Source organism: Rathayibacter rhapontici (assembly GCF_001995175.1).
GTDB lineage: Bacteria > Actinomycetota > Actinomycetes > Actinomycetales > Microbacteriaceae > Rathayibacter.
This window is the reverse complement of sequence record NZ_MUKN01000009.1, coordinates 1-56,034: the sequence shown is the minus strand read 5'-3', so window position 1 is coordinate 56,034 and position 56,034 is coordinate 1. Positions and strand designations below refer to the sequence as shown.

Sequence of the window (56,034 nt, the reverse complement as noted above, 5' to 3'; positions counted from 1 at the left end):
GACGAGCTGCCGGTGCCGACCGCGACCTCGCTCGCCCTCGCCGGCTCCCGGACCACCGAGGCCGACGCGGTCCTCGCGGCCTACCTCACCGAGCTCTCGGCACTGCTCGCACCCCTGCTCTCGCTCCGCGACGCCGAGGCGGCCGGCACCGCCGCCGCCGTGCGCGAGCGCTGCGGCACCCTCGGCCTCCGCGTGCGCGTGGAGCTCCCCGACGGCTCGGTGCACGAGGGGACCGCCCTCGACCTCGACGCGGACGGGCGCCTCGTCGTCGAGCTCGTGGACGGGCCGCGCGCGTTCTCGGCGGGCGACGTCACGCACCTGCGGCAGTGAGGACGGAGCGATGACGTCGGACGTCCCCGAGCTCGAGCTCGCGCGACTGACCCCCCGGGCGAGGAGGGCGGTCGCCCCGGTCGTCGGCTTCCTCCTCCTCACCTGGACCGGCTTCTACTTCGCGGCGCAGTTCGAGCTCGGGCTGCAGCGGTGGATCATCGCGATCGGCACGGCCGTCCTGGTGCTCCTGCTCTGCGCCCCCTCGGCGCTGCGCTGGGCGGGGATCCGGTACCGGATCACCACACGCGGGCTGCACGCGCGCCGCGGACTCGTGGGCGTCCGCCGCGCCGAGGTCGTGTTCGATCCGCGGATGAGCGTGCGGGTCTCGCGGTCCATGGCGCAGCGGATCGCCCGCTGCGCCGACGTCGTCATCGAGCAGGACGGCGCGGAGGTCTTCGTGCTGCGGGACCTGCCCGATCCCGGGCTCGCCGCGGTCGTCCTCCGGGAGGCGATCGCCGCGTCGCCCCGGCCGCTGCCGGCGTGGGAGGACCCGGTGCAGCCCGAGTGAGCGCGTCGGTACCATGGAGCCGCCCCGCGCCAGCGGGCGGAGACGGAGGAGCGCCATGCGCGTCGGCGTGATCGGTGGCGGCCAGCTCGCCAGGATGATGATCCCCGCGGCCGTCGAGTTGGGGATCGACATCGCCGTGCTCGCCGAGGCCGAGGGAGCCCCCGCGGCGCTCGCGGCGACGCAGGTCGGCGACTACCGGGACGAGGCGGTGGTGCTCGCGTTCGCCGAGACCGTCGACGTCGTGACCTTCGACCACGAGCACGTCCCGCAGCCGATCCTGCGCGAGCTCGTCGCGCGCGGGATCCCCGTGCACCCGGGCCCCGACGCCCTCCTCTACGCGCAGGACAAGCTGCTCATGCGCCGCCGGCTCGCCGATCTGGGCCTGCCGGTGCCGGACTGGGCTGAGGTGTCCTCGGCCGAGGAGCTCGCCGCCTTCCTGGACGACCACGGGGGCCGCGCCGTCGTCAAGACGGCCCGCGGCGGCTACGACGGCAAGGGCGTGCGGGTCGTCCACGGCGCCGCGGAGGCCGACGACTGGTTCGAGGCGCTCGCCGAGGACGGTGGCGGCGGCTCCCTGCTCGTCGAGGAGCTCGTCGACTTCCGCCGGGAGCTCGCGCAGCTCGTCGCCCGCCGCCCCTCCGGCGAGACGGTGCTCTGGCCGGTCGTCGAGTCCGTGCAGCGCGACGGCGTCTGCGCGGAGGTCTTCGCCCCCGCGCCCGCCTCCGCGGGGCGCGTCGCGGCGATGGCGGCCGAGATCGCCGAGTCGATCGCCGAGCGCCTGGGAGTCACCGGCGTCCTCGCCGTCGAGCTCTTCGAGACGACCGACGACCGCATCCTCGTGAACGAGCTGGCCATGCGGCCGCACAACAGCGGCCACTGGACGATGGACGGCTCGACGACGTCCCAGTTCGAGCAGCACCTGCGCGCAGTCCTCGACCTGCCGCTGGGCGCGACCGGCTGCCGCGACCCGTGGACCGTCATGGTGAACGTGCTCGGCGGACCGCAGGGCGAGTCGCTGACCGATCGCTACCCGCGCGTGCTGGCGGAGCACCCGGGCGTGAAGGTGCACAACTACTCCAAGCAGCCGCGCCCCGGCCGCAAGGTCGGTCACGTGAACGCGACCGGCGACGAGCTCGAGAGCGTCGTCTATGAGGCGCGAGCCGCGGCGGCGCTTCTCACCGACTGACACGTACCATGGTGGCCGTGACGAGCCGACTGACGACCCCCGCCCCCGCCGGAGACCCCACGTGAGCGCGGAAGCGCTCGTGAACGGATCCGCGCCCGTCATCGGCGTCGTCATGGGCTCCGACTCCGACTGGTCGGTCATGCAGGCCGCGTCGACCACGCTCACTGAGTTCGGCGTGCCGCACGAGGTCAGGGTCGTCTCGGCGCACCGCACTCCGGAGGCGATGATCGCGTACGGCCGCGACGCCCGCTCCCGGGGCCTCAAGGCGATCATCGCCGGTGCGGGCGGCGCCGCCCACCTCCCGGGGATGCTCGCGGCCGTGACTCCGCTGCCCGTCATCGGCGTGCCCGTGCCGCTCGCGCGCCTGGACGGCCTCGACTCCCTCCTCTCGATCGTGCAGATGCCCGCGGGCGTCCCCGTCGCGACCGTGTCCATCGGCGGGGCCCGGAACGCCGGGCTGCTCGCCGTCAGGATCCTCGCCACGGCCGACGACGCGCTCTCCGAGCGGCTCGTCGCGTTCGCCGCGGACCTGGAGACCCAGGTCGCCGCGAAGAACGACGCCCTGGTGGCGAGCCTGTGACGGCGGTGTCCCTGCCGCTGCGGCACCCCGACGTCCGCTCCAGCTCCTTCATGACCCGGCGCGCCTGGTGGCTGCTGGTCGGCAACTTCCTGGTGCCCGGATCGGCGCAGGTGCTGGCCGGCAACCGCCGCCTGGGCCGCCTCGGCCTGGCGTTCACGCTCGCGCTGTGGACCGCGCTGCTGATCGCGGTCGTGCTGTACTTCGTCTTCCCGACGGGTCTCTACACGCTCGCGACGTTCGACCTCTCGATGCTGGCGCTCCAGGCCGCGCTCGTGATCTACGCGGTGGTCTGGCTCGTGCTGACCCTGGACACCCTCCGGCTCATCCGCGTCGTGCGGGTGCGGCCGAGGATGCGCGGCGTGCTGGCGTTCACGACGATCGCGCTGATGGCGGTCTCCGTCGGCACGGCCGGGGCCGGCACGTACCTCCTGGGCGTCACCCGCGGCACCCTCTCGTCGATCTTCGGCGGGGGAGCGATGGAGGCTCCTGTCGACGGCCGCTACAACATCATGCTGCTGGGCGGCGACGCGGGCGAGGACCGGGAGGGACTGCGTCCGGACAGCATCTCCGTGGTCAGCATCGACGCCTCCAGCGGTGCGGCGACCATCATCGGCGTGACGCGCGAGTTCCGGGACGTCCCGTTCGCCGAGGACAGCCCGATGCACGAGCTCTACCCGGACGGCTACAACTGGGGCGACTGCAACGTCAGCGTCTGCAAGCTCAACTCGATCTACACCGAGGTGGAGCTGAAGAACCCCGAGCTCTACCCCGATGCGGTCTCCGCGGGCAGCGAGCCGGGCATCGAGGCGATGCGGGACGCCGTCGAGTCGATCCTGGACCTGCCGATCCAGTACTACGCGCTGATCGACATGGAGGGCTTCGCCCAGCTGATCGACGCGCTCGGAGGCGTGGACATCACGTACGACGGCGACGAGCCGCTGCCGCTGGGCGGCCTCCTCGACTCGGACGGCGTGCCCTACGGCGTGAACCAGTGGATCGAGCCGGGCGACTGGCACTTCAACGGCGAGCAGGCCCTCGCCTACGCGCGATCGCGCATCACCTCGGACGACTACGCCCGGATGGAGCGGCAGCGCCAGGTGCAGGAGGCGCTGGTGCGCCAGTTCGAGCCGGCGAACGTGCTCTCGAAGTTCCAGGACGTCGCCGAGGCGGGGTCGCAGGTCATCAAGACGGACGTGCCCCAGGGGATGCTCGGCTACTTCGTGCAGCTCGGCCTCAAGACGAGGTCGCAGCCGATCGACAGCGTGGAGTTGACTCCGCCGACCGTCGATCCCGAGGACCCCGATTACGACGTCGTGCGGTCGATGGTGCACGAGGCGCTGTTCCCGGACGACTCCGGGCAGTAGCGGCCGCGCTCAGATCTCGGCGTGCAGCGCCCAGACCCGCTCGGCCGAGTCCCGCCAGCTGAAGGCACGCGCCCGGTCGCGCCCGGCCACCGACAGCCGCGCGCGGAGCGCGGTGTCCGCGAGGACGCTGCTCATCGCGAGGGCGAGCCGATCCGGGTAGTCCTTCGCGTCGCCGCGCTCGACGGCCACGCCGGCGTCGGCGGCGACCTCGAGCAGGGCGGGGTCGTCCGAGTGGACGACCGGCACGCCGAAGTGCATGGCCTCCAGCACCGGCAGGCCGAAGCCCTCCGCGATGCTGGGGTACACGAAGAGGGTCGCGCGGTCCAGGACCACGGCGAGGTCGGCGTCGCTCAGCACGCCGAGCGCGCGCACGCGGTGCTCGTCGAGCCCCTGCTCGTCGGCGACGGCGGCGATGTCGAGCTCGCCCCAGCCGGTCGGCCCGACGATCAGCAGCGGGATCGCAGGGGCGGAGGCACCGCCGAAGGCCGCGATCAGCGAGACCAGGCCCTTGCGGGGCTCCAGCGTCCCGACGCTCAGCACGTACTCGGCCGGTAGCCCGAGCGCGACGGCGCGCTCCTCCGCGTCGTCGGGGAGCACGAGACCCGAGCCCACCGCCCCGCCGATCACCCGCAGCCGGTCGCCGAAGTCCAGGACCTCGGACAGCTGCTGCGCCACCGCGTGGGTGGGCACGACGACGGCGTCGGCGTGCTTCCTGGCCCGCTTCGCCATGGCGCGGTGCCACTTCGCCCCGTGCGGAGTGAGGGTCTCGGGATGGGTCCACGGCACGGTGTCGTGGATGGTCACGGCGATCTGCTCTCCGTCCCGGCTCTCGTGGCTCCGCAGCGGTGCGAAGAGGCTCGGAGCGTGGATCATGCCGCCGCCGGCGGGGATGCCGATGCCGTACTGCCAGGCGCGCGACAGCTCGCGGCGGCCCAGGTGGAGCCGGTGGATCCGGGCGAGCCCCGGCAGCCGCTGCCGCAGCTCCTCCTCCTTCTCGGGCGGATGCGCGGAGACGACGGCCTCGACCTCGCAGCCGCGGGGCGCGGTCGCGATGAGCTCGCGGGTCAGCTCCTGGGTGTAGCGGCCGATGCCGCCGGGCACGCGGGCGAGCATCTGATCGACGACGACGCGCAGAACGGTGCTCACGGTCGGATCGCCTCGATCGGAGCGGCCGCGAGGGCCTGCTCCCAGGAGCGCAGCGGGCTCAGGCCCGCCCTGCCCCAGCCGTCGTGCCCGAGGACCGAGTAGGCCGGGCGCGGTGCCGGCCGGACGAAGGCGCTGCTGTCGGTCGGGCGGATCCGCTCGGGATCGAGCCCCGCCTTCTCGAAGACCGCGCGGGCGAAGCCGTACCAGGTCGTCTCTCCGGCGTTGGTGCCGTGGTACACGCCCGCCGGCGCTCCGGAGTCGACGAGCTCGACCAGGCGGGCGGCGAGGTCGCCCGTCCAGGTGGGCTGCCCGCGCTGGTCGTCGACGACGCTCAGCGTCTCGTGGCTGCCCGCGAGGCGGACCATCGTCTTCGCGAAGTTGCCCCCGTGCGCGCCGTAGAGCCAGGCGGTGCGGACGACGTAGCCCCGGTCCGGGTTCGCGGCGAGCACGAGCTCCTCGCCCTCGGCCTTGGTGCGCCCGTAGGCCGAGATCGGCCGGCGCGCGTGGTCCTCGCCGTAGGGGGAGGTCGCGGAGCCGTCGAACACGTAGTCGGTCGAGACCTGCACGATCGCCGCGCCGATCTCGGCGGCCGCGCGGGCGAGGTTCTGCGCGCCGAGCGCGTTGACCCGTCGCGCCTCGTCCTCGTCGCCCTCCGCGTCGTCGACGCGGGTGTAGGCGGCGCAGTTGAGCACCGCGTCGTGCCCGGCGACCGCGGCGCGGACGGCGTCGAGGTCGGTGACGTCCAGGTCGCGTCGGCCCAGGGCCGTGACGGGGCGGTCGCCGAGGGCGGAGCGGAGATCGGTGCCGAGCATTCCTGCGGCGCCCGTGAGGAGGAAGGTCACCCGATCATCATGCCGGAGGGGCGCGCTCCGCAGGCGCGGGACGCACCGCCCGGCACCGGTGTCCGAGCGCTCGTTACACTCGTCCCGTGCAGATCCGAGAACTCGACATCCCCGACGTCTACGAGGTCACTCCGCGGCAGTTCCCCGACGACCGGGGGGTGTTCTTCGAGTTCTACCGCTTCGACCGGCTCGCCGAGAAGGTGGGGCACCCGTTGTCGCTCCGGCAGGGCAACACGTCGGTCTCGCGGCGCGGCACCGTGCGCGGGATCCACTTCGCGCAGATCCCGCCGTCGCAGGCGAAGTACGTGTCGTGCTTCTCCGGCGCCGTGCTGGACTACGTGGTCGACATCCGGGTCGGGTCCCCGACGTTCGGCCGGTGGGAGACGATCCTGCTCGACGACGTCGACCGCCGCTCCGTCTACATCTCCGAGGGCATCGGGCACGCGTTCGTCGCGCTGACCGAGGGCGCCGTCGTCTCGTACCTCGTGAACGCGACCTTCGATCCGGAGCGCGAGAAGGGCATCGACCCGCTCGACGAGCAGATCGGACTGCGCTTCCCGGACGAGGCGGGCGAGCTGCTGCTGTCGCCCAAGGACACCGACGCGCCGACTCTGGCCGAGGCCGAGGCGCAGGGGCTCCTCCCGACCTGGGACGAGGCGCGCGCGTACTACGCCGGCCTCGACGAGTAGCGGCGGGAGAGCGCCGGGCTCAGCGCCCGAGCCGCAGCCGCATCAGCCCGACGCGCGCGCCGAGCCCGAGCCGGACGGCCAGCCGGAGGGGCGCCTGGTACCAGGCGCCGTACTTCTGCGCGAGGTACAGGTAGGCGCTGCGGTGGTGCACGGCGAGCATCCGCGCCGACGCGAGCCGGGTGGAGTGCCCGCCCAGGTGCGAGACCAGGCGTCGGCGAGGTACACGTTGGTCCAGCCCCGCCGGCCGAGCGAGTCGCCCAGCTGCACATCCTCGAAGTACATGAAGTACCGCTCGTCGAAGCCGCCGATCTGCTCGAAGGCGGTGCGCCGGACCATCACGCAGGCTCCCGAGAGCCATCCGGCCGTCATGCTGCCGTGCTCGAGCGTGCCGACGGCGCGCGAGCGGCGGTAGCGGGCCGACCACGGGTTGCCCGGCCAGAGGTGCGCGAAGAGGGCGTGGCCCACCCCGGTCCCGAGGGAGGGCAGCGCCCGCGCCGACGGGTAGACGGTGCCGTCCGAGTCGAGGATGCGCGGGCCGATCGACCCGATCCGGGAGTCGGCGGAGGCGGCGGCGTACAGGGCGTCGATGGATCCGGGCAGGAAGACCGTGTCCGGGTTGGTCACCAGGATCCACTCGTACTCCGGGCCCAGCCGGTCCACGGCGTAGTTGACGGCCTTGCCGTAGCCGAGGTTCTCGCCCGTCTCGTGGAAGACGACCTCCGGGCGCATCTCGACGACGCGGCGCACGGAGTCGTCCGTCGTCGCGTTGTCGACGACCACGACGTGGACGTCGTGCTCCGTGGCCTCCGGGATCGACTCGAGGCAGGCGCGGAGGACCTCACCCGAGAAGTAGGTGACGACGACGACCGCGATGGGCAACGTCGAGCGAGAGATGGGAGCCTCCGGGGGTGCGGTGTCGACGGGCGAAGGCTCCGTCGGAAGAACTCATCGAGGCTAGCACGCAGCCTCGAAGCCTCCCGGGAGGCCCGTTCCTCTCAGCGGACGACGTCGAGAGGGGCTGTCCCGGCAGCGACGGCCGCGCTGGAGGCCGTGTCCATCAGCGGGAGCTCCGGCTCGTCGGGACGGCGGAAGACGACGAACGTGTACATGCAGAAGTTCCAGACCAGGCCGACGAGGACGGCGGCGGCTTTGGCGGCGTTGATCGCGAGGACCGCGTTCTCTCCCGAGCTGGGGAGGAAGAGGAGGGAGAGGCCGAACGTCGTGCCGAAGAAGACCTCGAAGCCGTAGATGACGACCGATTGCAGCAGGAGCGAGCTGACGCCTGTCACGAGGAAGAACATCCCGAACGCGGCGGCCGAGGGGCGGCCGCGCTGGCGGAAGACGAAGAAGTGGTTGAGCAGGTAGGAGATCGAGATGCCCACCGTCACCGAGGCGACGTTCGCCGCCAGGGCCGGCAGACCGACGAGCAGCGTCAGCGCATTCAGGATCGCGAAGTCGAGGACGGTGTTCAGCGAGCCCGCTGCGAGGAATCGCACCGTCTGAGAGTCCCGCCACCCGCTCGATCCCGCTCGACTCGCCACGTGTCCTCCTCCGGCGCTGATGTGCGAGCGCGACGGGCCGACGGTATCCATCGTGTCTGAACGGGGAGGTGCACGAAGCGCTCCGAATCTGAGAACCGCTCGAACGGCGACCAGCCCGCGATCAACCGCGAGGCTCCGACGGACGCTGATACTCTGCGACCGCCCGTCGCGCGTCCAGCGTTCCGTCCTCTGCAGTCGAATTGGCTCTCCATGCTCACCCTGACGATCGTCACTCCCACCTACAACGAAGCGGACAACATCGGCGAGCTGCTCCGCCGGATCGCCGCCGTCGCCGCCGACAACCCCGACGCCCTGATCCGGTCGGTGATCGTCGACGACTCGTCGCCCGACGGGACAGCGGGGAGGGCCAGGACGATCGGCGAGGAGCTCGCGACCGGGAACTTCTCGGTGTCCGTCCTCGAGAGGGCGAAGAAGGAGGGCCTGGGAGCGGCGTACATCTGGTCGTTCGCCCAGGTGCTCGAAGCGGAGGACGCGCCCGACTACATCCTGCAGATGGACGCGGACCTCTCGCACGATCCGCGATACGTCTCCGACTTCCTCCGCGAGGTGCGTGAGGGCGCGGATCTCGTCGTGGCGTCCCGCTACATCCCCGGCGGGGGCACTCCCGACTGGACACTCGACCGCAAGATCCTCAGCCGGGGCGGCAACATCTACACGCGCCTGTTCCTCGGGTCCACCCTCACGGACTGGACCGGTGGCTACAACCTCTTCAGCGCCGAGCTGCTGCGCAGGATCGCGTTCCAGACGGTCGACGCGACGGGCTACGGCTTCCAGATCGCGCTCAAGCACCGCGCGGTCACGGCTGCGAGGAGGACGCGGGAGATCCCGATCGTCTTCCTCGACCGCACCGAGGGCACCTCGAAGATCCCCGGCAACACTCTGGTGCAGAGCCTCCTGCTCGTCCTGCGCATCCGGTTCGGGCGCGACGGGAAGCGATGAGGGCGGAGGAAGGGGGTCGATCGCGGCCTCTCCTCGTCGAGGCGTCCGGGCTCCTCCTCGTCGTCGCCGGCGCGCTGGCCGTCCTCGCGCACTTGGCATCGACGCCGTGGGTCGAGTACCTCCTCTCCGATGGAGACTCGCTCGCCCTGCCCCTCCTCCTCCAGTCGGTGCAGCGCGGCGAGCCCTTCGACTGGGTCATGACGAGCCAGCTGCTCGTGTTCCCCGAGCTGCCGCTCTACCTCCTCAGCGTCGCGCTGGCGGGTGGCGTGATCCAGACGTCGCTCATCGTGAACGCGGTCGTGAACGCGGTCGTGTTCTACGGCGGAGCCCGGCTGCTCGCCTCGGGAGTGCTCGTCGATCGCTCGAGAGGACTGCGCGTCGGGTCCTCCGCCGCGGCCACCGCGACTCTCCTGCTCCTCGCGGCGACGGAGGGGCGTGGGCTGATCAACGTCGGTGCGTTCTCCGGCGGGATCCTCCTGACCACCTACTACTCGGGTGTCGCGCTCGCGGGGGTCTGGATCCTCGCGCTGATGAGCGGGGTCACGCGGGGCTTCGCCTCCGGGCTGGTCGACGATCGGCGGAGACGGTGGACCTGTCTCGCGGCGGTGTTCGCCGTCTCGGCCGCGACGACCTTCTCGAATCCGCTGTTCGCCCTGCAGTTCACCGCGCCCGCGGTCGTGACTCTCCTGCTCCTGCTCGTGCTCGCGCGGATGTCCCGGCGCACCGCCGCGGTCCTCGGTGGAGTCCTCCTCGTCGGGGCGGTCCTCGGCTACGCGTCGCGCGGGCTCGCGCGGAGCCTCATCGCCGTGGACGCCTCGACCTACCTGCACCTGGAGCGCGCCGGTCAAGCGGTCGACGCCTTCATCCTGCAGATGCGCGTCGTCGGGTCGGCGACCAGCGGGAAGATCGAGCTCCTCGTGGTCGGCCTCCTGCTCGTGCTCGCCGCACTGACGGTCGTCGCGGCGCTGGCCACGCAGTCGAGGGAGCCGCGCCGTGGAAGCGTCTCGACGTCGAGCACCGCCGTCGCGCTGTTCGTGGTCGTCTCCTGCCTGTCCCTTCTGCTGGGAGTCGTCGTCACCGGCAGCCTCGTCAGCCGGTACCTCCTCCCTCTCGCCGCGTTCCCGGTGCTTCTGGTCGTGCCTCTGTGCGGTGAGTCAGCGCGGCGGGTGTCCCGCCACCTGCCAGTGAAGCGCCGCAACTCCGGCGACGCGTCACGCCGCGGAGCCCTCGTCTGCGCGGGGCTGTCCGTCTCGGCGCTCGCGGCGGGGATCGCCGTCTCCGCGCCTCCGCTCGCCGTGGCCGCCGAACGGGCGGGCTCGACCCCGGAGCGGCAGTGCCTCGAGGACTGGCTGGGGGACCGCACGCGGTCCGGTGTCGCCTCGTTCTGGACAGCGCGCCCACTCGAGCTGTACGGGCCGCCGTCGCTCGACGTGCAGCAGGTGAACTTCGACTTCACTGCTCAGCTCTGGATGAACAACACGGCCGCGTATCGCGACACGACCTTCTCCTTCGTCCTGGCCGACCGTGATCCCGACTGGTCGGCCCTCGCGCTCGCCCACCTCGGGGAGCCGAGCGCGGTGGTCGACTGCCCGACCTTCGACATCTACGACTACGCCGGGACGGACGGCGAGACGATCCTGAACGGGATCGTCTCCGACAGCATCGAGAGAGCGGATCGGGATCATGGACTCTGACACGCGCATCGCGACACGGACCGGTGCGGCCCGGACCGCCTTCCTCGCCCGCGCGGCGAGGGAGGCGGCGTGGGCGACGGGCGCCGGCGTGATCAGCCTCCTCGGCGGCGTCCTCGCCCTCGGCGTCACGCCGACCTCCCTGGGACAGCGGTGGACCGTCGGGGGTGACGACCAGATCCTGCACTACACCCTGTTCCGCAGCGCCACCCAGTCCTTCCCGTTCTCGGTCAACGGCGCTCTCGGCTTCCCCGAGGGGCTGAACGCCTTCTTCACGGCGCAGTTCGATCTCGCCTCCGCCGTGCTCGTCGCACTGCTCGGACTCGTCGTCGAGGACGGCTTCGTGCTCCTCAACATCTACTACCTGCTCGGCTTCTTCGCGGTCGCACTGACGGGCTACGCGTTCTTCCGCTGCCTGAGGACCTCGCCCTGGGTCTCGGCTCTCGTCGCCGTCGTGCTGGCTCTCGCTCCGTACCACTTCCTGCGCATCGGCGCCGGCCACGCCTTCCTCGCCAACTACTGGGCCGTACCGCTGCTGGGCATACTCCTGCTCTGCGCCGCCGGCGAGCGCACAGACCCGTTCCGCAGCTGGATCCGGCGGGGCACCGGTGCTTCGCGGATCGCGCGCGCGGCAGTCCCGACGGTTCTCCTTCCCGTCCTCATCGCCACATCGGGCGGCTACTACTACGTCTTCAGCATCATCGTTCTCGGCGGAGTCTGGCTCCTCGGCGCCGCCGCCTCGCTCGCCTCGGGTGAGCGTCGGCGGGCCGTGCTCGCCCGTGCGGCGCCTCTCGGAGTGCTCGTCGTCGCGGTGGGCCTCGAGCTGCTCGCCCTCTCGGCGGACTGGGGCGGACGATACGCCCCGTACTTCGAGGATCGAGGACTCGGCGAGTCGGAGAACTTCGCAGGCAAGATCCTCCCGCTGTTCCTGCCGTGGGAGGGGACCCGCGTGCCGAAGCTCGGAGCGCTGCCGCTGATCTACGCGAACGCGACCGCAGTGGCGAAGACCACCGAGCCGCCGGGGATGCCGGTGCTCGGGATCGCTGGGCTCGTCCTGCTCCTCGCGGCACTGCCCATGATCGCGATCGTGGGAGGACGTGCTCTGCGAGTGACCGGGATCGGCCGTCTCGTCTCGGACGATCGTGTCCGCGTGCTCGCGGTCGCCGCCCTCTGGACGCTGCTCTTCTACGTCGTCACCGGTTTCGGCATGGCAGTCGCCCTCCTCGCCGGCACGACCATCCGCGCCTGGTCGCGGCTCTCGATCGTGATCATCGTGCTCGCACTCGGAGCCGTCGCCCTCGTTCTGCAGCGCCTGCGCCGCCGCAGTGCTCGCGTGCTCGCGGTCGTCCTCGTCTGCGTCCTCGTCGTCCTCGATCAGGGAGTGGGCGTGAAGCGGATGGTCCCGCTCGCTCCCGCCGACGACGCGGAGATCTCGTCCTTCGTCGCGGCGGTCGACGCCGACCTCGCCGACGGCTGCGGAGTCGTGCAGCTCCCGGTCAAGAGCTTTCCCGACAGTGGGGCGATCGCCTCGATGAGGGATTACGACGAGGCGCTCCCGTACCTCTTCACGGCAGGTGAGGACCTGCGCTGGAGCTACGGGTCGGTCGAGGGGACCCCCGGCTTCGACGTCTTCGACGACGCGACCGATGCCGAGTCTTTCGCCGCCGCCGTCCGGGGGAGCGGAGCCTGCGCCCTCCTCGTCGACACGGCCGCCTATTCGGACAGCGAGGGCGCGTGGTTCGACGACGTCGTCGCCGCCACCGGCGATCTCGACCCGATGGCGGAGTCGTCGTCCGGCCGGTGGCTGGTGTTCAGGGTCGACTGATCCGGAAACGGGGGCTCCTCCGGGCGGAGTCAGCTCACCCGGAAGAAGAGGTAGCGACGGGAGTCGTCCTCGGACCGGATCACCGGCTGAGTCGCGGAGGTCGCGGCGTCCACGAACGGGGCCCAAGCGGCCGCGTCGTCACCGTAGGCCGCCTGATCGACCAGGAGGCCGCACGCTCCGCTCTCGGCGACGGCGGCCCCGAACTGCTCCGGAGTCGTCACGTCCGCCCAGAAGTCGGCCGAGCGGGTGCCGGTGACGGCTCCGTACGACCAGCGCAGCGTGGAGTCGTCGGAGCTGAAGAGGTAGGGGAGGGCCTCGTCGTAGTCGCCCATCCCGCCCACGGCGCCGGCTTCCGGGTAGCCGTGGAGCGGGAGCTGCACGATGCCGCACCCCGGGGCGAACTCCGATTCGGCTGCGGAGACGGCAGCGCGCAGCGCCGTGTCGTCGACGGGGGAGAGGTCGGCGCCGACACTCGCTCCTCCCAGCTGATCGACGCCCGCGACGAGTCCGATGCCCACGATCGCGAGCACCAGGCGACCCGACGCCGGAGCAGCGTGTCGAGCAGGACTGCGGCGAACATCAGGGCGACGGTCGACAGCACGACCGACAGGCGCACCCAGGCGCGGATCTCGCCGGTGACCACGGCGGCGAAGACGTAGCCGAGACCGCCGACGACGAAGAAGAGCAGCCCCCACAGGTACACGCCCGCGAGGACGCGCGCGCGCTCGTCGCCGAGGAAGCGCGCGGCCGGACCGGCGGACCCGGTGCGGACGGGAGCCACCGCCCTGACGAGGAGGAAGAGGACGAGGAGGATCATCGCCACGGCGGCGATCAGCGGTGTGCCCGTCGGCTCGGCGGTCGGCGAGACCGTGGTGCTCTGCTGGTACCCGCGCGAGAGCTCGGCCAGGGGGCCGAATCCCGATCCGTCCCACGGCAGCAGGAGGCTCGTGATCTTGCCGCTGTGCTGCTCGGACTGGAACGGCAGGCGCTCCGCGAAGTAGGAGGCGTACCGCTCGCCGAAGTCGAGGGAGAGCAGAGCGAGCTGCACGCCGATGAAAGCGACGAGCGAGACGACGGTCAGCGCGGGCCAGACCAGCTCGCGCCATCCTGATCGCGCGATCAGGATCGCGATCGCCCGGAAGAGGACGATTCCGCCGAGGAGGATGCAGCCGAAGACGAAGTAGTAGGAGCTCGAGACGGACAGGCCGAACGTGAGGCCGAGCACCGGGAGCGCCCGGCGCAGGAGGCGGCGCCGCCGGCTCGGCGCATGGTCGACCCACTCCGCGAGGGGATCGAGGGTCGGCGACGCGACGACCAGGATCAGGATGCCGAGCAGGGCGACGCCCCAGTACATCCCGACGAACGCGTGCCCGAGTGCCACCCTTTCGAAGTGGTAGGGCATCAGGGCGAAGATCAGGGCGAAGAGCACGGCCACGGAGCGGCGGACGCGGAGTGCGCGGAAGAGGTAGTAGCCGGCGATGCCGGCCAGAGCGAACCCCGACAGCTGGAACACGTTCAGGATCACGATCGGATCGCGCAGGACGAGAGCAAGCGCGGAGAGCACGCCGATCGACTCGAAGTCGAAGATCGGAGTGAACCACTGGTTCTGCGTCCCCGGGAATCCCATCGAGGGGTTCGGCAGGAACAGCGTCCAGTCCTTCGCCCCCGCGGCGACGAGGTAGTGGGCGACCATGTCGCCGGTGTTCCCCGAGGTCCAGCGCCGCCCGAGATCCGCGGGCGACAGGCGCAGGGCGATGATCGCGGCGACGAGGGCGACCAGACCGACCCCCAGGGCGCATCCCAGATCCAGGAGCGCGCCGCGGTGCCTCCGGGCCGGACCCGGACGGTGCTCGGACTCGGTCGTGTGTCGGAGGGTCTGGCTCATCGCTTCTCTCGTCCGGGGCGGGCGTCTGCCCCCGTGCGGCGAACAGCCTAGTGTCTCGGCTCGGGACGGCCGTCGATCGGATCGACGGTCGTCGGGCGGCTCTCCTGCTGGAGGGGCTGGTCCGCACGGGTCCCCGCGGCACCGACCTCCTTCGCGCCGGCGTCGTCCGTCGACGAACCGCGATTCGATCGGAAGACGACGAGCCGGTAGAAGGCGAAGTTCCAGACGAGCCCGGCGAACACAGCGACTGCCTTCGCGAAGTTGATGGCGAGCACGTTGTTGTCGGCGTCCGAGCCGAGGAAGAGGAGCGAGCGCCCGAAGCTCGTGCCGAACAGCATCTCGAAGAGCCAGATGATGACGTTCTGGATGACCAGCGACGAGAAACCCGTGACGGCGAAGAACTGCAGGAAGCGCTTCACGGTCACCCGGTCGGGGTAGCGGAAGACGAAGAAGTGGTTCATCACGTAGGACAGGCAGATGCCGAAGACCACCGAGACGGAGTTCGCGATCAGTACAGGGGCGCCGAGCGCCAGTGTCATGATGTTGAGGAGCACGAAGTCGATCGCCGTGTTCACCGATCCGGCGGCGAGGAAACGCACCTGCTGCTTCTCGAACGGTCTCGTCACGCGGTGGGGATCTCTCGGTCGGGGTGCGGGAGGCGGCCGCGACCGTCGTCCGGTCCTCCGGGGGTCTGTTCCTCCTCGAGGAGGGGCCTGTGCGGTGCCGCCGTGACCGGCGTGAGGGAGCGGTCGAAAGGCGACTCGCGATGCCGAGGGAGCGGAACCGTCCGGCCAGTGTGCCACGATTGCGTCCGATGACTCGAACTGCGCCCCGCGCGTCGCCCCCCGCGCTCCGTGCGCCGCTGTGGCAGCGCCTCCTGATCGAACTCGCGCCGGTCGTCGTCGTCGTCTCGACCGCTCTGGTCGTGCTGGCCCGCATGGCGGCGTCGGAGTGGAGCGCCGTCCTGCTGTACAGCGGCGACTCCCTCGTCCTCCCGCTGCTGCACTCGTCGATCGTCGCGGGAGAGCCCTTCGACTGGGTGTTCTCGTCGCAGCTCTTCTTCTTCCCGGAGCTGGTCATCTACTCGGCCATCGCTCTGGTGGTGAGCGATCCGCGCGCCGCGATCGTGGTCAACAGCATCGTCAATCTGCTCCTCTTCTACGCCTTCGCGCGGGTCATCGCGCGCCTCGCGCTGCAGCGGAGCCGTCATCGGTTCATCGAGATCTCCGTCGCCCTCGGCGCGATCGGCCTCTACGCCGTGATCTGCCTGCTCGAGCCGCAGCCCAACATCAACGGCTCCTCGATCGCGACGCTCTACCTCTTCAACACGTACTACCAGGGCGTCATCATCATCGGGCTGTCCGTCCTCGCGCTGACGCTCTGGCTGACCCGGGCCTTCCGGCGCGCGCCTGGGGGAGCACGCGGACGGTGACGGCGACGGTGGTCACGGGGGCCGTCACCGCCGCGGTCACCCTCTGCGACCCGCTCTACCTCCTCCAGGTCACGGCACCACTCGGACTGACGCTGGTCGTGATGTGGTTCGCCCGGCACCTGACCACCCGCGGGTTCCTCCTGCTCGCGGCGGTCAACGGCGGTTCCGCGCTCCTCGGCCTCTGGGGGCGCCGCTTCGTCGAGCAGTACCTCGCCATCGCCCTCGACAAGTACATGGACATCGAGAAGATCCCGTCGAGCATCACGCTGGTCGGGAACACGATCGCCGAACTGGCCTCGACCTCGGTCGGCATGTTCAAGCTCCTGCTGTGGGGAGCCGTCGTCGTCGTCACGGTCGGCTTCTTCCTCTACGCGCTGTTCGCGCAGACGAGGCCGTCGCTGCGTCGCACCGTCTCGGGAGCCGAGCTGTTCCTCACTGCGTTCTCGACGCTCTCGCTCGTCACGATGGTGCTCGGCTTCTTCGTCACCGGCTCGCAGACGACGCGCTACCTGCTGCCGATCTTCGTGTTCCCCCTGCTCGGGATGATCCCGGTGGTGATCCACGTGCTCCGCCTCTCGATGCTGGTCGTGCCCTACGCCGAGTACCGGCGGAGCCTCGCGCGATTCATGGTCGGCGCGTCCTCGGCGGTGGCCGTCCTCGTCGTCGTGGCCGGGGCCGTCTCCCTCCCGCCGGTGATCCGCATGGTGACGGGAGCGACGTACTCGGGAGCGACGTGCTTCGAGGACACCATCGGCGATCGTGAGGAGTCCGGTGTCGGATCCTTCTGGATCACCAGGCAGTGGGAGGTCTACGCGGACGAGCGCGGCGACGTGCTCCAGGTGCGGGGCGACCTCTCGGTCGACGACTGGATGATCAACGTCGCGACCTACGTCGACAAGGACTACTCGTACGTCATCGTCGATCCGTGGGGCCATGTGACGGAGCAGTCGGTCCAGGTCCTCGGCACGCCCGCCGAGGTCACGACGTGCGGCGACTTCGAGATCTACGACTACGAGGGGACTCCGGGAGAGCGGATCCTCACGGACGCGATCGACCGCAGCGCCGAGAAGACGCTCGAGCTGCACGGCTTCCCGGGCTGAGCCCGGACCAGTCCTGTCGGGTCAGAACAATCCCCAGGGCTGGTCGAACACGTCGAACCCGTCCGAGAAGAAGTAGACGGTGTACCTCCCGAGTTCGACTCGCTCCCGGGGAGGGAGCACGGTCGATGTGTCGAGCTCGACGTCGTTGAACCGGCCGGTGTCGACGACGATCACGGGTGCGTCCTCGGAGGCGGCGAGATCCTCGTAGGGCGGATAGCGCCGGTTGACGAGAGGAGCGACGGTGATCTCCTCGTCCGTGGAAGCCGTCAACGTCGCGCTCAACCAGTAGTTGCCGTAGACGTGGTCCTCACCGCGCGCTCCGAGCAGCTCCGCGACCGGTCGCAGAGCGGGGTCGAAGCGCGCTGAGGTGTCGATCGTGAACCGATCGGAGCGATCCCAGACCCCGATCGACGTGAACGCGACGGCGCCGATCACCGCCGCGACGGCGAGCGGTCGCCATCGCGAGACGAGCCAGCCGAGGGAGGCGGCGAGTCCCGGAGCGAGGAACGCGGAGTAGCGCACGGAGTCCGGAGCCAGATCCAGGCCCGCGCCGTACACGAGCACCGTCACGACGAGGGCGGATCCGACCGAGAGGAGCACCAGGCCCGCTTTGCGGACGATGAAGCCGACGATCAGCGGGACGACCAGCAGGACTGCCGCCGCCCAGCCCACGCCCGCACTGAAGGTGCGGTCGGCGGCGTCGCCGAACGCGGCCGGGAGCATGGAGTCGAAGAGGGAGACGACGCTCTGGAAGGTGGGCTTCCAGGTGCCCCCGCCGAGCGATTCCGTCGCCCCCTCGGAGCGGAGCGCCTCCACGATCCAGGGCGCGCCCGCCGCGAGCGCAGCGCACGCCCCGATCACGAGACGGAGCGGGTGCCGGATGTCGCGCAACGTCAGCCAGAGCCCGGCCGGTGCGGCGAGTGCCAGGCTCATCGGCGAGGACCAGAGCGCCAGTCCTCCGAGCAGGCCGGCTCCGATCCAGGACACGTAGGGCCGGGTCAGCGGAGCCGTGGCGATCGCGATGAGGCCCAGTGCCGTCACCAGACTCGGACCGTAGAAGCCAGGATCTCGTGCTGACCGTCAGGATCACCACCCCGGGGAACCAGAACAGCAGTCCGGCAGTCGTCCCGGCCAGTGCTCCACCTGCCTGGGCGACGACGTGCCTCAGCAGGATCGCGGCGCCGAGGAACCACAGGACCGAGACGACCGCGAGCACTTCGACGTGGGAGCCGAGCACCGCCATCGCTGCTCCGGCCGTGATCGGGAGGAGCGTGCCTCCGTAGGACTGGCCCCAGAAGAAGGCGGGGATCTCGCCCTCGGCGACGTGTTTCGCCATCAGGAAGACCGTGGCGTGGTCGGTGTCGAAGACGTGCCCGGGGCTGAGCAGGAAGAGGATGCGCAGGACCAGGCCGGCCACCGCGAGCGTCCAGAACACGAGGGTGTCCGCCCGGGGACGGCGGCGGCCGGCGGCGATGGTGGGTGAGCTGAGCTCGCGCGTGGTCACAGTCCTCCGTCGTGGCCGACGGTCCTGGTCGCGCGGCCGGGACGACGATAGCCCAGCCGCTCGAGTCCCGCTCGGATGCGGCGTGCTAGCATGTGCGGCTGTCCTTCCGAGCCCGCGGAACGGACGACGAGCGATGATGGAGCCCGCAGTGGTCGAGCAGAGACGACGGTTCCTGGTCGCGGGGGGTGCGGGCTTCCTCGGATCCCATCTCGCAGCCGAGATCCTGCGCCGGGGTCATGAGGTGGTCGTCCTCGACAACCTGATCACCGGGACGATCCGGAACATCGCGACGCTCCGAGGCGAACCGTGCTTCACCTTCGTCGAGGACGACGCGGTGAACGCGACGGCGATCCCCGGGTCCTTCGACGCGGTGCTGCACTTCGCGTCGCCGGCGTCGCCTCCGCGCTACCTCGCGCACCCGATCGAGACGCTGCACGCGGGCTCCTCGGTGACGGAGGCGCTGCTCGAGGTGGCCAAGCGCGACGGCGCGCGCTTCGTCCTCTCCTCCACCTCCGAGGTCTACGGCGATCCGCACGTGCACCCGCAGCACGAGGAGTACTGGGGCAACGTCAATCCGCACGGCCCGCGCAGCGTCTACGACGAGGCGAAGCGGTACGCGGAGGCGATCACCTTCGCCTACCGTCGCCACTTCGGCGTCGACACCGGCGTGATCCGGATCTTCAACACCTACGGGCCGCACATGGACATCGACGACGGTCGCGCGGTGCCGGCGTTCGTGAAGGCCGCGCTGGCCGGGTCCTCGATCCCGATGCACGGCGACGGCACGCAGACCCGCTCCCTCCTCTACGTCGACGACCTCGTCGCCGGCGTCCTGCTGATGGCCGACTCGACCGACCCCGGGCCGATCAACATCGGATCGGTCGACGAGCTCGAACTGGGCGAGATCGCCCTGCGCATCGTCGCCCTCGTCGGCAGCGACTCCCGCATCTCCTACGGACCCCGTCCGATCGACGACCCCGAGCGACGCAAGCCCGACATCAGCAAGGCCCGCGAGATCCTCGGCTGGCAGCCGAGCATCCCGGTCGAGGACGGACTCGCGCGGACCATCGAGTGGTTCGCGTCGCCCGACGTCCTCGCCGCGAAGTAGAGAGAGCACCGACCCGTGAAGCTGTCCATCCTGATGCCCGTCTACAACGAGCAGGCGACCCTCCAGAAGGCCGTCGACCGCGTCCTCGCGATCCGGTTCCAGGAGGGGGTCGAGATCGAGTTCGTGATCGTGAACGACGGCAGCGTCGATCGCACGAAGGAGATCCTCGACGCGCTCGAGGACCCGCGGATCCGCGTGTTCCACCAGCGCGTGAACCAGGGCAAGGGCGCGGCGATCAGCCGAGCGGTCCAGGAGGCGACCGGCGACTACGTCATCATCTGCGACGCCGACGAGGAGTACCGCCCGAGCGAGATCCCCACGCTGCTGCAGCCGGTGCTCGACGGCGAGGCGCAGCTGGTCTACGGCAGCCGCACCTTCGGCTCGCACACGTCGTTCTCGTACTGGTACGTGATCGGGAACAAGGGCGTGAACCTCGTCACGAACATCCTCTTCAACGCCTACGTCTCGGACGTCGAGACCTGCTTCAAGCTCATGCCGCTGGAGCTCTACCGCTCGCTCGGCATCAAGGAGAAGGGCTTCGGCATGGAGGCGGAGGTGACCGCGAAGCTGCTGGCCCGGGGACACCGCCCCTACGAGGTGCCGATCAGCTACAGGGCGCGGACGCGCGAGGAGGGCAAGAAGATCACCGTGAAGGACGGCTTCGAGGCGCTCTGGATCCTCGCCCGGATCCGCCTGCGTGAGGGCTCGCGGACCCGCCCGCCCCAGAGCTCCGCCGCCTGACGTGGGAGGAGCCGAGGAACGCGGCGCTGCGCGCCTGGGCGCCTGCGGGCGGCCTACCGGAGCCTGATCGCCTACGCGCTGAAGTTCGGCGTGGTGGGATTCCTCGGGTTGATCGTCGATGTGGCGGTCTTCAACCTGCTGCGCCTCAGCGGCGACCACCTGCTCTCGGGTCCGCTCGGAGCGAAGGTCGTCGCGGTGGCGGCGGCGACCGTCGTCACCTGGATCGGGAACCGGTACTGGACCTTCCGGGAGCACCGGCGGGCGAACTACGTCCGCGAACTCGCGGAGTTCAGCACCGTCGCCGTGGCGGGGATGGCGGTCAACCTCCTGCCGTTGTACGTGTCCCACTACGTTCTCGGGTTCGACAACCTCGTCGCGGACAACATCTCGGCGAACGTGATCGGCCTCGCGCTCGCGACCGGATTCCGCTTCGTCCTCTACCGGTACTGGGTCTTCGGCCACCACCGCTCCGGCGGAGTCGTCGAGTCGCGCGAAGCCGAGGTCGCGGCGGCCGCGCTCTTCGAGGACGACGCGTCGGCAGTGAACGACACGGCTCCGATCCGCCGACCGACCTGAGCCCGTCGGCGCGCTCCCCGAGCCCGTGCTCGGCTCCGAGTACACTGTCGGGGTGACAGACGTGAGCGGTGACCCGCGCCTTCGAGCGGGCGACGAGAAGCCAGAAGCAGGATCTGCGGGGGACGTCGCCGAGACGGCTGCGGCGCCGCGCAGCCCCCGGGTCGAGACCCTCGAGGAGCTTCGCGCCGAGCGGGACGCCCTCCTCAACGACCCCCTCGACGCGTGGCTGAAGCACATGCACGTCGGCGGCGTCGTGGCGTCGGCGCCGTTCGAGCAGACGCTCTCGTGGCGAGTCACCAAGCCTCTGCGCGCCGCGCGCCTCTTCCAGATCCGCGCGTCGCAGCTCGGACTCCGCGGTGCGGTCGGCCACTCGGTCCGGTACGCGCAGCGCCGCTTCGGGCGTCGCGGATGAGCGCCGAGGACCTCGACGCGCCTCTGCGCCGCGCACTCCTCCTCGAGCGCCTCGAGCAGCTCGCGCCCTTCCTCCTGGAGACCGTCGAGATCGAGGCGCTCGCGGGCCGGGGTCCCGGCCCGCTGATGGACGCGATCGCCCGCCGCACCAAGGAGCGCGCGTCCGACGACCTGACCTGGCTGGCGCTCACCTCCTTCCTCGCGGTCTTCCCGGTCGAGCACTTCTTCCTCTGGTTCCGCCGTTCGCTCGAGCTCTGCGAGCCGCACGAGGCCCTCCGGGTCTTCCTGTCTGCCGGCGCCCGGGCCTCCACCGGCTACGCCGACCTCCGCTCGCGCCTCGAGATCGTCACCGACGCGGTGATCGCCGACGTCGACTTCTGCGCCCGTCACGCTCACCAGACCGGGATCCAGCGGGTCGTGCGCAACACGATGCGCCGGTGGCACGGCCACCACGACGTCACTCCGATCGCCTGGGTCAACGGCTCCATGGCCATGCGACGACTCAGCGACATCGAGCTCTCGCGGGTCATCGACTACGAGAACATCCGCTCCGAGCCGTGGCGCGACGGCGACCCCGAGGTCGTCCGCTTCGTCGTGCCGTTCCGGTCAACTGTCCTGATCCCCGAGGTCCCCGGTCTGAACCTGTGCGCGCCGTACGCCTCTCTCGCCGCCTACTCGGGCAACCGGGTGGGGCTCATCGGCTACGACGCGATCCCGGTGGTCAGCGCCGACACGGTGCCCGGCATCGAGACGGCGCGCTTCGTCAACTACCTGTCGGTGGTGAAGCACGCGAGCAGCGTCGCCGGCATCAGCGAGTCCGCCTCGGACGAGTTCCGCGGCTTCGTCGACGCCCTCCCGGCGCAGGGGCTCACCGGACCGCAGGTCGACACCGTCGCCCTGCCCGTCGATCGTCCCAACCTGGTCGACGCGTCGCTGGCGCCCTCGACCGTCGGCCCGCTCGTGCTCGCCGTCGGCAGCACGGAGCCGCGCAAGAACCACCTCGCCGTCCTGCACGCGGCCGAGCGCCTCTGGCGGGAGGGCCTGGTGTTCACGCTCCGCTTCATCGGCAACGGGAACGACTGGTCGACCCGGGTCTTCGACGTGCGGATCCGCGAAGCCCAGCAGGCCGGCCGCAGCGTCGAGCTCTGGCGCGGTGCCAGCGACGAGAAGCTCGTGTCCTCCTACGAGAACGCCCGGTTCCTCGTCTTCCCGTCGACCCACGAGGGCTACGGCCTGCCGGTCGCGGAGGCGCTCGCCCTCGGTGTCCCCGCTCTCACCTCGAGCATCGGCTCGCTGGCCGAGATCGCCGCCGACGGAGGCTGCGTGACGGTCGACCCCGGTGACGACGATGCGATCCACGCGGCCATGCGCGAGCTGCTGCAGTCGGACGAGAAGATCGCGCAGCTGCGTGCGGAGGCCCTCGCGCGGCCGCGGCGCACCTGGGACGACTACGCCGAGGAGCTGTGGGGCGTCCTGGTGGGCGCCGACGAGGAGAAGGCGGTCGACCGTGCGTAAGTCCGTGGCGGTCGACCGCCTGAGCGTGCTCCTGGAGACCCTCGCGCCCGAGCTGGCTCCCGAGGCCGAGCTGGACGGCCTGGTCCGTCAGCTCGCCGGCGTCCTCGAGGCGCCGTCCACCCAGGAGATCTGGCTGACCCTCGCCGTCGTCACCGGCGCCCTGCCGGTCCGGGACGAGGTCATCGACGCCGTGCGGCTGGTGCGGCTCGACGGTGCGCGGGCTCTGCTGCGCTCGGTGCTGCGCGAGCGGGCCAACGGCTTCATCCTCAACCGACTGCAGATGCCGCGCGTGCGCGTCGTGACCGCGGCGGTCGTCGTCGACGTCCACCACACCGCCCGGACCGGTCTCGCGACCGGCATCCAGCGCGTGGTCCGCAAGTCGATCGCCGAGTGGTCGAAGGAGCACCAGATGGTGCTCGTCGGCTGGGACGGCGCCGACCGCACCCTCCGCGAGCTCGACCCGCCGCTGCGGCGCAACGCCCTCTACGGCACCGTGCCCGACGCGAAGGCCGATCCCTCCAGCGACATCCTGGTGCCCTGGCGCTCGCGCTACGTGCTGCCGGAGTTGGCGACCGAGGACGAGCGCACGTCCCGCATCGCAGCACTCGCCGAGTTCAGCGGCAACCGCACGTCGACGATCGGCTTCGACTGCGTCCCGCTGACGACCGCCGAGACGGCGCACATCGGCATGAGCGCCGCGTTCTCGCGGACTCTCGTCGCGGTGAGCCACATGGACCGCGTCGCGACGATCTCGGAGGCGGCCGCGGTCGAGTACCGCGGCTGGCGCGAGATGCTGGCCGGAGTCGGTCGGAAGGGCCCCGACATCCAGCGGATCCTCCTGCCGTCCGAAGCGGGAAGCGTCGACGACGCCTCCCTCGCCCGGGCCTCGGCGGAGCTGGTCACCGGGGACCTCCCGCTGGTGGTCTGCGTCGGCAGCCACGAGCCGCGGAAGAACCACCTCGCGGTGCTGCACGCGGCCGAGCTGCTGTGGCGGGAGGGCCACGAGTTCAGCCTGGTCTTCATCGGCGGCAACGCGTGGAACAGCGAGGGCTTCGACGCCCAGCTGGAGCGGCTCCGGATCGAGGGGCGCGAGGTCGCGTCGTTCTCGGCGATCACCGACGAGCTCCTGTGGAGCGCCTACCGGCTCGCCCGCTTCACGGTCTTCCCGTCGCTCAACGAGGGCTTCGGCCTGCCCGTCGCCGAGTCGCTGGCGGTCGGCACCCCGGTGCTCACCGCACGGTACGGGAGCATGGCCGAGATCGCCTCGCAGGGCGGAGCGGTCACCGTCGACTCCCGGGACGACCACGACATCGCCCGGGGCATGCGCGAGCTGCTGACCGACGACGCGCTGCTCGAGCGCCTGCGCGGGGAGGCGTCGCGCCGTGACAACTCCTCCTGGGCCGAGTACGCCGCCGAGCTCTGGGACTTCGTCGCCGCGGACGCCCGCTGAGCGCTCGAGCGGGCGGTCCCCGGACCGCCCGCTAGCGCGATCGGTCGAGCTGCTCCGCGGCCGTCACCAGGGCCTCGGCCGCGTCTGTCCACGGACGGATCACGCCGGGATCCACCCTCCGCGGGACGCGCATCGCGTCCTCGAGGGCGCGGATCAGCGCGTCCTCGTTCGCGGGGTCCACGAACACGGCGGAGTCCTCGTGGCCCGCGAGCGCATCGCGGATGCCCGGGATGTCGGACGCGATCACCGGGGTGCCCGACGCGACGGCCTCGAGCGCGGGCAGTCCGAACCCTTCGTGGTGCGAGACGAGAGCCAGGGCGTCCGCGCCGGCGACCAGGGCGGGGAGCGCCTCGTCCGACACCGGCTGCGCGACGATGCGGACGTCGGCTCCGGCCTGTGCCGCGCGCTCGACATCCGCGACGATCTCCCCGTCGTCCCACCCGGTCGCGCCGACGAGCAGCAGCGTGTGGCCCTCGGGTCGCTCCGCCGCGGCGTAGGAGCGGATCAGGTGCGGCAGGTTCTTGCGCGGCTCGCGGGCGCCGACGAAGAGCAGGTAGCGCTCGACGCCCAGGGTCGCGGCGATCGCGGCCGACTCCGCCCGCGCGCGCGGACGGAAGACGCGGGAGTCGACGGTCGTGGGGAGGACCCGGAGGCGCTCGGGACCGACGCCGAGGAGCTGCTCGATCTCGCGGGCGGCGGAGGGCGTCCCGGTCGCGACGAGGCTCGTGCGACGGAGCCAGGCGGCGACGTGGGCGGTGAGGAAGCGTCTGCGCTCCTCGGGCACCAGGGCGGGCTGCGCGGCGAAGCAGACGTCGTGGAGGAACGTGATCGACGGGCTCAGCGTCCGCCAGTTGCGGAAGTTCGGGAAGAAGTACACCCCGCGGCCGATCAGGAGGTCGATCGGGACGGGCGTCCGGGTCAGCAGACCGAACAGCCGTCGGGGGAGCGGGACGCCGAGGACGCGGACGCGACCGGAGCGGCGCGTCGCACCGCCGCCCTCTCGGAGAGCGGAGCGAAGAGCGTCAGCTCGATCCGGCCGGAGAACCGCTCGTCGGTCAGGGCGCGGACCGTCTCGAGGAGGACGTGCCCGACGCCCGTCATCGCCGTCGCGGCGAGCGGGGTGGCATCGACGCGGAGGCGGACGGGACGGCTCACGCCCGCGTGACCCCGCCGACCGTGGCGGTGGCGGCGACGCTCACCAGGCCGACCCGCTTGTCGCTGCGCTCGACGGTGAACCGGGCGCCGACGGGCACGCGGGTGAACTCGCCGTTCCCGAGGGTGGACGCGGAGGCGTGCACGGCGTAGGTGCCGCCGCCGAAGCGGATGTCCGGCAGATCGAAGACGATCGTGGTCTGCTCGGTCAGCGGGGGGTGCTCGAAGCCCAAGCGCATCGTGTTGGTGCCGAAGACGATCTGCCCCATGGGGGTGTCCACGCCCATCCCGACGAACCAGTTCTCGAGGGGAGTGCTGCTCAGTGGGCGCAGGGTCACGGAGACGCGGAGGTCGTCGCCGGGACGCAGGGTGCGGTTGCCCTCCTCGAGCGTGCCGCCGTCGAGCTCGATGCTCACGATCTCGGCGGGCTGGATCTGCTCCGGCTCCTCGCCCGTCTCCTCCGCCTCGACGATGGCCTCGGCGGTCTCGCGCTCCACGCGCTCCTGGCGCGAGGACTCGAAGCCGTTGCGCAGCACCTCGAGACCGCGGGCGGTCTCGCCGTCGTAGATGACGTTGCCGTGCTCGAGGACGACGGTCCGGTCGCACAGCTCGCCGACCTGCTCGAGGGAGTGCGTGACGAGGACGATGGTCTTGCCGGCCCGCTGGAAGGCGCGGATGCGATCCATGCACTTGCGCTGGAACGGCTCGTCGCCGACCGCGAGGACCTCGTCGACGAGGAGGAGATCGGGATCGGTGTGGATCGCGATCGCGAAGGCGAGCCGCACGTACATGCCCGACGAGTAGAACTTCACCTGGGTGTCGATGAAGTCGGCGATCTCGGAGAAGTCGACGATGGAGTCGAACTTGTCCTCGAGCTCCTTCCGCGACAGCCCGAGGATCGCGCCGTTGAGGAACACGTTCTCGCGACCGGTGAGGTCGGGGTGGAATCCCGCTCCGAGCTCGAGCAGGGCGGCCAGGCGGCCGCGTCGCTCGACGGTGCCGGTGGTCGGCTGGATGATGCCGCCGATGAGCTTGAGCAGCGTGCTCTTGCCGGAGCCGTTGGCGCCGATGAGGCCCACCGTCGAGCCCAGCGGGATCTCGAGGTCGATGTCCTTCAGGGCCCAGAAGTCGTCGCGGTGCTGGCGTCCGCGCCCGAAGTTGACGATGCGCTCCTTGATGCTCTTGTCCTTGCGGATGACGAAGCGCTTGGACGCGTTCTGCACGCGGATGATCGTGGGCATCGCCGCGGAGTCGGGCACGGACAGCTCTGATTCGAGTGTCATGGGATCAGATCTCCTGAGCGAAGTTGCCCTCGAGGCGGCGGAAGATGCGGTGGGCGATCCACACCAGCACCACCCCGACGAGGAAGATGAGCAGGAGGCGGAGCTCCATGTGGCCGGGCCACGGCTGCGGGCCGACGATGATCGGCGCCTCCTCCGTGCCCAGGTTCACCGTCTGCGATCCCGCCGACCAGATGGCGCGCTGGAACGCCAGCACGGCGTTGGTCATCGGGTTCAGCAGGTAGAGCTGGGCCACCCAGCCGGGGACCGACTCGACGACGAACGCCCAGGCGTAGACGATCGGCGAGAGCCAGAAGAAGATCTGGATCCCGACCTCGACGAGGAACTGCACGTCGCGGAGGTAGACGTTCAGCGCCGACAGCGCGAGGGCCAGCGCGAGGCCGTAGACCAGGACGACCGCGATGGCGGCCGGGATGTAGAGCAGGTTCCAGTTCACGTCGATCCCGCCGAGCAGGATCGCGCCGACGATGAGGACCAGGAACTGGACGGCGAAGTTGAAGAGGGCGGAGCCGATCGTGGCGACCGGGAAGATCTCGCGCGGCAGGTAGACCTTCTTGATCAGCCCGCCGTTGCTGAGGATCGAGACGGTCCCGCTGCTGACGATCTCGGCGAAGAGCCCCCAGATCGTGAGGCCCGAGAACACGAAGATCGCGAACTCCGGGACGTTGCGCGCCGCCGAGAGGAACTGGCCGATCGCGATGTAGTAGATCGCGAGCATGACGAGCGGGCGGATCAGCGTCCACAGGAAGCCGAGGCTCGAGTCCTTGTACCGCTGCTTGAGCTCGCGGTTGACGAGCAGCCGGAGGAGCTCGCGGTGGCGGAGGATGTCGATCAGCGCCGAGACGAAGCCCCCGGCCTTCCCGCCGCCGGGCTGCGTGCCGCTGCGATGGAAGGGCTCCTGGGCGATCGCGTCGACGCGGTCGGCCGCTCGCGTGATCGTCGACTTCTTGCTGCTCATCGGTCTCCCAGCCATAGCACTGCCGTCACGGCAGCTGGATCATTGTACGTTCCGTCCGCTCCACGACCGGGGGGACGGCGAGGCGGCGGCTCAGCCGACGCGTCGGGCCAGGTCGAGGTCGTGCGCGACCATGCGCGCGACGATCTCCTCGAAGGCCACCGTCGGCTCCCAGCCGAGGACGGAGCGGGCGCGCGAGGCGTCGCCGCGCATCTCCGGGGCGTCGACGGGCCGCGCGAAGCGGGGATCGAGGACGACGAGGTGCTCCCACTCGTCGATGCCGGCCGCGGCGAACGCGGCGGCGACGAACTCGCGGACGGAGTGCGAGACCCCGGTCGCGATGACGTAGTCGCCCGCCTCGTCGGCGCGGGACGCCCGCACGAGGGCGTCGACGTAGTCCGGGGCCCAGCCCCAGTCGCGCCGGACGTCGAGGTTGCCGAGCGACAGCTCGCTCGCGGCCCCCACGGCGATCGCCGCGACGCCCGCCGTGATCTTCCGCGTCACGAAGGCGTCGGGGCGCCGGGGGGACTCGTGGTTGTAGAGGATCCCGGAGGAGGCGTGCAGGCCGCGTCCGCGGTACACGCCGACCAGGAGGTGCGCGAACGCCTTGGCCGCGCCGTAGGGCGACACCGGGCGGATCGGGGTCGACTCCGTCTGCGGGTTCTCGGTCGCCGCCCCGAAGATCTCGGACGACGACGCCTGCACGAAGCGCACGGGGCGCCCGGTCGACTCCTGGAGCGACAGGGACGCCTCGAGCAGCGCCGCGACGGCGGTGCCGGTGACCTCGGCCGTGAGCACGGGCTCCTGCCAGGACAGCGCCACGGAGGAGAGCCCGGCGAGGTGGAACACCGTGTCCGGTGCCGCCTCCGCGACGATGCGGCCGAGGCCGGCGGCGTCGCGGAGGTCGCCCTCGATGGGCCGCACGGCCGAGGGCAGGACGGAGTCGTCCCCGCGCACGAGCGCGGAGACGTCCCAGCCGTCCTCGAGCAGGCGCTCGACGAGGTAGCCCCCGTCCTGCCCGCTCGCTCCGGTGACGAGAGCGGAGGGCACGACTACCTGATCAGCGCGGTCTGCTCGACCAGGTCGTTCTCGACCATCATCGCGACCAGCTCGGGGAAGGAGACCTTGGGCTCCCAGCCGAGGACGTCGCGGGCCTTCGCCGGGTCGCCGATCAGCAGATCGACCTCGGCCGGGCGCATGAACGCGGGGTTCTGGGTGACGTACGGGGTCCAGTCCTCGATGCCGACGTGGTTGAAGGCGATGTCGAGGTACTCGCGGATCTCGTGGGTCTCGCCGGTGGCGACCACGTAGTCGTCGCCCTCGGGCTGCTGCAGCATGCGCCACATCGCGTCGACGTAGTCGCCGGCGAAGCCCCAGTCGCGCTTCGCGTCGAGGTTGCCGAGCTCCAGGGTCTCCTGCAGGCCGAGCTTGATGCGGGCGACGGCGAGGCTGATCTTGCGGGTCACGAACTCCGGGCCGCGGCGGGGCGACTCGTGGTTGAAGAGGATGCCCGACGAGGCGTGCATGCCGTAGGACTCGCGGTAGTTGATGGTCATGTAGTGACCGAAGACCTTCGCGACGCCGTAGGGCGAGCGCGGCCAGAGCAGGGTCTCCTCGCGCTGCGGGACCTGCTGCACCTTGCCGAACATCTCGGAGGAGGAGGCCTGGTAGAACTTCACGCGCGACATGTCGTCGCCGGCGTAGAGGCGGGTCGCCTCGAGGATGTTCAGCACGCCCTTGCCGGTGACGTCGGAGGTCAGCGACGCGTTCTCCCACGAGTAGGCGACGAACGAGATCGCACCGAGGTTGTAGACCTCGTCGGGCTGGGCGACGGCGAGCACGCGGACGAGGCTCGAGACGTCGGTGAGGTCACCGGTGAGCAGCGTCACCTCCGGGACGACGCGGCGCACGAGCTCGTACTTCGGGTTGTTCTGCCCGCGGACCAGGCCGAAGACCTCGTAGCCCTTCGAGAGCAGCAGCTCGGCGAGGTAGAGGCCGTCCTGGCCGGTGATTCCGGTGATCAAAGCGCGGGGCACGTGGTGGTCCGTTTCGTCGTGGGTCGATGACAGCGGGCTACATACTACCCACGGGCCCCGCCCGAGGCCGGATCGGCACCGGCGGGGCGGCGCCGGCCGCGGCTATCCTGGCCGGTCGAGACACCGATTGGACGCCATGCCCGACCAGCTCCCCGTCACGCTCGCCGTCCTCACCGTCGACCCCGGCGGGATGGGGGGAGGCGAGACCTACGCGCGTGCTCTGACGCGCCTCCTCGTGCCCCGGCCGGGAGACGAGGACCTGCGCGTGCAGGTCCTCGTGCCCGAGAACGCGCGCGGCTTCAGCGAGGGCGTCGCGGAGCTCGTCGCCGACGGCGTCGTGAGCGGCGCGGGGCACCGACGGCGGGCGATCGGCATGCTGCAGGCGCTGCTGCGGACCGTGCGCCTGCGCGGACGCCTGGCGCGGGACGAGACCCTCTACTTCCCCTTCACGGTGCCCCTGCCCTGGCCTTCGAGGAGGCAGGGGCACGTGCAGATGCTGTTCGACCTGCAGCACCGCGATCTGCCCGACCTCTTCCCGCGCGTCGAGCGCCTCTTCCGCCGAGTCGCCTACGAGGCGACGGCCCGGCGCGCGGACGCGGTGATCACGATCAGCGAGTTCACGAAGGGGCGCATCGTCGAGCTCCTCGGGATCCCGGCCGAGCGGATCCACGTCTCGCACCTCGGAGTGGACACCTCGCGCTTCCACCCGAACACGGGCGAGCGGGAGGACTTCGTCTTCTTCCCGGCGCGGGCGTGGCCGCACAAGAACCACGCGCGGCTCTTCGAGGCGATGCGCCTGCTCCGGGCCGACGGCCACGACCTCCGGCTCGTGCTGACCGGCGGCGACCTCGACCGGCTCGGCGAGCTGCCCGACTTCGTCGAGTGGCGCGGCCACGTCGCTCCGGAGGAGCTCGCCGAGCTGTACCGGCGGGCGGCGGTCCTCGCCTTCCCCAGCCTCTACGAGGGCTTCGGCCTCCCGCCGATCGAGGCCATGGCGTCCGGCTGCCCCGTCGCGGCCGCCGACGCCGGGTCGCTGCCCGAGATCTGCGGCGACGCCGCGGTGTACGTCGATCCGCTCGACGCCCGCTCGATCGCCGACGGCATCGTCGAGGCGATCGCGCGCCGGGAGGAGCTCGCTCCGCTCGGCCTCGCGCGTGCCGCGGAGTTCGACTGGGAGCGCTGCCGCGCGGAGCACCTCGAGGTGCTCCGCTCCGTCGCCCGCCGCCGGGTCAGTCACGGGGGCGGAGCAGCCGGCGCCAGCTGAGGCCCTGCGCCGCGCGCATGGCGCACACCACGACCAGGAGCCAGCCCGCGTCCAGCAGGATCGAGCTCTCGGCGAGGGCGGTGACGACGAGCACGGTCAGGACCATCACCGGCCACACGTGCACGACGGCCTTGCGCTCGGACGCGATCAGCCAGGAGCGCCAGAGGGCGAGCCCGACGAGCGCCGTGAAGAGCACCGCTCCGACGACTCCGACCTGAAGGGCCAGGTCGAACAGGGCGTTCAGGCTCGAGGAGTGCGGGCGGCCGGAGAGGAAGTCGATCGCGTTGAACGGGTACAGCTCCGTGCGCCAGTAGCCCACCCAGCCCCAGCCGATCAGCGGGGCGAGATCGACGAAGCGGCCGACCTGCTGCCAGAGGGTGAGGCGGAACTCGAACTCGCTGCCCGCGTTGAGCAGCTCGATGATCCGGGAGCGGAAGAGCCAGGCGGCGAGGGCCGCTCCGGCGGCGACGCCGAGCGTGACGTACTGCCGGGTGCGCCGGTGCTCGCTGTCGCCCCGGCGCACCCAGCGGAGGGCGAGCGCGACGACCGCGGCGACCACGAGCACGCCGGCGCTGACCGCCGAGCGGGTGAAGAGCAGCGTGGCGGCCGCGAGGGCGAGCGAGGCGATCGCGGAGCCGCGGGCCACGGAGCGGGTCATCAGCTCGACCGCGAACGTCACGATCGCGAGGAGGCACACCAGGCCGAGCTGGTTGCGCGTGCCCACCAGCCCCTGGATCGGCCCTCCCGCCGCGAGCTGCCCCTCGACGCCCAGGAAGCGCAGCGGACGGTCGATGAGCACGCCGGCGACCACCTCGACGGCGACGGACGCCGCGAGGACGAAGCGCAGCACGTCCCCGACCGAGCGGATGATCTGGATGATGTCGCGCGTCACTCCGATCGCGATGGCCAGGAACGCGAGCGCGAGCTGGTAGGCGACGCCCGAGACGGTCGACCACTGGTACCCGCTCCAGAGCACGCTGAGCGCGATCCAGCCCAGGAACACCAGGATGCTCGTCGGCAGCAGTCCCTCCCAGTCGAGGGTGCCACGGCGCAGCACGAGCATCGCCGCGGCGAGGACCGTCAGCGTCGCGATGCCGGCGATGTAGCCGGGCCAGCCGATCATCCCGCGGACCGCGGGCGCGCACAGGACGACGACGAGGGTCGACTGCGCGAGGGCGGCGGCGAACCGGGGGGACGCCACCGCGTCCGAGAGGTACGGCGGGAGAGCGGAGGGACGCCGGTCCGTCATCGCCCCGGTCGCTCGCCCGCGACGGCGAGGCGCTCGGCCGACAGGGCCTCCTCGGCCTCGTTCGCGGGCTGCTTCGTCAGGACGGCGAGGGCCGTGAGCAGGAGCCAGCCGCTCTCGATCAGCAGGCGGCTCTCGGCGAGCGACTGCGCGAGCAGGGCGACGACGAGGAGCAGCGGCGCCAGGGACAGCGCCGAGTAGGGCAGTGCTGCGGTCGCGCTGCGGCGGGGCCGGTCGACGGCGCGGAACCAGGAGCGCCAGAGCGTCGAGACGGTGAGGGCGGTGAAGAGCACGAGGCCCACGACGCCGAGCTGGAACCAGACGTCGAGCGCGGCGTTGTGCGCCTGCAGGTAGAGGACGCCCTTGCGCTCGGCGAGGGTGTCGAACGGAGCGGCCCACGGGGCCCAGTAGCTGACCCAGCCCCACCCGAGCACGGGGCGCTGAGCGGCGAGCTCACCGACGGCGCTCCAGATGTCGAGGCGCCCGGTCGCGTCCTCGCTCTTGCCCAGGAGGGAGAGCAGGGCGCCCCAGCCCGACGCGACACCGACGACCAGCACGGCGCCGACGGCCGCCGCGGTCACGTACACCGGCCGCCGCCCGTCCTCGCCCCGACGGCGCGCCCAGAGCGCGAAGGCCGCGGCGAGGGCGACGGCCACGAGGCAGAGCAGCACGGTCGAGGAGCGGGTGAGCAGCAGGGTCGCGGCGAAGACGAGTGCCCAGAGGACGCCCCAGCGACGGCGGACCGTGCGGGCGGCGAGCTCGATCAGGACGACGACGAGGCCCAGGAGCGCGGCGAAGCCGAGCAGGTTGCGGTTGCCGACGATGCCCTGGATCGGCTCCCCGGTGAACAGCGCCGCCTGCGACCAGTAGAAGGCGTCGGGGACGGGGCCGGAGGCGGGCAGGTCGATCACGAGGGGGAGCACGCTCTGCCGCACGACGACCGCGACGACGAGCTCGAACAGGAGCGAGAGGCCGACCGTGATGCGCAGTGCCCGCCCGAGAGCCGTCACGAAGGCGCCGGCCCCGAGCGTCAGACCCAGGACCACGCCTCCGAAGGTCGTCGCGAGCTGCGCCGTGACGCCGATGGCGCTCGCGCCGGGGTACGCGGACCAGAGCAGCGACAGCACGACGAGGGCGAGGAACGCCAGGAGCGACTTGGGGGTCCGGCTCCAGAGCAGCCTCGGCCGCACGCGCACTACGAGCACGACCGCCGCGATCAGGAGCGCGCCGACGACCAGGCCCCAGCCCCACCAGCCGGCGAGGTTGCGCAGCGCCTGACCCGAGATCAGGACCGTGAGGATCGCGACCGCGAGCGCTCGGGGAGCGGAGGGCGCGGCGCGTTCGGGCATGGCGATCAGTCTAGAGAGCGGTCGCGTCGCTCCGGCTCAGACGAACGCCGCCGTGCCGGTGATCGCGCGGCCGACGATCAGGGTGTTCATCTCGCGCGTCCCCTCGTAGGAGTACAGGGCCTCCGCGTCGGCGAAGAACCGGGCGACCCCGTAGTCGAGCACGATGCCGTTGCCGCCCATCACCTCCCGGCACCACGCGACGGTCTCGCGCATGCGCGCCGTCGTGTAGGCCTTGGCGAGCGCGGAGTGCTCGTCGCGCTGCTCGCCGGCGTCGAGCATCTCGGAGACCCGGGTGGCCAGGGCGATGCTCGCGGTGATGTTGCCGATGCTCTTGACGAGGAGGTCCTGCACGAGCTGGTGGCCGACGAGGGGCTTGCCGAACTGGACGCGCTCGCGGGCGTACCGCAGGGCCGCGTCGTAGGCGCCGATGGCGACTCCGATCGCCTGCCAGGCCACTTCGGCCCGGGTGAGCCGGAGGATCTTCGCGGTGTCGCGGAAGGAGTCCGCGTTCTGCAGGCGGAGCGACTCCGGCACGCGCACGCCCTCGAGGACGATGTCCGCGTTCTGGATCGTGCGCAGGCTCTGCTTGCGGGCGATCGCCGTGGCGCGGTAGCCCGGCGTCGTCGTCGGCACGAGGAAGCCCTTGACCTGCCCGTCGGCGGTGTCCTTGGCCCAGATCACGGTGACGTCGCTGAACGTCGCGTTGCCGATCCAGCGCTTCGCGCCGTCGAGGATCCAGTCGTCGCCGTCGCGACGGGCGGTGGTGCGCAGTCCCTGGGCGGAGTCCGACCCGGAGTGGGGCTCGGTCAGGCCGAAGGCTCCGATGACCTCGCCCGACGCGAGCCGGGGGAGCCACTCGGCGCGCTGCTCGTCCGACCCGGTCACGCCGACGGTGCCCATCACCAGTCCGTTCTGCACGCCCACGTAGGTGGCGATGCCCGCGTCGACCCGGCCGAGCTCGAGAGCGACCCAGCCGCGGAAGACGCCGAGTTCTCGATCGCGCGCGTCTCGGGCCACGAGAGGCCGACGGCGCCCGTCGCGTGGATCCCCGGCACGAGGTGCCGCGGGAACTCGGCGCGCTCCCAGAAGTCGTCGGCGATCGGGCGCACCTGCTCCTCGAGGAAGGCGCGCAGGCCCGCGAGGAGGTCCTTCTCGGCCGGGGAGAGACCCCCGGCGAAGCCGTAGAAGTCGGCCGTCAGCGTCTCGAAGATCGTGCTGTCCATGTGCTCCGTCGCTCCCTCGTTCGAGCCGGACCGCCGCAGCCGTCCAGCAGCGGCGACGCGGCTGGTGCCAGCGTACGAACGCGGGCCCACGGCGGCACGATCGGTGGAGGGGAGCGCCAAGGGGAGCCCCGCCACCAGCGGTCGCCGTTGTGGATCCTGCTACCGTCGGGGCGGAGCGGCCCCGGCAGGGTCCGGTACTCGCGCGGCTCCTCCCTGCTCCCCGGACGGAAAGGCCCGGCCCGTGTTCATCCCGATCGGCAACACCCCCCGCGACTACGCCTGGGGGTCGCTCACCGGCATCTCGGACGCACTCGGCACCTCGGCGTCCGGCCGCCCCGAGGCGGAGCTGTGGCTCGGGGCGCACCCCGGGTCGCCGTCGCGGATCCTCGACCCCGCGGTCGGCGCGGCCACCCTCGCGGACTGGATCGCGCGGGAGCCGGAGGCGGCGCTCGCCGGATCGCACGGCTCGGCCGACCCCGTCTCCGGTGCTCCGCGCCTGCCGTTCCTGCTGAAGATCCTCGCCGCGGGCGGGCCGCTCTCGCTGCAGGCGCACCCCTCGGCCGAGACGGCGCAGCGCCGCTTCGTCGAGGAGGACGAGGCCGGCATCGCGCGCGATGCGGCGGACCGCAACTACAAGGACCCGTTCCACAAGCCGGAGCTGATCTACGCGCTCACCGAGAGCTTCGACGCGCTGTGCGGTTTCCGCGATCCCGCGCAGGCGGCGGCGCTGCTCGAGGAGCTCGCCGAGCGCGCCCCCGAGCAGCAGGGCGCCGCGATCCGCGCGTTCACCGCCACTCTCGACGGCGACGCCGAGCAGGTGCTCCGCCGTGCGGTGTCGTGGCTGCTCGCGGACGGCGACCGCAGCGAGGTGGCGGCTCTCGTCGACGCCGTCGTGCGGGCCGCCGACGGGGACGACCGCCTCGAGACCCGCACCGTCGGCGACCTCGCCGAGAGCTACCCGGGCGATCCGGGCATCGTGCTGTCGCTCCTGCTGAACCGGGTGCGGCTCGCGCGCGGAGAGGTGCTCTACCTGCCCGCGGGGAACATCCACGCGTACCTGCACGGCACCGGCGTCGAGCTGATGGCGGCGTCCGACAACGTGCTGCGCGGAGGACTGACGCCCAAGCACATCGACGTGCCCGAGCTCGTCGACGTGCTCGAGTTCTCGCCGCTGCCGGTGCCCTACCTCCCCGCGCAGGAGGTCGCGCCCGGGGTCCGGGTCTACCGGCCCGACGTGCCGGACTTCGTGCTCGCGGTCGTGGAGCCGGTGTCGGAGGACGCCGTGGAGCTGGGGCTGCGCGGCCCGGCCATCGCGATCGCCACCGCGGGATCCTTCGTGCTCGAGGGCGCGGAGGGCCGGACGCGCGTCGAGCGCGGAGGCAGCGTCTTCGTCACGCCGTCCGAGGGGACCCTCTCGGTCAGCGGCCGCGGAACCCTCTTCGTCGCCGCGCAGTAGCCGTCCGACCGCCCGCGGGGCGGCTCAGGACGCCTCGGCGCACGCGAACGTCCGGCGGTAGGCCGCGGGCGTCGTCTGCAGCACGCGCACGAAGTGGTGGCGCATGACCGCCGCCGTGCCGAACCCGACCCGCCCCGCGATCGTCTCGAGGGTGAGATCGGTCTCCTCGAGCAGCTGCTGCGCGCGCAGCAGGCGCTGGCGGTTCAGCCAGGCGAGCGGAGTGGTGCCGAGGTCGGCCCGGAACCGCCGCGCGAAGGTGCGGGGCGACATCAGCGCGCGCCGCGCCAGGGTCTCGACGGTGAGCTCCTGGTCGAGGTTGTCGAGCATCCACTCGGTGACCTCCGCGAACGAGTCGGCCCGGGCCTCCGGGATCGGGGTGCGGATGTACTGCGCCTGGCCGCCGTGGCGCTGCGGCGGCACGACCATCCTGCGGGCGACCACGTTGGCGGCGGCGGCGCCCCACTCCTCCCGCACGATGTGCAGGCAGGCGTCGATCCCCGCGGCGGTTCCCGCGCTGGTGACGATGCGGCCCTCCTGCACGAAGAGGACGTCCGGGTCGACCCGGACGGACGGGAACCGCTCGGCGAGCTCGTCGGTGTGCATCCAGTGCGTCGTGGCGCGTCGGCCGTCGAGGATCCCCGACTGGGCGAGCACGAAGGCCCCGCTGCAGACGCTGAGGATCCACGCGCCCCGGGCGTGCGCCCGCCGGAGGAGGTCGAGCACGCGCTCGTCCACCGGTCCGCGCGGGAGGGCCGGGATCGCGAGGAGATCCGCGTCCTCGGCGGCGGCGAGGCCGTGCTCGACGACCATGTCGAAGCCCAGGCTCGTGGTGACCGGCCCCGGATCCGCGGTGACGATGCGCAGGTCGAACGCGGGCCCGCCCTGGGCGGTGCGGTCGATGCCGAACACCTCGCAGACGACCCCGAACTCGAACGGGGCGAGACCGGGCAGGGCGACGAGGGCGACGGAGCGGAGCACGGCGGCAGGATATCGCGGGGCGAGCAGATCCCGCCAGAGCGGCGCGGTCCGGTGCCGCCGCTAAAGTAGCGACGGCGCCGAGCAGGGCCGCCGACGATCGAGGGAGTCGCACATGGCATGGCTGGTCACCGGGGGAGCCGGGTACATCGGAGCGCACGTCGTGCGCGCGTTCGCCGAGCAGGGCATCGAGCCGGTCGTCCTGGACGACCTGTCGTCGGGGCACGACTCGTTCGTGCCGGAGGGGATCCCCTTCCACCGCGGATCGATCCTCGACGAGGCTCTGCTGGACCGCGTCTTCGCGGAGCACCCGATCGAGGGCGTCGTGCACGTCGCCGGCTTCAAGTACGCCGGGGTCTCGGTGCAGAGGCCGCTGCACACGTACGAGCAGAACGTCACGGGCACCCTCCGCGTGCTCGCGGCGATGGAGCGCGCGGGCGTCTCGTCGATCGTCTTCTCCTCCAGCGCGGCGGTGTACGGCGCGGTCGACGTCGACATCGTCACGGAGGAGACCCCGAAGAGCCCGGAGTCGCCGTACGGCGAGACCAAGCTCATCGGCGAGTGGCTGCTCGCCGACGCGGGACGCGCCTGGGGCGTCCGGCACGCCTCCCTCCGCTACTTCAACGTCGTCGGCTCCGGATACCCGGACGTCTACGACACCAGCCCGCACAACCTCTTCCCGCTCGTGTTCGAGGCGCTACTGGCCGGTCGCACGCCGAAGATCTACGGCACCGACTACCCCACGCCCGACGGCACCTGCGTCCGCGACTACATCCACGTCGCCGATCTCGCGCTCGCCCACGTCGCCGCGGCCCGCCACCTCGCGGCCGGCGAGCCGATCGACCCGGTGTACAACCTCGGCAGCGGCGACGGCGCCTCGGTCGGCGAGATCATGCGCGCGATCGCTCGCACCACCGGGATCGCGTTCGAGCCCGAGACCGCGCCGCGCCGTCCGGGAGACCCGCCGCGCATCGTCGCCTCGGGCGAGCGAGCGGGCCGGGACCTCGGCTGGGAGATGCGCCACTCGCTGTCCGACATGGTCGACAGCGCCTGGCGCGCCCGGAGCGCCGCGACCGCCTGACGAGCGGCACTCCGGCGTCACGCTTGCGACACGCCGGAGTGTCGTGAACCCTCCACGGGTTGTTGAGGGTTTACAGTCTGCGACTTGACCTTCGCGAATGACACCGGTGTAATTACGTGGGCGGCGCCTCCGGGAGGAGCGGGTCGCCGATCATCGGAACCGGCGGGGTAGGAGACGGCATGGCAATTCCCGACAGCGTCTCAGGACGCGGAGTCTCGGAGCCCGGCAGCACCTTCCCCGGACGCGGCGGTCAGCACGCCCCCGGTGAGCTCCGCGGGGCGGCCGGCCGCGCAGGGGTCCCCGAGGACTGGTTCGTCGACCCGGTGCGCCTCGGCGTCCCCGGTGTCCGTCCCGGGCTCGACTCCGAGACCGAGGCGCCCGGCGGCGCCCTGTCCTGGCAGGCCGACTCGCTCTGCGCTCAGACCGACCCCGAGGCGTTCTTCCCCGAGAAGGGCGGCTCGACGCGCGATGCGAAGAAGATCTGCACCTCGTGCGAAGTGCGCTCGCAGTGCCTCGAGTACGCCCTCGAGAACGACGAGCGCTTCGGCATCTGGGGCGGCCTCTCCGAGCGCGAGCGCCGCAAGCTCCGCCGCCGCGCCTAGGAGCGTCCCGACCTCGGCGCGCTCGGCCCGCGCCCTCCCGGCGGGGCGGCGAGCCGCCGGTGAGTGCTCCGCCGCCATCGCCTAGGGTGGTCCGCGATGTATCCCCGAGTAACCGCCGTCCTCGTCGCGCGCAACGGCGCCGCGTATCTGGAACGCACCCTCGCGGCGCTCCGAGCCCAGACCCGGCAGCCCGACGCCACCGTCTTCGTCGACGGGGGATCGAAGGACACCACGGGGGAGCTGCTCGCCGCCTGGGGCCCCTCGCAGCTGGTGCAGGTCGCCGAGAACCTCCCGTTCGGCCAGGCCGTGGCGCGCGCCGTCCGGGTCATGCAGCCCCCGGCGGGCGAGGACGAGTGGCTCTGGCTGCTCGCGCAGGACTCCGCGCCCGAGCCCGGCGCGCTCGCCGCGCTCCTGGGCGCTGTCGAGGTCGCTCCCTCGGTGGCGGTCGCGGGCCCCAAGGTCATGGACTGGACGCGGTCGGGCTACATCCGCAGCTACGGCGAGTCGATCACCAACTACGGCACCACGGTCCACCTCTCGAGGACGAGCTCGACCAGGGGCAGCACGACGCCAATCCCGACGTCCTCTCCGTCGCCGCGGGCGGCATGCTGGTGCGCCACAGCCTCTGGGAGGAGCTCGGCGGCTTCGATCCGGGGCTGCCGGTCGTCGACGACGCCCTCGACTTCTCGATCCGCACCCGCCTCGCCGGGCACCGCGTCAGCCGGGTGCCGGACGCGCGGGTCACGACCGCCCGCATCGGCCTGCAGCGTCCGGACGGCCGCCGCATCGACGGAGGCGAGCGCCGCCGGGCGCGCCAGCACCGCACCGCTCAGCTGCACCGCCGCCTGGCCTACGCGCCCGTGGCGCTCCTCGTCCTGCACTGGCTCTCGCTCGTGCCGCTCGCCGTCGGCCGGGCGGTTGTCCGGCTGCTGCGCAAGCAGCCCGGACTCGTCGGGGGCGAGCTGCTCGCGGCCGTCGTCGTGGCCTTCGGCGGCACGAAGGTGCTCCGCGCGCGCAGGATCCTCCGCTCGTCCAAGAACGTCGGCTGGAAGTCGATCGCCCCGCTGCGGATCCCGCTCGACACCGTGCGGCAGCTGCGCTCCGTGCGGCACGACGCGGTGCGGGTGCAGGCCGGTCGCGACCGCCACCCGCTGCACTTCTTCCAGAGCGGGGGAGTGTGGGTCGTCCTCGTCGCGGCGCTGGCGGGCCTGATCGTCTACACCCCGCTGATCGCCGCTCCGGCCCTCAGCGGCGGCGGTCTGCTGACCCTGTCGCCGACGGTCGGCGAGCTGTGGCGCAACGCGGCGTACGGATGGCGCGACCTCGGCTCCGGATTCATCGGAGCGGCCGATCCCTTCGCCGGAGTCCTCGCCGTCCTCGGCTCGCTGACCTTCTGGTCGCCCAGCTACGCGATGGTGCTGCTCTACCTGACCGCGTTCCCGCTCGCCGCGATGGGCGCCTGGCTCATGATCGCCCGGATCACGCCCCGCCCGCTCGCCCGGGCCTTCGGAGCGCTCGTCTGGATCCTCGCTCCCGCGTTCGCCGCCGCGCAGTCCGACGGGCGCCCCGGACCGATCCTGGTGCACGTGCTGCTGCCCTGGCTGTTCTTCGCGGGCTTCGGTGCCTACCGCTCCTGGTCGGCGTCCGCCACGGCGTCGCTCCTGGCCGCGGCCGTCGTGGCGTGCGCGCCGATCCTGTCCCTGCCGCTCCTGGCGATCTGGATCGTGATCCTCGCCACGTCCGGCCGGCGCGTGGGGCGCTTCGCCGGTCTGCCGATCCCCGCGGCCGCCCTCCTGTTCCCCCTGGTCGTGGCCCACGCGCCGCGCGGCGACTGGTTCGCGGTCCTCGCCGACCCCGGAGTCCCGCTCCCCTCGGCGCGCGCGACCTCTTCTCGCTGCTCGCGGGGGTGCCCTCGGCCCTGACCGACGGCTGGATCGAACTGCTCGCGGGGATCGGGATCACCGAGGCCGCCGCACCGCTCGCGACGGCCGTGCTCGTGCTGCCGCTGATCGTGTCCGCCCTCGCCTCCCTCCTCCTGCCCAACAACCTGTCCGCCCTGGGCGGCGTGGGAGTCGCCGCGGCCGGGCTCCTCACCGCCTCCCTCGCGCAGGGGATCCAGGTCTCGACCGCCGGATCGGAGCCCGTCGCGGTGTGGAGCGGATCGCCGCTCAGCCTCTACTGGCTCGGGCTGGTGATCGGCTTCTCGCTCTCGCTCGGCGCCCTGCCCTCCTTCCGCCTGGTGCCCGCGATCGTGGTCTCGGTCGCCGCCGCGCTCGCGGTGGGCCCGTTCGCCCTCGCCTTCCCCCAGGGGCAGTCGTCCATCGCCAGCACCACCGACCGCTCGCTGCCGGCCTACGTGGCCGCCGAGGCCCGGAACGACCCCCGGGTGGGCACGATCGTGCTGGTGCCGCAGGCCGACGGCGGGATCCTCGCGCGCCTCGAGCGCGGCGCCGGAGCGACGCTCGACCAGCAGTCGACCCTCGCGGCGACGGGAGCCGAGAGCACCGACGAGATCGACGAGCTCGCGGGCAACCTCGTGTCGCGCAGCGGCTACGACGTGGGGACGGCGCTCGACGAGCTCGGCGTGCGGTTCGTGGTCCTCACCGAGGCGAGCAGCGAGGACGCCGGAGACGCCGCATCGGCCGTCCGCGCCCGCGCCGCGGTCTCGCTCGACGGCAACGCCGCGTTCTCGGCCGTCGGCGACACGCGCTACGGCCTGCTCTGGAGCGCCGTCGACCCGGAGGGCGGCCGGGCGGAGGCCGCTCCGCAGGACGTCGTCGGGCCGTTCGGCATCGCCTACACCGCCGGCCTCCTGCTCATCCTCCTCGTCGCGGTCCTGCTGGCGGTGCCGACCGGGCTCTCGCTCGAGCGGGCCCGCTCGGGTGCCCCCGTGGCCGGCATCGACGACGAGCCGGGTGAGGCCACCGGCCAGTTCGACGACGGGACCGACGATGTCTGACCCCCGCGACCAGGAGAAGAGCATGCCCGCCGTCACCCCGCCCCCGGCCCGGTCCTCCCGCGCCGACCGCAGGAGCGCTCGCGCCGGCTCGGCCGGCCGGGAACGGGCCGCCACGACCGGCTCCGTCGCGACGGCGGTGCCGAGACCGCCCCGCGATCGCCGCGCGTCCGCCGCCCGCCGACGCCGCAGCGCCCTGCGCACCGCGGTGGGCGTCGGCGGCGTCCTCCTCGCGGTGACCGCGGTCGTCCTGCCCCAGCTGCTGCCGCTGCCCGCCGCGACACGGACCGCCGACGGCGTCGTCGTCACGCCCGTGGCCGCCGACAGCACCCTCGTCTGCGGCGGCGACCTCATCGACGCGACCCAACCGGAGGAGCTCCGCGCCTTCGACGGCTCGGGGAGCTTCGTCTGGCCCGACGGCGTCGTCCAGAGCTCCACCGTCCTCGACGAGCCCGATCTCGCGGCGCCCGGGAGCGGGGTGACGGGTCTCCTCGTCCCTGCGGAGTCCGAGCCCGTCCCGGGCGGTGCGACCACGCAGTCGATCGCGAACGACACGGTGTCCGGGCTCAGCGCCCTGGGCTGCTCCGAGCCGTCGGCCGACAGCTGGATCGTCGGCGGATCGACCGACATCGGCTCGACCTCCGTCCTCGTGCTCGCCAACGCGAGCGAGGTCGCGGCCACCGTCGATCTGGCCCTCTACGGGGAGAACGGGCCCCTCGAGGCGACGGGCGCGTCCGGCATCGTCGTCCCGGCCGGCACGGTCCGCGCGCTGCCCCTCGCCGGTCTCGCACCGGACGTCGTGCAGCCCGTGGTGCGCATGACCGCACGAGGCGGGGAGATCGCCGCGAGCCTGCAGAGCACCGCCATCTCCGGTCTGACCCCGGTCGGCATCGAGACCACCGCACCGTCCGCCTCTCCGTCGACGCTGACCGTCATCTCGGGCTACCGCATCGCCTCGCCTCCCGCCGAGACGTCGAGCGACGACGGCTCGGGCGGAGCGGGCAGCCCCGTGCTGCGCATCCTCGCCCCCGGCGACGCGGACAGCACCGTCTCGATCGAGGTGGCGAACGAGGACCCCAGCGGAGCGGGCACGTCGACGCAGGTCGTGGTGCCGGCGGGCCGGGTCGGCGAAGTGCCGCTGTCGGGGCTCGCCGAGGGCTCCTACCGGATCACCCTGAACTCGAACGAGCCCGTCGTCGCCGCGGGTCGCACCACGTCGACCGGAGCGGCCGGCACCGACTACGCCTGGTTCTCCTCCGGCACCTCGGTGTCGGCGCCGTTCGGAGTGGCGAGCACGGGCGAGCCCGGTGCGCGCCTGCACCTCGCGAACGCGAGCGACACGACCGCCTCGGTCGTGCTCGACGCCGCGTCCGGCTCGCGCACCGTCGAGATCGGACCGTACTCCTCCGTCACCGTCGATCAGGGCATCGATCAGCTCGTCGTCTCGAGCGACCAGCCCCTGCAGGCCTCGGTGTCGATCGCGAGCGACGGGAGGATCGCGGCCTACCCGATCGTGCCGCCCGGACCGCTCTCGTCGCCGATCACGGTGTACTCGCACTAGGGCGTGTCGATCACGATCTCGCGTGCGGAGCACGCGGGGACCTGTTCACCCGAGGACCCGGGGACGCCGTCTAGAGGTGGCGGAAGCGGTCCGGGGAGATGTCCCACGGATCGCGGCCGAGCAGCTCCGCCACGGCGCGGAACACGTAGCTCTCGATGAGCAGCCGCTGATGCTGGTCGTCGCGGCGGTGCAGCTTGGCCAGGCGCTCGATCGGGACGCGGTAGAGCGTGATGCGGCGCTCGGCGTGATCGACCCGCCACCGGGCGATCCCGGTGCCCGCCAGTCGCGCCGGATCGACGTCGGGGGTCGCCGCGACGTCGACGCGGATGCCCGCGAGCTCGTCCGGCCACGCACCGCGGAGGTAGTCGATGGCGGAGCCGACCGTCAGCTCGAAGAAGTCCGTCCGCGTCTGCAGGAGGGGCAGGTGGGGTCCGGTGACCGGGCCGCGGATGCCGCGACCGTGCCTGTCGCGGGAGCCGCCCCGGGCCGATGCCGCCTGGCGGGCGGTGGAACGACGAGCGCGGGGCATGCCTCCAGCCTATTGCTACTGTGGGCGCGATGAACGGACGGCAGTGCTCGCGGACGGGCTGCAGCGCCCCGTCGGTCGTCACCCTGACCTACGACTACCGCGACTCGCTCGTCGCGGTCGGCCCGCTCAGCCCCGCGCCCGATCCGCACGGGTACGACCTGTGCGAGGAGCACGACCAGCGGCTCTCGGTGCCGGTCGGCTGGAGCGTGATCCGCTACCGCGAGCCGTCGACCGGGGGCTGATCCGGGCGGGCCGGGAAGCCCCGGGGCGCCGCGGACAGCACGGGCGACAGCCGCTCGAGCCGGTCGGCCGCGAGCCGGAGGGCGCGCTCCTCGCGCGCGCGGCGCAGCGCGGCGACCGCGAGGAGGAAGTCCTCGGCGGGAGCCGCGGGCACCGGCGACACGAAGGCGGACGCCTCGTGGGCGAGGGAGGCGGCCAGCCGCGAGCGGGACGGCTCGGTCATGCCGCCGCGCTGCCGGAGGAACTGGGCGAGACGGCGCGCGAGGGCGTCGGGCAGACGGGCGACGTCGGCCGTCGCCGCCCAGCCGAGGAGCGGCGCCGGGACCTCGGCCTGGAGCGGAGCGATCGCGGGCACGCGCTCGAGCTGGCTGTGGGTGCCGGCGAGCACGTCGCCGAGACGGCGGGAGCGGCGCGAGAGCAGCCCGACGACCGCGGCCAGCCCGCCCGCCGTCATCACGATCTCGAGCACGGCGGTCAGCCCGCGCACGAGGGCGTGGCGGAACGAGATCGCACCGCCGTCGTCGCGCACGACCCTCGCGCCGACGGCGAGCTTGCCGAGCGAGCGTCCGCGGGTGCCGTCTCGACGGCGACCGGGACCAGGACGAGGGAGGTCACGAGGGCGGCGATGCCGACGGCCGCGGAGGCGGAGGGATCGAGACCGCCCTCGCCCGCGAGGACGGAGACCAGGGAGAAGAGCAGGAGCGCGAGCAGGATCTCGGCGACCAGGTCGATGATCGCCCCGCACGCGCGGAGGACGAAGGACGTGACGGGCACCTCGAGGGCGATCGCCTCGCCGGTGATCAGGCCTTCGTCGCCGTCCGCCCGATCGGTGCCCATGGCTATCATCTAAACAGATGGACATCGACGCTCTCTCGGCCGCTCGCGCGGAGCACTGGCGCCGCCTGGACGAGCTCTCGCGCAAGCGCAGGCTGACCGGCGACGAGGCGGACGAGCTCGTGGAGCGGTACCAGTCCGCCTCCGCCGATCTCGCCGCGATCGCCTCGACGGCCGGATCGACCGCCACGGGTGCCCGGCTCGCGGTCTCGCTGTCCCGAGCGCGGGGCCGGCTCACGGGGACGGGAGAGGATCCGCTGGCGGCGATCTCCCGCTTCGCCGTCGTGACGCTCCCGGCGGCGCTGCACCGGCTCCGCTGGCTGACGCTCGCGGTGGCGCTCGCCACGGCCCTGATCTCCACCCTGTTCGCGGTGTGGATCCTCGGCGACGCCCGGCTGCTGGCCTCGCTCGGGGACGACGAGCAGCTGAGGCGCTTCGCCGAGGACGACTTCGTCGACTACTACTCCGAGAACCCGGCCGCGTCCTTCGCCGGCCAGGTCTGGACCAACAACGCGTGGATCGCGGCGCAGTGCGTCGCCTTCGGGATCGTCGGGGTCTACGTGCCGTACATCCTCCTGCAGAACGCGCAGAACCTCGGCACCTCCATCGCGGTCATGTTCCACTACGGCGAGGGCGACACCTTCTTCCTCTACATCGCCCCGCACGGGCAGCTCGAGCTGACCGCGGTGTTCGTCGCGGCGGCCGCGGGCCTGCGCATCTTCTGGGCCTGGATCGCCCCGGGCGCGCGCACGCGCGGGCAGGCGCTGGCCGAGGACGCGCGGAGCCTGTTCACGGTCGCGATCGGACTGGTCTTCGTGCTGTTCGTCGCCGGGGTCATCGAGGGTTTCGTCACGCCCGCGCCGTGGCCGTGGTTCGTCAAGATCGGCATCGGCTCGGCGGCACTGCTCGCCTTCCTCGCCTACATGGTCGTGCTGGGCGGACGCGCGGCGCGAGCGGGCGAGACCGGCGACCTCGACCGCTCGGCCGGGGGCTCCCGGAGCATCGCCGACGCCTGATCCCGGCTCAGAGCCGGCCGGCGGCCTTGAGCGCGAGGTAGCGGTCGGCGAGGGCGGGGGGCAGCTTCTCCGGAGTGCCGAGCACGACGTCGCCGCCGAGACGGCGGACGGCGGCCGACAGCCGCTCCGCGTCGCTGAGCGCGCGCTCGGCCGCCGCCGCGGTGTACACGGCAGCGCGGTCGCTCCGGTCGGCCGCCATCTCGACGAGCTCGGGATCCACCGCGCACGCCACGACGACCGTGTGGGTGCGGGTGAGCTGCGGGAGGACCGCGAGCAGGCCCTCCGACGCCCCGACCGAGTCGAGCGCGGTCAGGAGGACGACGAGCGAGCGCTGCGAGACCAGGGCGCGCACCTGCGCGGGCACCGCCGACCAGTCGGTCTCGATCAGCTGGGGCTGCACGGGGGTCAGGGCGTCGACGACTCGGCTGAGCACCTCGCTGCCGGTGGCGCCGTGCACGCGGGCCCGACGGGCGCGGTCGAACGCGAGCACGTCGATCCGGTCACCGGCGCCGGCGGCGAGAGCCGAGAGCAGCAGCGCGGCCTCGATCGCGGTGTCCAGCCGCGGCTCGTCCGCGATGCGGGCCGCGGAGGTGCGACCGGTGTCGAGCACGACGACCACGCGGCGGTCGCGCTCCGGTCGCCAGGTCCGCACGACGGGCTCGCGACGGCGGGCGGTGGCCCTCCAGTCGAGGGAGCGGACGTCGTCGCCGCGGACGTACTCGCGGAGACTGTCGAACTCGGTGCCCTGCCCGCGGATCATGACGCTCGTGCGGCCCTCGAGCTCGCGCAGCCGGGCGAGGCGCGAGGGCAGGTGGCGGCGGGAGCGGAACGGGGGGAGCACCCGCACGATCGCGGGCGCGAGCGCGTCGCCTGGCGGCCGGCGAGGCCCAGGACCCCGTTCGAGCGGACGGTGACGTGCAGCGCCCGGCGCTCGCCGCGCCTGCGCGGCTCGAGCACGGTCGTGATCGCGCGGCGCTCGCCCGGAGGCAGTCGGAGGGCGGTGCGCGTGCGCAGCGCCCCCGCGGACGGCTCCCAGGCGTCGCGGACGACGCCCGTGATGCGGCGCCGGCCCGTGTTCGTGATCAGCAGCTCCGCCTCGGCGCGCTCGCCGAGCCGGACCCGGTCGGGGACGCTCCGCTCGAGGACGACCGCTCGCGGCGATCCCGCCACGGCGAGGTCGATGCCGACCAGGACGCACCAGGCGAGCAGCCAGAGCGCGAGCACGGCGGCGGCGGTCTGCGCGCTGCCGCCGAGCAGGACGACGGGCACGAGGCCGACGAGGAGGACGAGGACGGAGCGCCCGGTGAGGTGCACGGGTCAGACCGGGACCCGGACCTGCTGCAGGATGCCGCCGAGGACGGCCTCGGTGCGCACGCCCTCGAGCTCGGCCTCCGGCTGCAGCTGGATCCGGTGGCGCAGGACCGGCAGGACCATCGCCTGCACGTGGTCCGGCGTGATGGACCCGTAGCCGTTGAGCCAGGCCCAGGCGCGCGAGGCCGCCAGGAGCGCCGTCGATCCGCGCGGGCTCACCCCGAGCTTCACGCTCGGGCTCTCCCGCGTGGCGCGGGCGATGTCGACGATGTAGCCCAGCACGTCGGGACCGGCCCCGACGCGGCGGACCGACTCCTGAGCGGCGCGCAGGCGACCGGCGTCGAGCACCGGGTGCACGCCGGCCGCGGCCAGGTCGCGCGGGTCGAAGCCGACGGCGTGCCGGGCGAGGACCTCCACCTCGACCTCGCGCGGCGGGATCTCGAGGACGAGCTTGAGCAGGAAGCGGTCGAGCTGCGCCTCCGGCAGCGCGTAGGTGCCCTCGTACTCGACGGGGTTCTGGGTGGCGGCGACGAGGAAGGGATCGGGCAGCGCGAGGGTCCGCCCGTCGACGCTCACCTGCCGCTCCTCCATCGCCTCGAGCAGAGCGGCCTGGGTCTTGGGAGGCGTGCGGTTGATCTCGTCGGCCAGCAGGAGGTTCGTGAAGACGGGGCCCTCGCGGAACGAGAAGCCGGAGGTGGAGGCGTCGTAGACCAGCGAGCCGGTGATGTCGCCGGGCATCAGGTCGGGGGTGAACTGCACGCGCCGCGTGTCGAGTCCGAGCGAGAGCGACAGGGCGCGCACGAGCAGCGTCTTCGCGACTCCGGGGACGCCCTCGAGCAGCACGTGGCCGCCCGCGAGCAGGGCGATGAGCAGACCCGAGACGGCGCCGTCCTGACCGACGACGGCGCGGCCGACCTCGGTGCGGACGCGGTCGAGCTCGCCGCGCAGCTCGTCGTCGGCGATCGGCGGGAGGGAGGTGTCGGTCATCGGAGGGGGCCTTCCTGTCGTCGGGCGGGGTGCGGAGTCGGAGCGAGGGCGGCGCGCACGGCGCTCTCGAGGCGGAGGAGGTCGTCGGAGGCGGCGACGAGCGCGCGGTCGTCCGCGGGCGCGTCGTCGACGAGCAGGCGGCGCAGGGCGAGGGGGTCCCGGCCGAGGAGGTCGGCGGCTCCCGTCACGATCTCGTCGACCCCGGCGGACGCGGACAGCCCGAGCATCGAGGCGAGCCGCCGCAGGGTGCCGATGCGGAGCGCGTCGAGGGCGCGCAACCGCGTCCCTCCGCGGGCGTAGAGGCGCGCGCGACCGCGAGCCGTCTCGCTGGCGTGCACGACGACGGGCAGCGGCTCGACGGCGAGCGGGCCGAAGCGCCGGCCGCGCCAGACCGCCGCGGCGACGCCGACGCCGAGGAGGAGGAGGATCGCGGGCGTGACCCAGCCGGGAACGAGATCGGCGGGGTCGACGGCCGTCTCGCCGCGCAGGTCGTCGACGCCGACGCGGTACCAGACGAGGCGGTCGCGGGCGCCGAGGAGGTTCAGCGCGAGCGCGGCCCGGCCGCCCTCGTCGACGGTGCTGTTGCGGAAGAGGTCCGCGTCGCCCACGACCGCGACGTCCGCTCCTTCGGGGCTCGTGCCCGAGACCAGGGCGTAGGCGCCGTCGCCCGAGGGGAAGCAGCCGATCGCCCCGCCGTCGAGGATCCGGTAGGTCTGCCCTCCCGAGGGGATGCTCCCGGCGCGCGCGGCGGCGGGGACGCTGCAGTCCGCGTCGAGGTCGCCGCCGTCGAGAGGGGCTCCGGCGAAGGCGGCGCCCGGCAGGAGCGCCTCGAGGGCGTCGCCGGTCGGCTGCACGAGGACGATCGCGGCGGAGGCGTCCTCGAGGTCCGCGTACTGCTCGACGTCGAGCACCGCGTCGGAGTCGTCGACGAGCACGGTCGCGCCCGGGCCGGCCGCGGCGACCGCGTCCTCGAGGCCGTCCGCCCGGACGACGTCGACGCCCTGCTCGCGGAGCACCTGCGCCACGGCGCGCGCACCGTCAGGAGCGGCGCTGTCGGGGTCGAGGTCCGGAGCGAGGGACGGCGCGCCCGTGGCGACCACGAGCAGGAGGGTCCCGACGGCGACGAGGGCGAGGAGCACGGCCCAGAGGCGCCCGCGGCGCAGCAGCGCGCCGACGGTGGGCGTCGAGACCGTGTCGGTCGTGCTCACCGCCGGTCTCCTGCGCTCGAGAGCGCGTCGAGGGGCGCGGCCTCCCGGGCGAGCGAGTCGTCGAGCGAGCGGATGCGCGCGTAGTCGTCGGTGCCGCCGCGGCGGCCGAGGTACCGCACGCCGTCGAAGTCGTCCGCCGCGCGTCGCAGGGGCTCCGCGGCGGCGGGGAACACCGCCTGGGCGCGCCGGGCGAAGCCGTGCGCGGTCGTGCCGGGGGAGGCGCGCACGAGCGTCCGCTCGTCGAGGGCGCGCACGAGCGCCCGGAAGCGCTCGATCACCGCCTCGTCCCAGTCGCCGTGGGCGGCCGCTGCCTCGGCCAGCGCGCGGAGCTCGTCGGCCGAGCGGCCGTCGTCCTCCGCGAGGACCGCTCCGCGCACCGAGCTGCGGCGCCGCAGACTCGGGCGGCCCGCGACCATCAGGGCGGTGACCACGAGCGCCAGGATCACGAGGACCCCGATCACCGCCGCGATCGGGACGGCCGGTCCGTCGGTCGGGACGCTGAGGGACGTGAACCAGTCGCGGACCGCCTGCACCGCGCGGTCGAACCAGCTCGGCTCCGCGGCGCGGTAGCGCGGGTCCGCCAGCTCCTCGAGCAGGAGGCGGCGGGCCTCGCGGGCGTCGGGATCGAGGGGGGCCGCGGCGAGGACGGCGCGGATCACCGCGGTGCCCGCTCCGGGGCGGGGAAGGGGTCGGGGCCGGCGAGGCCGGCGGCGCGGTCCTCGACGTGCCGCATCAGCACGAGGTCGAAGCCCTCCCGCCGCATCCGGCGATCGAGGTACGCGAGTCCGGTGACCGCGGCCTGCAGCACCGTGCCCACCGCGCCGATCACCAGTCCGACGGCGAGCGAGAGCAGCGTGACGACCACGGACGCGACGATCTGCGCGTTCGGGTCCGTCGGGGCGATCAGCGCTCCGCCGATCGGCACCAGCAGGCTGAGCGGAGTGGCGACGACCTGCCCGGCGACCTGCACGATGAGGAGCATCAGCGCCAGCGCGCCGAAGGTCCGCCAGAACCCGCCCGTCACGAGCCCCCACGACCGCGCGACGGCCCGGCGCAGCGGCAGGCGCTCGACGACGATGAGGCTCGGCACGAGGGCGAGCTTCGTGCCGAGCCAGACTCCGAGAGCGGTCGCCGCCGCCCCGGCGAAGAGCAGCACGAGGACCCCGCCGACGATCGCGCCGGCCCCCGCGTCCTGGGCGCCGACGACGAACAGCGGCACCGCCACGGCGACCGCGACCAGGACGAGCAGCATCAGCCCGACGCCCTGGAGCACCGTCCAGCCGACCAGCGCCCAGAAGCGGCCCCGGAGGCGGCCCAGCAGCTGCTTGAGAGTGGGGCGCTCGCCCAGCACGGCGCGCGACACCTCGAGCACCACGACGCCCTGCACCAGGCTCCCGTGGCGAGCGAGACGCCGAGCGGGATGAGCGCGGCCAGGATCACGATCGCGACGCGCCCGCCCCGACCGCATCGCGATCGGCGACGTCCGCCTGGTCGATCCGGCCGAGGGCGAGGAGGGCGACGACTCCGTAGATCACGAGGGCGAGCACCGAGCCGACGCCCTGGAGGAGGAGGGCGACGCCGAGGGTGGTGCGCGGGCTGCGGCGCAGCACCTGGAAGGGGGCGCCGAGGAGCGTGCCGAAGCCGAGCGGGCGCAGGGGGACGAGCCCGGGACGCGGAGGCGGGGTCCAGCCGCTCGGAGCGGCCGCCGGCCGCCCCGGACCGACGGGCGTCCACGCCGCCGGAGAGACCGGAGCGGGAGGGAGCGGCGCGCCCGTCCCCGGGCCGGGAGCGTCCTGCGCGGAGGCCGGGTCGGAGGGCTCCGCGGGCGGTGGCCAGTGAGCTGCGTCGGTCATCCCTCCCATGCTGTCACAGGCCCGTCCGCGCCTCCCGCCCGGCGTCCGGCCGAACCGCGGGCGGACTCGGTTAGCCTGGAGCACATCCGCGGGTGCCCAGGGGGGTGAGCGCGAGAAGAGGACGAGGAAGACAGGCTGATGAGCGCGCGCATTCTGGTGGTCGACGACGATGCGGCCCTGGCCGAGATGATCGGCATCGTGCTGCGGGCGGAGGACTACGACGTCTCCTTCTGCGCCGACGGCTCCGGCGCCGTGGAGGCGTTCCGCCGGTCGCGTCCCGACCTCCTCCTGCTCGACCTGATGCTCCCGGGCATGGACGGCATCGAGGTGTGCCGGGCGGTCCGCGCCGAGTCCGGGGTTCCGATCATCATGCTCACCGCCAAGTCCGACACCTCGGACGTCGTGCAGGGCCTCGAGTCCGGTGCGGACGACTACATGGTGAAGCCCTTCGACCCGAAGGAGCTCGTCGCGCGGATCAAGACTCGTCTGCGGCCCGCGCAGGTCGCGGCGAACGCGGTGCTCCAGGTGGGCGATCTGAGCCTGGACGTCGCCGGTCACGAGGTGCGCCGCGGCGACACCCGCATCGGCCTGACCCCGCTCGAGTTCGACCTCCTCCTCGCGCTGGCCTCGAAGCCGCAGCAGGTCTTCACCCGCGAGATGCTGCTCGAGCAGGTGTGGGGCTACCACTACAAGGCCGACACCCGCCTCGTGAACGTGCACGTGCAGCGTCTGCGCGCGAAGGTCGAGAAGGATCCGGACGACCCCCGGATCGTGATGACCGTGCGCGGCGTCGGCTACCGCGCCGGCGCCGTCCTGCCGGCCTGACCGTGTCCCTCGCGCGCCGCTTCCCGGTCGCCGGCGTCCGCCGGTGGCCCCGACGCGTGCTGCGGGCCTGGAGGCGCTCGCTGCAGTTCCGCGCGGTCGCGATCACGGTGCTGCTGAGCGGAGTGGCGATCGGCTCGACCGGCGCGTACCTGTCGTACAGCATCGGCGACAACCTCTTCCAGTCGCGGCTGACCCAGGTCACGGGGGACACCTCCCGCGCCACCCGTGCCGCGCAGGGCTACCTCGACGCCGCCACGGTCTCGACCCGGCAGGACATGGAGGAGGTGATGAGCTCGGTCCGCACCGCGATCCGGGACGCCTCGTCCTCCGCGCTCATCGCGATCGTCCGATCCCCGGACCAGCAGCCGTCCTCGCTCGCGCCGCAGGACATCTACAACCGCGAGCTGCAGGACGCGTCATCAGCCCCGACCTGCGCGAGCGCGTGCAGGCCGGCTCCGAGGGGCAGTACTGGCAGTCCGTGACGCTGGATGCGGACGGGGAGGAGCAGCCCGGCATCCTGGTCGGCTCGACCCTCGAGCTGCCCAGCTCCGCCGGGCGGTACGAGCTCTACATCGGCTACTCGCTCGCCGACGCCGAGCGCACCCTGCAGTTCGTGCAGCAGGTGCTGAACATCGCCGGGCTCCTGCTGATCCTGCTGATCGGAGCCGTGAGCTACGTCGTCGTGCGTCTGGTGGTCGCTCCCGTGCGCGTCGCGGCGCTGACGAGCCAGCGGCTCGCCGCCGGCGACGTGGACGTGCGGATACCGGAGAAGGGCGAGGACGTGATCGCGACGCTCGCCCGCTCCTTCAACGGGATGGCCGACAGCCTGCAGGAGCAGATCAGCGAGCTCGCCACGCTGAGCCGCGTCCAGCAGCGGTTCGTCTCGGACGTCTCGCACGAGCTGCGCACGCCGCTCACGACGATGAAGCTCGCGGGCGACGTCCTCTACGACCAGCGCGAGGGCTTCCCGCCCGTCGCCGAGCGCACGGTCGAGCTGCTGCACGGCCAGATCGCGCGCTTCGAGAGCCTGCTCGCCGACCTCCTCGAGATCTCGCGGCACGACGCCGGGTCCGCCGAGCTCGAGCTCGAGCCGGTGAACCTGGTGCGCCTGGCGAGCGAGGAGATCGACGGGATGCGCGGCATCGCCGAGGCCAACGGCTCCGTCCTCACCCTGTCCGCGCCCGGCGGCTACTTCGACGCCGACATGGACGCGCGCCGCATCCGCCGCATCGTCCGCAACCTCCTCGGCAACGCGATCGAGCACGGCGACGGCCGCGAGATCGTCGTCACGGTCGACAGCAACGCGACGGCGGTCGCCCTGGCTGTCCGCGACTACGGGCACGGGATGAGCTCGGAGGAGGTCGTGCGGGTCTTCGACCGGTTCTGGCGCGCGGACCCCTCCCGCAAGCGCACCCTGGGCGGGACGGGGCTGGGCATGTCCATCGCCCAGGAGGACACCGCGCTGCACCACGGCTGGCTGCAGGTGTGGTCGATGCCCGATCGCGGCGCGTGCTTCCGCCTCACCATCCCGCGCCGCCGGGGAGAGCGGATCGAGTCCTCTCCGCTGCCGCTCCCACCCGTGGACGCGGGGGAGCAGGCCTTCACCGGCCCGATCGTGATGCCGCCGCTGCCCGAGGCCGTGCCGTGAGCCGGCGGAGCTCCGGGCGCTCGCCGGGACCGCGGCCCTGCTGCTCGCGCTCGTCGGCTGCGCAGGGATCCCGCGCGACGGCGATGTGGGGGTCGGGCAGCCGGACGCCGCGCCCCAGGACCTGCAGTACGACTTCCTGCCCTCCGGGCCGGCGGCGGGCGCCTCGCAGCGCGAGATCCTCACCGGGTTCATCGACGCCGCGTCCAGCCCGCAGAACAACTACAAGATCGCGCGCGAGTTCCTCTCCTCCGGTGCCGACTGGACGCCGAGCGAGCACGTCACGGTCGACGAGGGGCAGCGCTCGCCCGCGCAGCAGTCGGCGTCGACGCTGACCCTGTCGATCACGCCGGTCGCCGAGGTCGACGCGACGGGCGTCTACAGCGAGGTCTCGTCGACGACGGCGCTGAGCCTGGACTACGGCTTCGTGCAGGAGGAGGGGGAGTGGCGCATCAGCGCGCCTCCCAGCGGCGTCGTCATCGACCGCACCACCTTCGAGCAGGTCTTCTCGACCCACGCGCTCTACTTCTTCGATCCGTCCTACACCTACCTCGTGCCGGACCTCCGCTGGTTCGCGTCCCGCGCCGACAGCTCGACGAGCACCACGATCGTCACGGAGCTGCTCCGCGGCCCGACGCCCTGGCTGAGCGACTCCGGCGCCGTCGCCTCCGCGTTCCCGACCGGCACGGCGCTCGCCGCCGAGACCGTCCCTGTCGAATCGCAGCAGGCCGTGGTGGACCTGAACTCGGCCGCTCTCGAGGCCGACGAGCGCCAGTGGCGGCTCATGCGGCTCCAGCTCGGCCGCAGCCTCGGCTCGGTCTCGAACGTGACCGGCGTGACCCTCTCGGTCGAGCAGAACCCGATCGAGGTGCCGGTCGAGGTGAGCGGACTGCCGATCAGTCCGCGGGTCGACACCCGCCCGCTGGTCCTCACGGACGAGTCCTTCGGCTTCCTCGGCTCGGCGGGCCTCACTGAGACGGCCGTGTCCGACCGGGTGCGCGCGCTCTCCCCGCGGGCCGTCGCACTCGGCGAGCAGCGGGGCGCCGACTCCGAGGCCGCCGCCGCGGTGCTCTCGGCCGCAGGGGTCTCGCTGGTCGCGCCGGATCAGCCCGACGTCCTCCTGGACGCCCGGGCCGGGCTGACCGCGCCGGCGATCGACCCCTTCGGCTACGTCTGGTCGGTGCCGTCGGCGGCGCCGAACCAGCTCGTCGCCTACTCGCCCGACGGGTCGGACTCGTTCCAGATCGCGACGGCGTGGTCCGAGATCGAGACGATCGCCTCGCTCTCGGTCTCGCGGGACGGCACCCGGATGCTCGCCCTGGTCCAGGACGGGGAGCAGGCGTCCGTCCTCGTGGCCGGGATCTCGCGCTCGGGCACCGGCGATCCGGTGGCCGTCGGCGAGCCCGTCGTGCTCGCCTCGACCCTCGGTACCGCCGTCACTGCGGGCTGGACCGACGAGCTCGACGTGGTCTCGGTCGTCCGGGGCTCCACGGGCGAGGACGTCGTCACCCTCCATCAGCTCGGCGGAGGAGCGACGCCCCTGGGGACGACGAGCGGGGCGACGCAGATCGCGGCCGGCAACGCGACCACGCAGATCCGGATCCTCGCCGCGGGCGGGGAGCTCCGCCAGCAGCGCGGCTCCGCGTGGCAGACGATCGCGACGGACGTCCGGCTCCTCGCGACCCAGACCGGCATGGGGTCCTGAGGCTCCTCCCCAGGACGTCGCGCGACCGGCCCCGCCCCTCGGCGCGTCCTGCCGGTGCGCGGCCGGTCATGCTCGGCGCATGCTCCGCGACTCCCTCCTCGATGCCCTGGCGGTCCTCCTCCCGGTCGACTGCCCCGCTTGCGGGCGACCGGTGGTGCGCGTCCCGTGCGACGACTGCGCCGAGGCCCTCGCCGGCCTTCCGATGCCCCCGGTGCGCCTCCTCGGGCCGTCCGAGCGCCCGCTCGCCGTCGCCTCCGGGGCGCCCTACGCGGGCGTGGTCCGCCGCCTGGTGGTCGCCCTGAAGGAGGAGGGGCGCAGCGACGCCGCCCGGCCGCTCGCC

General features: G+C 72.5%; 56 protein-coding genes and 4 pseudogenes (1 of these 60 only partly in view). 33 read left to right on the top strand and 27 right to left on the bottom strand.

What is annotated here, in order from left to right; all coding sequences use genetic code 11:
- The 5 genes from B0T42_RS04565 to B0T42_RS04545 all read left to right on the top strand — a co-directional run.
- Positions 1 to 330 carry the end of a biotin--[acetyl-CoA-carboxylase] ligase gene (locus tag B0T42_RS04565; RefSeq protein ID WP_077222118.1) on the top strand. The gene continues 438 nt to the left of window position 1, outside the view, so only the last 330 of its 768 coding nucleotides appear in the window; its start codon lies beyond the left edge, outside the window; it ends in the stop codon at positions 328 to 330.
- A gap of 10 nt (positions 331 to 340) precedes the next feature.
- Positions 341 to 838 (top strand): PH domain-containing protein, encoded by a 498-nt coding sequence (locus tag B0T42_RS04560; protein WP_077222117.1) that lies wholly within the window; start codon positions 341 to 343, stop codon positions 836 to 838.
- A gap of 55 nt (positions 839 to 893) precedes the next feature.
- A complete protein-coding gene (locus tag B0T42_RS04555) occupies positions 894 to 2,024 on the top strand; it encodes a 5-(carboxyamino)imidazole ribonucleotide synthase (RefSeq protein WP_094742675.1) in 1,131 nt (376 codons plus the stop codon).
- A gap of 112 nt (positions 2,025 to 2,136) precedes the next feature.
- Complete coding sequence (gene purE / locus B0T42_RS04550; RefSeq protein WP_077222135.1) at positions 2,137 to 2,604, top strand: 5-(carboxyamino)imidazole ribonucleotide mutase; 468 nt, start codon at positions 2,137 to 2,139, stop codon at positions 2,602 to 2,604.
- Between the two features lie 5 nt (positions 2,605 to 2,609).
- The gene (locus B0T42_RS04545) at positions 2,610 to 3,968 is read left to right on the top strand and encodes an LCP family protein (protein WP_236720115.1); all 1,359 of its coding nucleotides are present in this window, start codon (positions 2,610 to 2,612) and stop codon (positions 3,966 to 3,968) included.
- A gap of 9 nt (positions 3,969 to 3,977) precedes the next feature.
- On the opposite strand, the gene B0T42_RS04540 is transcribed toward B0T42_RS04545, so the two are convergent.
- Complete coding sequence (locus tag B0T42_RS04540; RefSeq protein ID WP_236720114.1) at positions 3,978 to 5,114, bottom strand: glycosyltransferase family 4 protein; 1,137 nt, start codon at positions 5,112 to 5,114, stop codon at positions 3,978 to 3,980.
- A complete protein-coding gene (gene rfbD / locus B0T42_RS04535) occupies positions 5,111 to 5,956 on the bottom strand; it encodes a dTDP-4-dehydrorhamnose reductase (RefSeq protein ID WP_077222115.1) in 846 nt (281 codons plus the stop codon). The genes B0T42_RS04540 and rfbD overlap by 4 nt, the downstream gene beginning before the upstream one ends.
- A gap of 86 nt (positions 5,957 to 6,042) precedes the next feature.
- Here rfbD and B0T42_RS04530 point away from each other — a divergent pair, with 86 nt between their 5' ends.
- Positions 6,043 to 6,645, top strand: coding sequence for a dTDP-4-dehydrorhamnose 3,5-epimerase family protein (locus tag B0T42_RS04530; protein ID WP_077222114.1), 603 nt, complete (start codon positions 6,043 to 6,045; stop codon positions 6,643 to 6,645).
- A 42-nt stretch (positions 6,646 to 6,687) separates the two neighbouring features.
- On the opposite strand, the gene B0T42_RS04525 is transcribed toward B0T42_RS04530, so the two are convergent.
- The gene (locus tag B0T42_RS04525; protein ID WP_236720113.1) at positions 6,688 to 7,524 is read right to left on the bottom strand and encodes a glycosyltransferase family 2 protein; all 837 of its coding nucleotides are present in this window, start codon (positions 7,522 to 7,524) and stop codon (positions 6,688 to 6,690) included.
- A 116-nt stretch (positions 7,525 to 7,640) separates the two neighbouring features.
- Complete coding sequence (locus tag B0T42_RS04520) at positions 7,641 to 8,141, bottom strand: GtrA family protein (RefSeq protein ID WP_236720112.1); 501 nt, start codon at positions 8,139 to 8,141, stop codon at positions 7,641 to 7,643.
- Positions 8,142 to 8,396: 255 nt separating this feature from the next.
- Here B0T42_RS04520 and B0T42_RS04515 point away from each other — a divergent pair, with 255 nt between their 5' ends.
- From B0T42_RS04515 to B0T42_RS04505, 3 genes are read left to right on the top strand one after another with little or no spacing between them, the layout of a single operon-like run.
- Positions 8,397 to 9,146 (top strand): polyprenol monophosphomannose synthase, encoded by a 750-nt coding sequence (locus B0T42_RS04515; protein WP_055788112.1) that lies wholly within the window; start codon positions 8,397 to 8,399, stop codon positions 9,144 to 9,146.
- Positions 9,143 to 10,840, top strand: coding sequence for a hypothetical protein (locus B0T42_RS04510; protein WP_055788116.1), 1,698 nt, complete (start codon positions 9,143 to 9,145; stop codon positions 10,838 to 10,840). The genes B0T42_RS04515 and B0T42_RS04510 overlap by 4 nt, the downstream gene beginning before the upstream one ends.
- Entirely contained in the window at positions 10,830 to 12,662 is a 1,833-nt protein-coding gene (locus B0T42_RS04505; RefSeq protein WP_077222112.1) for a hypothetical protein, read from the top strand. The genes B0T42_RS04510 and B0T42_RS04505 overlap by 11 nt, the downstream gene beginning before the upstream one ends.
- Positions 12,663 to 12,691: 29 nt before the next feature.
- On the opposite strand, the gene B0T42_RS19405 is transcribed toward B0T42_RS04505, so the two are convergent.
- From B0T42_RS19405 to B0T42_RS04495, 3 genes are read right to left on the bottom strand one after another with little or no spacing between them, the layout of a single operon-like run.
- Positions 12,692 to 12,883, bottom strand: a complete 192-nt coding sequence (locus tag B0T42_RS19405; protein ID WP_139344415.1) for a hypothetical protein — start codon at positions 12,881 to 12,883, stop codon at positions 12,692 to 12,694.
- Positions 12,880 to 14,547 (bottom strand): hypothetical protein, encoded by a 1,668-nt coding sequence (locus B0T42_RS04500; protein WP_077222111.1) that lies wholly within the window; start codon positions 14,545 to 14,547, stop codon positions 12,880 to 12,882. Before B0T42_RS04500 ends, B0T42_RS19405 begins: the two co-directional genes overlap by 4 nt.
- A 47-nt stretch (positions 14,548 to 14,594) precedes the next feature.
- Entirely contained in the window at positions 14,595 to 15,173 is a 579-nt protein-coding gene (locus B0T42_RS04495; protein ID WP_077222110.1) for a GtrA family protein, read from the bottom strand.
- 188 nt (positions 15,174 to 15,361) lie between these two features.
- Here B0T42_RS04495 and B0T42_RS04490 point away from each other — a divergent pair, with 188 nt between their 5' ends.
- Positions 15,362 to 15,979 (top strand): hypothetical protein, encoded by a 618-nt coding sequence (locus tag B0T42_RS04490; protein WP_077222109.1) that lies wholly within the window; start codon positions 15,362 to 15,364, stop codon positions 15,977 to 15,979.
- Positions 15,976 to 17,079 (top strand): hypothetical protein, encoded by a 1,104-nt coding sequence (locus tag B0T42_RS04485; RefSeq protein WP_077222108.1) that lies wholly within the window; start codon positions 15,976 to 15,978, stop codon positions 17,077 to 17,079. The genes B0T42_RS04490 and B0T42_RS04485 overlap by 4 nt, the downstream gene beginning before the upstream one ends.
- A gap of 21 nt (positions 17,080 to 17,100) precedes the next feature.
- On the opposite strand, the gene B0T42_RS04480 is transcribed toward B0T42_RS04485, so the two are convergent.
- Positions 17,101 to 18,120: a hypothetical protein gene (locus B0T42_RS04480; RefSeq protein ID WP_077222107.1), complete on the bottom strand. Its 1,020-nt coding sequence runs from the start codon at positions 18,118 to 18,120 to the stop codon at positions 17,101 to 17,103.
- A gap of 118 nt (positions 18,121 to 18,238) precedes the next feature.
- Here B0T42_RS04480 and B0T42_RS19400 point away from each other — a divergent pair, with 118 nt between their 5' ends.
- From B0T42_RS19400 to B0T42_RS04450, 7 genes are all read left to right on the top strand, one after another.
- Positions 18,239 to 18,562, top strand: a complete 324-nt coding sequence (locus tag B0T42_RS19400; RefSeq protein WP_139344414.1) for a hypothetical protein — start codon at positions 18,239 to 18,241, stop codon at positions 18,560 to 18,562.
- Positions 18,563 to 18,716: 154 nt separating this feature from the next.
- Complete coding sequence (locus B0T42_RS04475) at positions 18,717 to 19,691, top strand: NAD-dependent epimerase/dehydratase family protein (protein WP_077222106.1); 975 nt, start codon at positions 18,717 to 18,719, stop codon at positions 19,689 to 19,691.
- 15 nt (positions 19,692 to 19,706) lie between these two features.
- The gene (locus B0T42_RS04470) at positions 19,707 to 20,432 is read left to right on the top strand and encodes a glycosyltransferase family 2 protein (RefSeq protein ID WP_077222105.1); all 726 of its coding nucleotides are present in this window, start codon (positions 19,707 to 19,709) and stop codon (positions 20,430 to 20,432) included.
- A gap of 90 nt (positions 20,433 to 20,522) precedes the next feature.
- Positions 20,523 to 21,008: a GtrA family protein gene (locus tag B0T42_RS04465; RefSeq protein ID WP_236720111.1), complete on the top strand. Its 486-nt coding sequence runs from the start codon at positions 20,523 to 20,525 to the stop codon at positions 21,006 to 21,008.
- A gap of 52 nt (positions 21,009 to 21,060) precedes the next feature.
- Positions 21,061 to 21,420 (top strand): hypothetical protein, encoded by a 360-nt coding sequence (locus B0T42_RS04460; protein ID WP_139344413.1) that lies wholly within the window; start codon positions 21,061 to 21,063, stop codon positions 21,418 to 21,420.
- On the top strand, positions 21,417 to 22,934 hold the full coding sequence (locus B0T42_RS04455; RefSeq protein WP_077222103.1) for a glycosyltransferase family 4 protein: 1,518 nt from the start codon (positions 21,417 to 21,419) through the stop codon (positions 22,932 to 22,934). The genes B0T42_RS04460 and B0T42_RS04455 overlap by 4 nt, the downstream gene beginning before the upstream one ends.
- A complete protein-coding gene (locus tag B0T42_RS04450) occupies positions 22,927 to 24,384 on the top strand; it encodes a glycosyltransferase (protein ID WP_139344412.1) in 1,458 nt (485 codons plus the stop codon). The genes B0T42_RS04455 and B0T42_RS04450 overlap by 8 nt, the downstream gene beginning before the upstream one ends.
- Positions 24,385 to 24,415: 31 nt before the next feature.
- On the opposite strand, the gene B0T42_RS04445 is transcribed toward B0T42_RS04450, so the two are convergent.
- From B0T42_RS04445 to B0T42_RS04420, 6 genes are all read right to left on the bottom strand, one after another.
- Complete coding sequence (locus tag B0T42_RS04445) at positions 24,416 to 25,261, bottom strand: glycosyltransferase (protein ID WP_158078035.1); 846 nt, start codon at positions 25,259 to 25,261, stop codon at positions 24,416 to 24,418.
- Between the two features lie 41 nt (positions 25,262 to 25,302).
- Positions 25,303 to 25,539: a hypothetical protein gene (locus tag B0T42_RS04440; RefSeq protein ID WP_077222100.1), complete on the bottom strand. Its 237-nt coding sequence runs from the start codon at positions 25,537 to 25,539 to the stop codon at positions 25,303 to 25,305.
- A complete protein-coding gene (locus tag B0T42_RS04435) occupies positions 25,536 to 26,819 on the bottom strand; it encodes an ABC transporter ATP-binding protein (protein WP_236720110.1) in 1,284 nt (427 codons plus the stop codon). Before B0T42_RS04435 ends, B0T42_RS04440 begins: the two co-directional genes overlap by 4 nt.
- Positions 26,820 to 26,823: 4 nt before the next feature.
- Complete coding sequence (locus B0T42_RS04430) at positions 26,824 to 27,795, bottom strand: ABC transporter permease (protein WP_077222099.1); 972 nt, start codon at positions 27,793 to 27,795, stop codon at positions 26,824 to 26,826.
- 90 nt (positions 27,796 to 27,885) lie between these two features.
- A complete protein-coding gene (locus tag B0T42_RS04425; protein ID WP_077222098.1) occupies positions 27,886 to 28,842 on the bottom strand; it encodes a GDP-mannose 4,6-dehydratase in 957 nt (318 codons plus the stop codon).
- Positions 28,843 to 28,844: 2 nt separating this feature from the next.
- A complete protein-coding gene (locus B0T42_RS04420; protein ID WP_055788154.1) occupies positions 28,845 to 29,828 on the bottom strand; it encodes a GDP-mannose 4,6-dehydratase in 984 nt (327 codons plus the stop codon).
- Positions 29,829 to 29,964: 136 nt separating this feature from the next.
- Here B0T42_RS04420 and B0T42_RS04415 point away from each other — a divergent pair, with 136 nt between their 5' ends.
- The gene (locus tag B0T42_RS04415) at positions 29,965 to 31,092 is read left to right on the top strand and encodes a glycosyltransferase family 4 protein (RefSeq protein WP_077222097.1); all 1,128 of its coding nucleotides are present in this window, start codon (positions 29,965 to 29,967) and stop codon (positions 31,090 to 31,092) included.
- Here B0T42_RS04415 and B0T42_RS04410 read toward each other — a convergent pair.
- The 3 genes and pseudogenes from B0T42_RS04410 to B0T42_RS04400 form a co-directional block, all read right to left on the bottom strand.
- On the bottom strand, positions 31,058 to 32,341 hold the full coding sequence (locus B0T42_RS04410; RefSeq protein ID WP_077222096.1) for an O-antigen ligase family protein: 1,284 nt from the start codon (positions 32,339 to 32,341) through the stop codon (positions 31,058 to 31,060). The two genes, B0T42_RS04415 and B0T42_RS04410, sit on opposite strands and share 35 nt — an antisense overlap.
- The gene (locus B0T42_RS04405) at positions 32,338 to 33,687 is read right to left on the bottom strand and encodes an O-antigen ligase family protein (protein ID WP_077222095.1); all 1,350 of its coding nucleotides are present in this window, start codon (positions 33,685 to 33,687) and stop codon (positions 32,338 to 32,340) included. The genes B0T42_RS04410 and B0T42_RS04405 overlap by 4 nt, the downstream gene beginning before the upstream one ends.
- 36 nt (positions 33,688 to 33,723) lie before the next feature.
- Positions 33,724 to 34,910 (bottom strand): annotated as a pseudogene (locus B0T42_RS04400) (acyl-CoA dehydrogenase family protein).
- A 241-nt stretch (positions 34,911 to 35,151) separates the two neighbouring features.
- Between B0T42_RS04400 and manA the strand changes: the two are divergent.
- A complete protein-coding gene (gene manA / locus B0T42_RS04395) occupies positions 35,152 to 36,366 on the top strand; it encodes a mannose-6-phosphate isomerase, class I (protein ID WP_077222094.1) in 1,215 nt (404 codons plus the stop codon).
- Positions 36,367 to 36,390: 24 nt separating this feature from the next.
- Here the strand turns inward: manA and B0T42_RS04390 are convergent, their stop codons facing one another.
- On the bottom strand, positions 36,391 to 37,344 hold the full coding sequence (locus tag B0T42_RS04390; protein WP_077222093.1) for a GlxA family transcriptional regulator: 954 nt from the start codon (positions 37,342 to 37,344) through the stop codon (positions 36,391 to 36,393).
- 112 nt (positions 37,345 to 37,456) lie between these two features.
- On the opposite strand from B0T42_RS04390, the gene galE reads away from it, so the two are divergent.
- The 6 genes and pseudogenes from galE to B0T42_RS04365 all read left to right on the top strand — a co-directional run bounded on the left by galE (position 37,457) and on the right by B0T42_RS04365 (position 43,541).
- Positions 37,457 to 38,422, top strand: coding sequence for a UDP-glucose 4-epimerase GalE (galE, locus tag B0T42_RS04385; protein WP_077222092.1), 966 nt, complete (start codon positions 37,457 to 37,459; stop codon positions 38,420 to 38,422).
- A gap of 323 nt (positions 38,423 to 38,745) precedes the next feature.
- Positions 38,746 to 39,024, top strand: coding sequence for a WhiB family transcriptional regulator (locus B0T42_RS20440; protein ID WP_274703330.1), 279 nt, complete (start codon positions 38,746 to 38,748; stop codon positions 39,022 to 39,024).
- A 96-nt stretch (positions 39,025 to 39,120) separates the two neighbouring features.
- Positions 39,121 to 39,513, top strand: a pseudogene (locus B0T42_RS22585) (glycosyltransferase family 2 protein); the annotation flags it as partial.
- 116 nt (positions 39,514 to 39,629) lie between these two features.
- Positions 39,630 to 40,946 (top strand): glycosyltransferase family 2 protein, encoded by a 1,317-nt coding sequence (locus B0T42_RS21020; RefSeq protein WP_236720109.1) that lies wholly within the window; start codon positions 39,630 to 39,632, stop codon positions 40,944 to 40,946.
- On the top strand, positions 40,931 to 41,983 hold the full coding sequence (locus B0T42_RS04370; protein ID WP_077222090.1) for a hypothetical protein: 1,053 nt from the start codon (positions 40,931 to 40,933) through the stop codon (positions 41,981 to 41,983). Before B0T42_RS21020 ends, B0T42_RS04370 begins: the two co-directional genes overlap by 16 nt.
- Positions 41,984 to 42,005: 22 nt before the next feature.
- On the top strand, positions 42,006 to 43,541 hold the full coding sequence (locus B0T42_RS04365) for a DUF5719 family protein (RefSeq protein WP_077222089.1): 1,536 nt from the start codon (positions 42,006 to 42,008) through the stop codon (positions 43,539 to 43,541).
- Positions 43,542 to 43,611: 70 nt separating this feature from the next.
- On the opposite strand, the gene B0T42_RS04360 is transcribed toward B0T42_RS04365, so the two are convergent.
- Positions 43,612 to 44,070, bottom strand: a complete 459-nt coding sequence (locus tag B0T42_RS04360) for a metallopeptidase family protein (RefSeq protein WP_077222088.1) — start codon at positions 44,068 to 44,070, stop codon at positions 43,612 to 43,614.
- 29 nt (positions 44,071 to 44,099) lie between these two features.
- On the opposite strand from B0T42_RS04360, the gene B0T42_RS04355 reads away from it, so the two are divergent.
- Positions 44,100 to 44,312 carry a DUF3499 family protein gene (locus B0T42_RS04355; protein WP_077222132.1) on the top strand — a complete coding sequence of 71 codons (213 nt, stop codon included), beginning with the start codon at positions 44,100 to 44,102 and terminating at the stop codon, positions 44,310 to 44,312.
- Here the strand turns inward: B0T42_RS04355 and B0T42_RS22220 are convergent.
- Positions 44,285 to 44,839 carry an RDD family protein gene (locus B0T42_RS22220; protein ID WP_342418202.1) on the bottom strand — a complete coding sequence of 185 codons (555 nt, stop codon included), beginning with the start codon at positions 44,837 to 44,839 and terminating at the stop codon, positions 44,285 to 44,287. The two genes, B0T42_RS04355 and B0T42_RS22220, sit on opposite strands and share 28 nt — an antisense overlap.
- Positions 44,785 to 45,147 carry a hypothetical protein gene (locus tag B0T42_RS22215; RefSeq protein ID WP_342418201.1) on the bottom strand — a complete coding sequence of 121 codons (363 nt, stop codon included), beginning with the start codon at positions 45,145 to 45,147 and terminating at the stop codon, positions 44,785 to 44,787. Before B0T42_RS22215 ends, B0T42_RS22220 begins: the two co-directional genes overlap by 55 nt.
- A 17-nt stretch (positions 45,148 to 45,164) precedes the next feature.
- On the opposite strand from B0T42_RS22215, the gene B0T42_RS04345 reads away from it, so the two are divergent.
- Positions 45,165 to 46,160 carry a stage II sporulation protein M gene (locus tag B0T42_RS04345; protein ID WP_077222087.1) on the top strand — a complete coding sequence of 332 codons (996 nt, stop codon included), beginning with the start codon at positions 45,165 to 45,167 and terminating at the stop codon, positions 46,158 to 46,160.
- A gap of 7 nt (positions 46,161 to 46,167) precedes the next feature.
- Here B0T42_RS04345 and B0T42_RS04340 read toward each other — a convergent pair.
- The 6 genes and pseudogenes from B0T42_RS04340 to B0T42_RS04315 all read right to left on the bottom strand — a co-directional run bounded on the left by B0T42_RS04340 (position 46,168) and on the right by B0T42_RS04315 (position 51,519).
- Positions 46,168 to 47,474: pseudogene (locus B0T42_RS04340) on the bottom strand (DUF58 domain-containing protein).
- A 3-nt stretch (positions 47,475 to 47,477) separates the two neighbouring features.
- Positions 47,478 to 48,458: an AAA family ATPase gene (locus B0T42_RS04335; RefSeq protein ID WP_077222086.1), complete on the bottom strand. Its 981-nt coding sequence runs from the start codon at positions 48,456 to 48,458 to the stop codon at positions 47,478 to 47,480.
- Positions 48,455 to 49,666: a DUF4350 domain-containing protein gene (locus tag B0T42_RS04330; protein WP_077222085.1), complete on the bottom strand. Its 1,212-nt coding sequence runs from the start codon at positions 49,664 to 49,666 to the stop codon at positions 48,455 to 48,457. Before B0T42_RS04330 ends, B0T42_RS04335 begins: the two co-directional genes overlap by 4 nt.
- Positions 49,663 to 50,325 carry a DUF4129 domain-containing protein gene (locus tag B0T42_RS04325; RefSeq protein WP_077222084.1) on the bottom strand — a complete coding sequence of 221 codons (663 nt, stop codon included), beginning with the start codon at positions 50,323 to 50,325 and terminating at the stop codon, positions 49,663 to 49,665. The genes B0T42_RS04330 and B0T42_RS04325 overlap by 4 nt, the downstream gene beginning before the upstream one ends.
- A complete protein-coding gene (locus B0T42_RS04320) occupies positions 50,322 to 51,053 on the bottom strand; it encodes a DUF7847 domain-containing protein (RefSeq protein WP_077222083.1) in 732 nt (243 codons plus the stop codon). The genes B0T42_RS04325 and B0T42_RS04320 overlap by 4 nt, the downstream gene beginning before the upstream one ends.
- A gap of 49 nt (positions 51,054 to 51,102) precedes the next feature.
- Positions 51,103 to 51,519, bottom strand: a complete 417-nt coding sequence (locus B0T42_RS04315; RefSeq protein WP_077222082.1) for a hypothetical protein — start codon at positions 51,517 to 51,519, stop codon at positions 51,103 to 51,105.
- Between the two features lie 138 nt (positions 51,520 to 51,657).
- On the opposite strand from B0T42_RS04315, the gene mtrA reads away from it, so the two are divergent.
- The 5 genes and pseudogenes from mtrA to B0T42_RS19095 form a co-directional block, all read left to right on the top strand.
- Complete coding sequence (gene mtrA / locus B0T42_RS04310) at positions 51,658 to 52,344, top strand: MtrAB system response regulator MtrA (RefSeq protein ID WP_077222081.1); 687 nt, start codon at positions 51,658 to 51,660, stop codon at positions 52,342 to 52,344.
- 2 nt (positions 52,345 to 52,346) lie between these two features.
- Positions 52,347 to 52,826, top strand: coding sequence for a hypothetical protein (locus B0T42_RS21015; protein WP_236720108.1), 480 nt, complete (start codon positions 52,347 to 52,349; stop codon positions 52,824 to 52,826).
- On the top strand, positions 52,787 to 53,992 hold the full coding sequence (gene mtrB / locus B0T42_RS04305; protein ID WP_269087495.1) for an MtrAB system histidine kinase MtrB: 1,206 nt from the start codon (positions 52,787 to 52,789) through the stop codon (positions 53,990 to 53,992). The genes B0T42_RS21015 and mtrB overlap by 40 nt, the downstream gene beginning before the upstream one ends.
- A gap of 85 nt (positions 53,993 to 54,077) precedes the next feature.
- The gene (locus B0T42_RS04300; RefSeq protein ID WP_077222080.1) at positions 54,078 to 55,694 is read left to right on the top strand and encodes an LpqB family beta-propeller domain-containing protein; all 1,617 of its coding nucleotides are present in this window, start codon (positions 54,078 to 54,080) and stop codon (positions 55,692 to 55,694) included.
- Positions 55,695 to 55,773: 79 nt separating this feature from the next.
- Positions 55,774 to 56,034, top strand: a pseudogene (locus B0T42_RS19095) (ComF family protein); the annotation flags it as partial.

Bases quoted from the DNA above. Each gene is read 5' to 3' on its own strand.
- B0T42_RS04560 (WP_077222117.1), top strand. From the start codon at position 341: ATGACGTCGGACGTCCCCGAGCTCGAGCTCGCGCGACTGACCCCCCGG.
- B0T42_RS04555 (WP_094742675.1), top strand. From the start codon at position 894: ATGCGCGTCGGCGTGATCGGTGGCGGCCAGCTCGCCAGGATGATGATC.
- purE (WP_077222135.1), top strand. From the start codon at position 2,137: ATGGGCTCCGACTCCGACTGGTCGGTCATGCAGGCCGCGTCGACCACG.
- B0T42_RS04515 (WP_055788112.1), top strand. From the start codon at position 8,397: ATGCTCACCCTGACGATCGTCACTCCCACCTACAACGAAGCGGACAAC.
- B0T42_RS04510 (WP_055788116.1), top strand. From the start codon at position 9,143: ATGAGGGCGGAGGAAGGGGGTCGATCGCGGCCTCTCCTCGTCGAGGCG.
- B0T42_RS04505 (WP_077222112.1), top strand. From the start codon at position 10,830: ATGGACTCTGACACGCGCATCGCGACACGGACCGGTGCGGCCCGGACC.
- B0T42_RS04500 (WP_077222111.1), bottom strand. From the start codon at position 14,547: ATGAGCCAGACCCTCCGACACACGACCGAGTCCGAGCACCGTCCGGGT.
- B0T42_RS04490 (WP_077222109.1), top strand. From the start codon at position 15,362: ATGACTCGAACTGCGCCCCGCGCGTCGCCCCCCGCGCTCCGTGCGCCG.
- B0T42_RS04475 (WP_077222106.1), top strand. From the start codon at position 18,717: ATGATGGAGCCCGCAGTGGTCGAGCAGAGACGACGGTTCCTGGTCGCG.
- B0T42_RS04455 (WP_077222103.1), top strand. From the start codon at position 21,417: ATGAGCGCCGAGGACCTCGACGCGCCTCTGCGCCGCGCACTCCTCCTC.
- B0T42_RS04435 (WP_236720110.1), bottom strand. From the start codon at position 26,819: ATGACACTCGAATCAGAGCTGTCCGTGCCCGACTCCGCGGCGATGCCC.
- B0T42_RS04430 (WP_077222099.1), bottom strand. From the start codon at position 27,795: ATGAGCAGCAAGAAGTCGACGATCACGCGAGCGGCCGACCGCGTCGAC.
- B0T42_RS04415 (WP_077222097.1), top strand. From the start codon at position 29,965: ATGCCCGACCAGCTCCCCGTCACGCTCGCCGTCCTCACCGTCGACCCC.
- B0T42_RS04410 (WP_077222096.1), bottom strand. From the start codon at position 32,341: ATGACGGACCGGCGTCCCTCCGCTCTCCCGCCGTACCTCTCGGACGCG.
- B0T42_RS04405 (WP_077222095.1), bottom strand. From the start codon at position 33,687: ATGCCCGAACGCGCCGCGCCCTCCGCTCCCCGAGCGCTCGCGGTCGCG.
- galE (WP_077222092.1), top strand. From the start codon at position 37,457: ATGGCATGGCTGGTCACCGGGGGAGCCGGGTACATCGGAGCGCACGTC.
- B0T42_RS21020 (WP_236720109.1), top strand. From the start codon at position 39,630: ATGCTGGTGCGCCACAGCCTCTGGGAGGAGCTCGGCGGCTTCGATCCG.
- B0T42_RS04365 (WP_077222089.1), top strand. From the start codon at position 42,006: ATGCCCGCCGTCACCCCGCCCCCGGCCCGGTCCTCCCGCGCCGACCGC.
- B0T42_RS04360 (WP_077222088.1), bottom strand. From the start codon at position 44,070: ATGCCCCGCGCTCGTCGTTCCACCGCCCGCCAGGCGGCATCGGCCCGG.
- B0T42_RS04355 (WP_077222132.1), top strand. From the start codon at position 44,100: ATGAACGGACGGCAGTGCTCGCGGACGGGCTGCAGCGCCCCGTCGGTC.
- B0T42_RS22215 (WP_342418201.1), bottom strand. From the start codon at position 45,147: ATGGGCACCGATCGGGCGGACGGCGACGAAGGCCTGATCACCGGCGAG.
- B0T42_RS04345 (WP_077222087.1), top strand. From the start codon at position 45,165: ATGGACATCGACGCTCTCTCGGCCGCTCGCGCGGAGCACTGGCGCCGC.
- B0T42_RS04335 (WP_077222086.1), bottom strand. From the start codon at position 48,458: ATGACCGACACCTCCCTCCCGCCGATCGCCGACGACGAGCTGCGCGGC.
- B0T42_RS04315 (WP_077222082.1), bottom strand. From the start codon at position 51,519: ATGACCGACGCAGCTCACTGGCCACCGCCCGCGGAGCCCTCCGACCCG.
- mtrA (WP_077222081.1), top strand. From the start codon at position 51,658: ATGAGCGCGCGCATTCTGGTGGTCGACGACGATGCGGCCCTGGCCGAG.